Origin of the sequence: Pseudomonas sp. NFACC32-1 (assembly GCF_900101215.1) — a bacterium.
Lineage (GTDB): Bacteria > Pseudomonadota > Gammaproteobacteria > Pseudomonadales > Pseudomonadaceae > Aquipseudomonas.
This window is the reverse complement of record NZ_FMUL01000004.1, coordinates 1-57,671: the sequence shown is the minus strand read 5'-3', so window position 1 is coordinate 57,671 and position 57,671 is coordinate 1. Positions and strand designations below refer to the sequence as shown.

At 61.6% G+C, this 57,671-nt stretch carries 44 protein-coding genes, 3 tRNA genes and 2 pseudogenes (1 of these 49 running past the window's edge); 13 read left to right on the top strand and 36 right to left on the bottom strand.

Going from position 1 to position 57,671, the window contains the following annotated elements; all coding sequences use genetic code 11:
* The 3 genes from BLP99_RS08180 to BLP99_RS08170 all read left to right on the top strand — a co-directional run.
* Positions 1-332, top strand: partial view of an ABC transporter permease gene (locus BLP99_RS08180; RefSeq protein ID WP_072388500.1) — the end only. Its footprint begins 361 nt before the window's first position; only the last 332 of its 693 coding nucleotides appear in the window; its start codon lies beyond the left edge, outside the window; its stop codon occupies positions 330-332.
* 123 nt (positions 333-455) lie between these two features.
* Complete coding sequence (locus tag BLP99_RS08175; RefSeq protein ID WP_072388502.1) at positions 456-1,613, top strand: osmoprotectant ABC transporter ATP-binding protein OsmV; 1,158 nt, start codon at positions 456-458, stop codon at positions 1,611-1,613.
* 412 nt (positions 1,614-2,025) lie between these two features.
* Positions 2,026-3,189, top strand: coding sequence for a type III PLP-dependent enzyme (locus tag BLP99_RS08170; RefSeq protein WP_072388504.1), 1,164 nt, complete (start codon positions 2,026-2,028; stop codon positions 3,187-3,189).
* An 88-nt stretch (positions 3,190-3,277) separates the two neighbouring features.
* Here BLP99_RS08170 and BLP99_RS08165 read toward each other — a convergent pair whose 3' ends face one another.
* Entirely contained in the window at positions 3,278-4,042 is a 765-nt protein-coding gene (locus BLP99_RS08165) for a tetratricopeptide repeat protein (protein ID WP_092180141.1), read from the bottom strand.
* A 3-nt stretch (positions 4,043-4,045) separates the two neighbouring features.
* Positions 4,046-4,726 carry a Fe2+-dependent dioxygenase gene (locus BLP99_RS08160; RefSeq protein ID WP_072388508.1) on the bottom strand — a complete coding sequence of 227 codons (681 nt, stop codon included), beginning with the start codon at positions 4,724-4,726 and terminating at the stop codon, positions 4,046-4,048.
* 209 nt (positions 4,727-4,935) lie between these two features.
* On the opposite strand from BLP99_RS08160, the gene BLP99_RS08155 reads away from it, so the two are divergent.
* Both BLP99_RS08155 and BLP99_RS08150 read left to right on the top strand, forming a co-directional pair.
* The gene (locus BLP99_RS08155; protein WP_072388510.1) at positions 4,936-7,254 is read left to right on the top strand and encodes a TonB-dependent receptor; all 2,319 of its coding nucleotides are present in this window, start codon (positions 4,936-4,938) and stop codon (positions 7,252-7,254) included.
* Between the two features lie 190 nt (positions 7,255-7,444).
* Positions 7,445-9,970 (top strand): PepSY domain-containing protein, encoded by a 2,526-nt coding sequence (locus BLP99_RS08150; protein WP_176776499.1) that lies wholly within the window; start codon positions 7,445-7,447, stop codon positions 9,968-9,970.
* 132 nt (positions 9,971-10,102) lie between these two features.
* On the opposite strand, the gene BLP99_RS08145 is transcribed toward BLP99_RS08150, so the two are convergent.
* The 4 genes from BLP99_RS08145 to ptsP all read right to left on the bottom strand — a co-directional run bounded on the left by BLP99_RS08145 (position 10,103) and on the right by ptsP (position 17,409).
* Positions 10,103-11,644, bottom strand: a complete 1,542-nt coding sequence (locus tag BLP99_RS08145; RefSeq protein ID WP_072430740.1) for an alkaline phosphatase D family protein — start codon at positions 11,642-11,644, stop codon at positions 10,103-10,105.
* Positions 11,645-11,846: 202 nt separating this feature from the next.
* The gene (locus tag BLP99_RS08140) at positions 11,847-13,589 is read right to left on the bottom strand and encodes a PTS fructose-like transporter subunit IIB (protein ID WP_092180139.1); all 1,743 of its coding nucleotides are present in this window, start codon (positions 13,587-13,589) and stop codon (positions 11,847-11,849) included.
* A 14-nt stretch (positions 13,590-13,603) separates the two neighbouring features.
* Positions 13,604-14,545: a 1-phosphofructokinase gene (pfkB, locus tag BLP99_RS08135; RefSeq protein WP_072388519.1), complete on the bottom strand. Its 942-nt coding sequence runs from the start codon at positions 14,543-14,545 to the stop codon at positions 13,604-13,606.
* Positions 14,545-17,409 carry a phosphoenolpyruvate--protein phosphotransferase gene (ptsP, locus tag BLP99_RS08130; RefSeq protein ID WP_092180137.1) on the bottom strand — a complete coding sequence of 955 codons (2,865 nt, stop codon included), beginning with the start codon at positions 17,407-17,409 and terminating at the stop codon, positions 14,545-14,547. Before ptsP ends, pfkB begins: the two co-directional genes overlap by 1 nt.
* Before the next feature lie 292 nt (positions 17,410-17,701).
* Between ptsP and cra the strand changes: the two genes are divergently transcribed.
* Together cra and BLP99_RS08120 are read left to right on the top strand one after the other, a co-directional pair.
* Positions 17,702-18,697, top strand: coding sequence for a catabolite repressor/activator (gene cra / locus BLP99_RS08125; RefSeq protein WP_072388523.1), 996 nt, complete (start codon positions 17,702-17,704; stop codon positions 18,695-18,697).
* A gap of 18 nt (positions 18,698-18,715) precedes the next feature.
* A complete protein-coding gene (locus BLP99_RS08120) occupies positions 18,716-19,492 on the top strand; it encodes a TatD family hydrolase (protein WP_072388525.1) in 777 nt (258 codons plus the stop codon).
* Positions 19,493-19,529: 37 nt separating this feature from the next.
* Here the strand turns inward: BLP99_RS08120 and BLP99_RS26815 are convergent.
* The 4 genes and pseudogenes from BLP99_RS26815 to BLP99_RS08100 form a co-directional block, all read right to left on the bottom strand.
* Positions 19,530-20,102: pseudogene (locus tag BLP99_RS26815) on the bottom strand (methyl-accepting chemotaxis protein); the annotation flags it as partial.
* 1,749 nt (positions 20,103-21,851) lie between these two features.
* On the bottom strand, positions 21,852-22,688 hold the full coding sequence (ampE, locus tag BLP99_RS08110) for a regulatory signaling modulator protein AmpE (RefSeq protein ID WP_092180135.1): 837 nt from the start codon (positions 22,686-22,688) through the stop codon (positions 21,852-21,854).
* Entirely contained in the window at positions 22,685-23,245 is a 561-nt protein-coding gene (gene ampD, locus BLP99_RS08105) for a 1,6-anhydro-N-acetylmuramyl-L-alanine amidase AmpD (protein ID WP_072458702.1), read from the bottom strand. Before ampD ends, ampE begins: the two co-directional genes overlap by 4 nt.
* 64 nt (positions 23,246-23,309) lie before the next feature.
* Positions 23,310-25,514, bottom strand: a complete 2,205-nt coding sequence (locus BLP99_RS08100) for a DUF1631 domain-containing protein (protein WP_072388533.1) — start codon at positions 25,512-25,514, stop codon at positions 23,310-23,312.
* Between the two features lie 292 nt (positions 25,515-25,806).
* Between BLP99_RS08100 and nadC the strand changes: the two genes are divergently transcribed.
* Complete coding sequence (gene nadC, locus BLP99_RS08095) at positions 25,807-26,655, top strand: carboxylating nicotinate-nucleotide diphosphorylase (RefSeq protein WP_072388535.1); 849 nt, start codon at positions 25,807-25,809, stop codon at positions 26,653-26,655.
* A 39-nt stretch (positions 26,656-26,694) separates the two neighbouring features.
* Here the strand turns inward: nadC and BLP99_RS08090 are convergent, their stop codons facing one another.
* Positions 26,695-27,000, bottom strand: coding sequence for a DUF6388 family protein (locus tag BLP99_RS08090; protein ID WP_072388537.1), 306 nt, complete (start codon positions 26,998-27,000; stop codon positions 26,695-26,697).
* A gap of 301 nt (positions 27,001-27,301) precedes the next feature.
* On the opposite strand from BLP99_RS08090, the gene BLP99_RS08085 reads away from it, so the two are divergent.
* The gene (locus BLP99_RS08085) at positions 27,302-27,850 is read left to right on the top strand and encodes a hypothetical protein (RefSeq protein ID WP_092180133.1); all 549 of its coding nucleotides are present in this window, start codon (positions 27,302-27,304) and stop codon (positions 27,848-27,850) included.
* An 11-nt stretch (positions 27,851-27,861) separates the two neighbouring features.
* Here BLP99_RS08085 and BLP99_RS08080 read toward each other — a convergent pair.
* From BLP99_RS08080 to rlmE, 16 genes are all read right to left on the bottom strand, one after another.
* A tRNA-Thr gene (locus BLP99_RS08080) sits at positions 27,862-27,937 on the bottom strand.
* A gap of 125 nt (positions 27,938-28,062) precedes the next feature.
* Complete coding sequence (pnp, locus tag BLP99_RS08075; RefSeq protein WP_072430735.1) at positions 28,063-30,168, bottom strand: polyribonucleotide nucleotidyltransferase; 2,106 nt, start codon at positions 30,166-30,168, stop codon at positions 28,063-28,065.
* A 175-nt stretch (positions 30,169-30,343) separates the two neighbouring features.
* Positions 30,344-30,613 carry a 30S ribosomal protein S15 gene (gene rpsO / locus BLP99_RS08070; protein ID WP_039592311.1) on the bottom strand — a complete coding sequence of 90 codons (270 nt, stop codon included), beginning with the start codon at positions 30,611-30,613 and terminating at the stop codon, positions 30,344-30,346.
* 144 nt (positions 30,614-30,757) lie between these two features.
* Positions 30,758-31,675, bottom strand: coding sequence for a tRNA pseudouridine(55) synthase TruB (gene truB, locus BLP99_RS08065; RefSeq protein WP_072388543.1), 918 nt, complete (start codon positions 31,673-31,675; stop codon positions 30,758-30,760).
* Between the two features lie 3 nt (positions 31,676-31,678).
* Entirely contained in the window at positions 31,679-32,074 is a 396-nt protein-coding gene (gene rbfA, locus BLP99_RS08060) for a 30S ribosome-binding factor RbfA (RefSeq protein ID WP_072388545.1), read from the bottom strand.
* A 160-nt stretch (positions 32,075-32,234) separates the two neighbouring features.
* Positions 32,235-34,754 (bottom strand): translation initiation factor IF-2, encoded by a 2,520-nt coding sequence (gene infB, locus BLP99_RS08055; RefSeq protein WP_072388547.1) that lies wholly within the window; start codon positions 34,752-34,754, stop codon positions 32,235-32,237.
* Positions 34,755-34,781: 27 nt separating this feature from the next.
* Positions 34,782-36,263, bottom strand: coding sequence for a transcription termination factor NusA (nusA, locus tag BLP99_RS08050; protein ID WP_072388549.1), 1,482 nt, complete (start codon positions 36,261-36,263; stop codon positions 34,782-34,784).
* Positions 36,264-36,322: 59 nt separating this feature from the next.
* Positions 36,323-36,781 carry a ribosome maturation factor RimP gene (gene rimP / locus BLP99_RS08045; RefSeq protein WP_072388755.1) on the bottom strand — a complete coding sequence of 153 codons (459 nt, stop codon included), beginning with the start codon at positions 36,779-36,781 and terminating at the stop codon, positions 36,323-36,325.
* A 139-nt stretch (positions 36,782-36,920) separates the two neighbouring features.
* A tRNA-Met gene (locus BLP99_RS08040) sits at positions 36,921-36,997 on the bottom strand.
* A gap of 97 nt (positions 36,998-37,094) precedes the next feature.
* Positions 37,095-37,180: transfer RNA gene (locus tag BLP99_RS08035), tRNA-Leu, on the bottom strand.
* A 22-nt stretch (positions 37,181-37,202) separates the two neighbouring features.
* A complete protein-coding gene (gene secG / locus BLP99_RS08030) occupies positions 37,203-37,586 on the bottom strand; it encodes a preprotein translocase subunit SecG (protein ID WP_072388551.1) in 384 nt (127 codons plus the stop codon).
* Positions 37,587-37,590: 4 nt separating this feature from the next.
* A complete protein-coding gene (gene tpiA, locus BLP99_RS08025) occupies positions 37,591-38,346 on the bottom strand; it encodes a triose-phosphate isomerase (protein WP_072388553.1) in 756 nt (251 codons plus the stop codon).
* Positions 38,347-38,412: 66 nt separating this feature from the next.
* Positions 38,413-39,750: a phosphoglucosamine mutase gene (gene glmM, locus BLP99_RS08020; protein WP_092180127.1), complete on the bottom strand. Its 1,338-nt coding sequence runs from the start codon at positions 39,748-39,750 to the stop codon at positions 38,413-38,415.
* A 16-nt stretch (positions 39,751-39,766) separates the two neighbouring features.
* On the bottom strand, positions 39,767-40,618 hold the full coding sequence (folP, locus tag BLP99_RS08015; protein WP_072388557.1) for a dihydropteroate synthase: 852 nt from the start codon (positions 40,616-40,618) through the stop codon (positions 39,767-39,769).
* A gap of 8 nt (positions 40,619-40,626) precedes the next feature.
* The gene (ftsH, locus tag BLP99_RS08010; RefSeq protein WP_072388559.1) at positions 40,627-42,537 is read right to left on the bottom strand and encodes an ATP-dependent zinc metalloprotease FtsH; all 1,911 of its coding nucleotides are present in this window, start codon (positions 42,535-42,537) and stop codon (positions 40,627-40,629) included.
* Positions 42,538-42,728: 191 nt separating this feature from the next.
* On the bottom strand, positions 42,729-43,379 hold the full coding sequence (gene rlmE / locus BLP99_RS08005; protein ID WP_053152126.1) for a 23S rRNA (uridine(2552)-2'-O)-methyltransferase RlmE: 651 nt from the start codon (positions 43,377-43,379) through the stop codon (positions 42,729-42,731).
* 106 nt (positions 43,380-43,485) lie between these two features.
* Between rlmE and BLP99_RS08000 the strand changes: the two genes are divergently transcribed.
* Positions 43,486-43,794, top strand: a complete 309-nt coding sequence (locus BLP99_RS08000) for a YhbY family RNA-binding protein (protein ID WP_072388561.1) — start codon at positions 43,486-43,488, stop codon at positions 43,792-43,794.
* A 13-nt stretch (positions 43,795-43,807) separates the two neighbouring features.
* On the opposite strand, the gene BLP99_RS07995 is transcribed toward BLP99_RS08000, so the two are convergent.
* From BLP99_RS07995 to grpE, 8 genes are all read right to left on the bottom strand, one after another.
* The gene (locus BLP99_RS07995) at positions 43,808-44,212 is read right to left on the bottom strand and encodes an MFS transporter (protein ID WP_092180124.1); all 405 of its coding nucleotides are present in this window, start codon (positions 44,210-44,212) and stop codon (positions 43,808-43,810) included.
* 28 nt (positions 44,213-44,240) lie between these two features.
* Entirely contained in the window at positions 44,241-44,717 is a 477-nt protein-coding gene (greA, locus tag BLP99_RS07990; protein WP_072388757.1) for a transcription elongation factor GreA, read from the bottom strand.
* Positions 44,718-44,719: 2 nt separating this feature from the next.
* Complete coding sequence (carB, locus tag BLP99_RS07985) at positions 44,720-47,941, bottom strand: carbamoyl-phosphate synthase large subunit (RefSeq protein WP_072388565.1); 3,222 nt, start codon at positions 47,939-47,941, stop codon at positions 44,720-44,722.
* Positions 47,942-48,046: 105 nt separating this feature from the next.
* Positions 48,047-49,183 (bottom strand): glutamine-hydrolyzing carbamoyl-phosphate synthase small subunit, encoded by a 1,137-nt coding sequence (gene carA / locus BLP99_RS07980; protein ID WP_072430732.1) that lies wholly within the window; start codon positions 49,181-49,183, stop codon positions 48,047-48,049.
* Between the two features lie 256 nt (positions 49,184-49,439).
* A complete protein-coding gene (gene dapB, locus BLP99_RS07975) occupies positions 49,440-50,246 on the bottom strand; it encodes a 4-hydroxy-tetrahydrodipicolinate reductase (RefSeq protein ID WP_072388569.1) in 807 nt (268 codons plus the stop codon).
* A gap of 9 nt (positions 50,247-50,255) precedes the next feature.
* Positions 50,256-51,380 (bottom strand): molecular chaperone DnaJ, encoded by a 1,125-nt coding sequence (gene dnaJ, locus BLP99_RS07970; protein WP_072388571.1) that lies wholly within the window; start codon positions 51,378-51,380, stop codon positions 50,256-50,258.
* A 319-nt stretch (positions 51,381-51,699) separates the two neighbouring features.
* Positions 51,700-53,616, bottom strand: a complete 1,917-nt coding sequence (dnaK, locus tag BLP99_RS07965; protein ID WP_072388573.1) for a molecular chaperone DnaK — start codon at positions 53,614-53,616, stop codon at positions 51,700-51,702.
* Between the two features lie 102 nt (positions 53,617-53,718).
* The gene (gene grpE / locus BLP99_RS07960; protein ID WP_072388575.1) at positions 53,719-54,285 is read right to left on the bottom strand and encodes a nucleotide exchange factor GrpE; all 567 of its coding nucleotides are present in this window, start codon (positions 54,283-54,285) and stop codon (positions 53,719-53,721) included.
* A gap of 243 nt (positions 54,286-54,528) precedes the next feature.
* Between grpE and recN the strand changes: the two genes are divergently transcribed.
* Complete coding sequence (gene recN, locus BLP99_RS07955) at positions 54,529-56,202, top strand: DNA repair protein RecN (RefSeq protein WP_072458705.1); 1,674 nt, start codon at positions 54,529-54,531, stop codon at positions 56,200-56,202.
* Between the two features lie 54 nt (positions 56,203-56,256).
* Here recN and fur read toward each other — a convergent pair whose 3' ends face one another.
* A complete protein-coding gene (gene fur / locus BLP99_RS07950; protein WP_072388579.1) occupies positions 56,257-56,661 on the bottom strand; it encodes a ferric iron uptake transcriptional regulator in 405 nt (134 codons plus the stop codon).
* A gap of 97 nt (positions 56,662-56,758) precedes the next feature.
* Here fur and BLP99_RS07945 point away from each other — a divergent pair, with 97 nt between their 5' ends.
* The gene (locus tag BLP99_RS07945) at positions 56,759-57,286 is read left to right on the top strand and encodes an outer membrane protein assembly factor BamE (RefSeq protein WP_072388581.1); all 528 of its coding nucleotides are present in this window, start codon (positions 56,759-56,761) and stop codon (positions 57,284-57,286) included.
* 116 nt (positions 57,287-57,402) lie between these two features.
* Positions 57,403-57,671: pseudogene (locus tag BLP99_RS07940) on the top strand (IS110 family transposase); the annotation flags it as partial.

The window sequence follows — 57,671 nt, the reverse complement described above, 5'->3', positions numbered from 1 at the left end:
GAGGCATCGGCATGACCTTTGGCCAGCGCCTGCGCATGGTCGAACTGCCCATCGCCGTGCCAGTGATCCTGGCCGGTGTGCGCACCGCCGTGGTCATGAACATCGGCGTCATGACCATCGCCGCCACCATCGGCGCCGGTGGCCTGGGCGTGCTCATCCTCGCTTCCATCAGCCGCAGCGACATGTCGATGCTGATCGTCGGCGCCGTGCTGGTCAGTCTCCTGGCCATCTTCGCCGACCTGCTCCTGCAATGGCTGCAACGCTCGCTGACAAGTAGGGGGTGTTCGCCGCAAATGACGGGCGCGCCGACGCCCCACAAAGCGCAAGACTAGGCGCGAGGAGAGAAGTTTGGTTTTTTCAAATGAACGACGAGCAACGACGGATTGCGCTTTGTGGGGCTCGGCTCCAACGCGCCCGTCATTTGCGGCGAACACCCCCTATACAGGACTCCTCAAATGATCGAACTTCAAAACCTCAGCAAAACCTTCAAGAGCAACGGCAAGGACGTCAAGGCCGTGGACTCGGTGAACCTGACCGTCAACGAAGGCGAGATCTGCGTGTTCCTCGGGCCGTCGGGCTGTGGCAAGAGCACCACCTTGAAGATGATCAATCGCCTGATCCCGCCCACCTCGGGCAAGGTATTGATCAACGGCGAAGACACCACCAACCTGGACGAAGTGACCCTGCGCCGCAACATCGGCTACGTGATCCAGCAGATCGGCCTGTTCCCGAACATGACCATCGAGGAAAACATCACCGTGGTCCCGCGCCTGCTGGGCTGGGACAAGCACAAATGTCACGACCGCGCCCGCGAGCTGATGAGCATGATCAAGCTCGAGCCCAAGCAGTACCTGCATCGTTATCCCCGTGAACTGTCGGGTGGCCAGCAGCAGCGGATCGGGGTGATCCGCGCCCTGGCGGCCGATGCGCCGTTGCTGCTGATGGACGAACCCTTCGGCGCGGTGGACCCGATCAACCGCGAGATGATCCAGAACGAGTTCTTCGAGATGCAGCGGGCACTGAACAAGACCGTGATCATGGTCAGCCACGACATCGACGAAGCCCTCAAGCTGGGGGACAAGATTGCGATCTTCCGTGCCGGCAAGCTGATCCAGTGCGATCACCCGGACACCCTGCTGGCACATCCGGCGGATGAGTTTGTCAGCAACTTCGTCGGCCAGGACAGCACCCTCAAGCGCCTGCTGCTGGTCAAGGCCGAGGACGCGGCGGACAACGCGCCGTCGGTCAGCCCGCAAACGCCGGTGGCCGAAGCGCTGGAGCTGATGGACGAGCACGACCGCCGCTACGTGGTGGTCACCTGTGCCCAGAACAAGGCCCTGGGTTATGTCCGACGTCGCGACCTGCATCGCCAGACCGGCACCTGCGCCCAGTTCCTGCGTGAGTTCAATGCCACGGCGGCGTATGACGAGCACCTGCGGATCCTGCTGTCGCGCATGTACGAGTTCAACCGCTCGTGGCTGCCGGTCATGGACGCCGAGCGGGTGTTCCTCGGAGAAGTGACCCAGGAATCCATCGCCGAGTACCTGAGTTCCGGTAAGTCCCGTGGGGGCAAGACCAGCATCGTTTCGCCGGCGGAGATTGCGCAGGTCTGATCACCCCAACGAACCCACAGTTTCCGGGGCGGTCACCAAAATGGTGTCTCTGCCCGAAACGCACCGATTATCCATCCAGCGGGAACATCAATCCGTCACACAGGTCGGTTACATCAGGAGCTGTCGCGCGCCGCACGACAGACGCGTGCAAAAACGCGACATTTTTAGTTGATCTCAGGCCCCTCACGCCCTAAAGTTCGCGCCGAACGTCCATGCTGGAAACGATCCATCCGGCTCAAGTACTGACGACGAGACAGCAAGGCCAAGGGAACATGCGTCCCATGGCCTTTTTGCTTTCGGCGACATGCCTTGGGAAGTAGGCGAACCAAAGTGGGGATACGGAGGACGTTCACGAGGGCTGCCAGCCCTCAAACCCATTGATCCTGATGTTTGCCAGTAGGAGTCCCAACGTATGTCGATCCAGGTCGAAGATTATTTCGCGCGCGAAACCTTTCAGAAAATGAAGGCTTTCGCCGACAAGCAGGAAACCCCGTTCGTAGTGATCGACACCGCGATGATCGCCCAGGCCTATGACGACCTGCGCGCCGGTTTCGAATTCGCCAAGGTCTACTACGCCGTCAAGGCCAACCCGGCGGTGGAAATCATCGACCTGCTCAAGGAAAAGGGTTCGAACTTCGACATCGCCTCGATCTACGAGCTGGACAAGGTCTTGAGCCGCGGTGTGGGACCCGAGCAGATCAGCTACGGCAACACCATCAAGAAATCCCGGGACATCCGCTACTTCTACGACAAGGGCGTGCGCCTGTACGCCACCGACTCCGAAGCCGACCTGCGCAACATCGCCAAGGCCGCGCCGGGCTCGAAAGTCTATGTCCGCATCCTCACCGAAGGCTCGACCACCGCAGACTGGCCGCTGTCGCGCAAGTTCGGTTGCCAGACCGACATGGCCATGGACCTGCTGATCCTGGCCCGTGACCTGGGCCTGGAACCGTACGGCATCTCGTTCCACGTCGGCTCGCAACAGCGCGATATCAGCGTCTGGGACGCGGCGATCGCCAAGGTCAAGGTGATCTTCGAGCGTCTGAAGGAAGAAGATGGCATCGTCCTGAAGCTGATCAACATGGGCGGTGGCTTCCCGGCCAACTACATCACCCGCACCAACAGCCTGGAAACCTATGCCGAGGAAATCATCCGCTTCCTCAAGGAAGACTTCGGCGAAGATCTGCCGGAAATCATCCTCGAGCCAGGCCGCTCGCTGATCGCCAACGCTGGCATCCTGGTGAGTGAAGTGGTGCTGGTGGCGCGCAAGTCCCGCACCGCGGTGGAGCGTTGGGTGTACACGGACGTGGGCAAGTTCTCCGGCCTGATCGAAACCATGGACGAAGCCATCAAGTTCCCGATCTGGACCGAGAAGAAAGGCGAGATGGAAGAAGTGGTCATCGCCGGCCCGACCTGCGACAGCGCCGATATCATGTACGAGAACTACAAGTATGGCCTGCCACTGAACCTGGCCATCGGCGACCGCCTGTACTGGCTCTCGACCGGTGCCTACACCACCAGCTACAGCGCCGTGGAATTCAATGGCTTCCCGCCGCTGAAGTCGTACTACGTATAACGCGTCGCTCGCCTGAGCTGAAAAAGCCCGTGACGGTTGTCACGGGCTTTTTTCATGCCTGCGATCCGGTCGATGTCCCCCCTGGCGCTCAAGCGCGAGCCGAATCTTCCAATACATCCAGCCGCGCCTGGTAGGCCTCGATGAGTGACTCCAGGCCGGGCAACCGGGCGCCCTGCAGGATGGGCGTGGCGCGGCGAAGGAAGTTCAGATTGCCGGCGTGCAGCGCACGCCACAACCACACCAGGCCCTCTTCGAACTGTCCTTGCGCCAACAGCACGCAACCGTGGCTGAACTGCCCACGAAAATCGCCGGCCTCGGCCGAACACCGGTACCAGTATGCTGCCGCCGACGGATCCGCCGGACAGTGGCGACCGTCTTCCAGATAACGCCCCAAGAGATTCATCGACTTGGCATGGCCCAACTCCGCGGCTCGCCGATAGAGGGCCAGGGCTTGAGCCTGGTCTTGCATCACGCCGCGCCCGGTGGCCAGCAGGTTGGCGTAGTTGTACATCGCCCAGTCCAACCCCGCCTCGGCGGCCAGGCGATAGTGCGCTGCGGCGGTGGCGGCATCGCTGGCGCACCCCCAACCGTGTTCATGACAGCGCCCCAGCATATTGCGCGCCATCAGGTGTCCGCGTCGGGCCGCGATGCCGAACCAGCGCACCGCCAGCGGTTGGTCTTGGGCGATGCCACGGCCGTCGAGCAGAATCTGCCCCAGCAAAGCCTGGGCATCGAGCACGCCCTGGCCGGCGGCGAGCAGAATCGCCTGGGCCGCTCGCGAAGGGCTGTCGTCGAGCATGGCAGCCCAGTCGTTAGCGTCGAGCACCTGCTGGCGGCGCAGACGCAAATCCATGCCCTATACCTCTACCCAGCGACGCAGCAGATTGTGGTAGGTGCCAGTCAGGCGGATCAGCGAGGGGTGGTCGGGCATGTCGCGGGTCAGCTCCTGGATCGCCCCGTCCATTTCGAAAAGCAACGCTCGCTGGCTGTCTTCGCGTACCAGGCTCTGGGTCCAGAAGAAGGAGGCATAACGCGCGCCGCGAGTGACCGGGTTGACCTTGTGCAGGCTGGTGCCTGGGTAAAGCACCATGTCCCCCGCCGGCAGCTTGACCCGCTGGGTGCCATAGGTGTCCTGGATTTCCAGCTCGCCGCCGTCGTAGTCCTGCGGATCACTGAAAAACAGCGTGGCGGAAAGATCGGTCCGGACCCGCTCGGCGCTGCCCTTGGGCTGACGCACCGCGTTGTCGATGTGAAAGTCGAAACTGCCGCCGGCGGTGTAGCAATTCACCAGCGGTGGAAACACTTTGTGGGGTATCGCCGCCGACATGAACAGAGGGTTCTGCCACAGCCGCTCGATCATGGCCGCGCCAATCTCCTTGGCCAGAGGATGGCCTTCGGGCAGTTGCAGATTGTGCTTGGCCTTGGCCGATTGATAGCCGGCGGTGATCTTTCCATCCGCCCACTCGGTGTGCTCCAGCGCCTCGCGGATGCGCTGCACTTCTTGTGGAGAAAACACGCCGGGAATGTGCAGCAACATGACATCGGGCCCTGTGGATAAAATTGGGCGCAAATGATAGTGATTCTTATTGACTGTGCACAACCCCCATGACGTATCAGAACTCAAAACCGTATGAAATCTGTGTAAATAAAATGTAAAGCCATCTCAAATAGCAATGTATCTCAATTGATATATAAAACCATTTACCCTATATTCCGCCGCCTCGAAACCCTGGGGAGGGGAATTTCATGTCGCGTCAATCGATACAATTACCAGCCAATTCGCCGCGTTTGCTGGCGTCCGCCATCGGCGTCGCCCTCAGTGCGACATCCGTGACACAAATGGTTCAAGCGGCACAAAACAACGATGAGCAGGCCCCGCGCGAGGCCATTTCCCTGGAAGCCACCAGCATCACCGGCGAGATTCAGGACAACACTTCCTATCAGGTCGAGAAAGCCTCGTCGCCCAAGTACACCGCCCCGCTAGTGGATACGCCGCGCTCGGTGACGGTCATCCCGCAGCAGGTCCTCAAGGACACCGGCGCGCTCAACATGCAGGACGCATTGCGCACAGTGCCGGGCATTACGTTCGGTGCCGGGGAAGGCGGCAACCCCCAGGGCGACCGTCCGTTCATCCGGGGTTTCGATGCCCAGGGCGACACTTACCTGGACGGCGTGCGCGACACCGGTTCGCAAAGCCGTGAAATCTTTGCCGTGGAGTCCATTGAAGTCAGCAAGGGCCCGAATTCGGCCATTGGCGGACGCGGCGCCGCAGGTGGCACCATCAACCTGGTGAGTAAAAAAGCGCACCTGGGGAATTCCTTCGACGGTGGCTTCACCTGGGGAACCGACCAGACCCAGCGCTATACCCTGGATGGCAACTACCAGTTCAGCGACACCGCCGCCGGCCGCCTGAACCTGATGAGCCACGAAAGCAACGTCGCCGGCCGCGACAAGATCAACTACGACCGCTGGGGCGTTGCCCCTTCGCTGGCGTTCGGCCTGGGCACCGACACCCGGGTCAACCTCGACTACTACCACTTGGAAAGCAATGATCTGCCGGATGCTGGCATCCCCTACTCCATGCCCGCATCGGGCAGGACGGCCGATCGCAACAAGTCCAATCCGGACAAGCCCAACGACGGCGGCGACAGCAGCAACTTCTACGGCCTGACCGACCGTGACATGCGCAAGACCCGGACCGACACGGCGACCTTCGCCATCGAGCACGACCTGAACGATGCGCTGACCGTCAAGAACACCCTGCGCCACGGCTCCAGCATGCAGGATTACATCCTGACCCAGCCCGACGACAGCAAGGGCAATGTCAACAACGGCAGCGTCTGGCGCCGGGCCAATACCCGGGTCAGCAATGTCGATACCACCACCAACCAGACCGACCTGTTCGGGGATTTCTACATCGCCGGTTTCAAGAACAGTTTCTCCACCGGCATCGAGCTGAGCCGCGAGAAAGGCGAGAAATCCTCCTATACCGTCAACACCGACACCGTGCCCGGCACGACTGCCGCGAACACCAACTGCACGCCATCGACGATCGGGGCACCGAGCGGCTACAACTGTACGTCGCTGTCCAACCCGAACCCGGACGATCCATGGAACGGCAGGATTGCCCGCAACTATGCCGGCACCGACACCACCAGCGTCACCCGTGCGATCTACGCATTCGACACCCTGGAGCTGTCACCGCAATGGCTGCTGAACATGGGCCTGCGCTACGACCACTTCGACACGAAATACAAAACCTACAACGCCGCCGGCACCACCACGTCCAAGGGCGATGACGTGAGCGAATTCGTCACCGGTCAGTTGGGCCTGGTGTGGAAACCCGCGGACAACGCCAGCCTCTATGTCTCCTACGCCACCTCGGCCACACCGCCGGGCAACATGGTTGGCGAAGGCCAGGAAGGCAATCCGCTGGGCGGTACGCCGGACCGCAACGGCAACCTGCTCAAGAGCGACATGGAGCCGGAAACCACCAAGAACTACGAGATCGGCACCAAGTGGGACCTGCTGGGCAGCCGCCTGTCGTTGACCGCCGCGGTGTTCCGCACCGAGAAGGAAAACGCGCGGGTCCAGGTCGATACCACCACGTACGAGAACGCTGGCAAGACCCGTGTCGATGGCATCGAGCTTTCGGCCAGCGGCAAGATCACGGATAAATGGCAGGTGTTCGCCGGCTACAGCTACCTGGACAGTGAACAGGTCGATGGTGGCCCCTTGAGCGTCACCGACGGCAACCAGCTACCCAACACGCCGAAAAACAGTGCCAGCGTCTGGACCACCTATGCGGTCACACCGAAGCTGACCCTCGGTGGCGGCGCCTTCTATGTCGACGACGTGTTCGGCAACGTCGCCAACACCACCATGGTCGATTCCTATGTGCGCTACGACGCCATGGCCAGCTACAAGGTCAGCAAGCACCTGGACCTGCAACTCAACGTGCAGAACCTGACGGACGAAACCTACTACGACAAGGCACTGGGCAACCACTTCGCCAACCAGGCAGCCGGACGGACCGCGTTGGTGAGCACCAACTTCCATTTCTGACCGGCAGCCATACGGCTCGTGGCGAGGCAGCCTGCTCTCGCCACATGTTTCCAACAGCCGGCCAACAGCGTGCCCGAGCCCCGTTCATACGAATGATCGGGGCTTTTATACGTGTTTATGAATGCTTCTCGATAACACACGGCATAATACGCGCCGTGATGAAACGTAATACATGAACAAGGCGAGCGATGTGTTGAAGAAAACCCTGTTCCAGTTGCACTGGTTCTTTGGCATCAGTGCCGGCCTGGTCCTGGCATTCATGGGCATTACCGGTGCGGCGGTGTCGTTCCAGGATGAGATCCTGAGGGCATTGAACCCCCATGTGCTGGTGGTCCCGAAACAGCCGGCCGGCGTCCTGCCGCCGGCCGAACTGGTGGAACAGATCGAAGCCGCCTCCGGCAAGACCGTGAACATGCTCTGGGTCGAGACCGACAGCGGCAATGCCGCGCGGGTGATCTTCACCGCCCCGCCCGGGGAAAAACGCGGGGCCATGCGTTATTTCAATCCCTACAACGCCCAGTTCATGGGCGACGTGGTGGGCCAGGACTTCTTTGTCCTGGTGCTCAAGCTGCATCGCATCCTGGCCCTGGATGACGTGGGCCGGCAGATCACCGGGGCGTGCACGCTGATCCTGGTGTTCTTCTGCCTGTCCGGGCTTTATCTGCGCTGGCCGAGGCAATGGAAGAACTGGCGCGCCTGGCTGACCCTCGACTGGGCGAAGAAAGGCCGCGGCTTCAATTGGGACCTGCACTCGGTGGCCGGCACCTGGTGCCTGGTGTTCTACCTGCTGGCCGCCCTGACCGGCCTGACCTGGTCGTACGAGTGGTACAACAAAGGCGTGACACGTCTGCTCTCCGACTCACCCAAGGACGAAAGGGTGCGCAACCGGGGGCCGGCACCGGAAGGCCCGCCGCCGGTGGCCGACTACCGGGCCATGTGGAGCAGCATCTACAGCCTCGCAGGGCCGGACCTGTCCGCCTATAACGTACGCATGCCACCGGTGGCCGGGCAACCGGCGACGGTGTTCTACCTGCTGAAGAATTCGCCTCATGATCGCGCGTTGAACCAGATCATGCTCGACCCGGCCACCGGCGCCATCACCCGACACAGCCGCTACAGCGACAAGAGCCTCAAGGCACAACTGCTGACCAGCGTCTATGCCCTGCATGTCGGCAGTTATTTCGGCCTGCCCGGGCGGATCCTGGTGACGGTTGCCGCGCTGGCCATGCCACTGTTCTTCATTACCGGCTGGTTGCTGTACCTGGACCGTCGTCGCAAGAAACGCCAGGCCAGGCAGGCGCGCCAGGCGCTGTCCAGCCAGCACGGCGATGCGCCGGCCTGGCTGATCGGGTTCGCCAGCCAGAGCGGCTTCGCCGAACAACTGGCCTGGCAGACCGCCGGTCAACTCCAGGCCGCCGGGGTGCCGGTGAATGTCCGGCCGCTGGCCGGCGTCAGCGAACAGGACCTGAGCCACTCCACCCATGCCTTGTTCGTGGTCAGTACCTTTGGCGACGGTGAAGGACCGGACAGCGCCCGTGGGTTCGAGCGCAAGGTGCTGGGCCAGACCCTGAGCCTGGAACGCCTGCACTACTCGGTGCTGGGCCTTGGGGATCGACAGTACGAGAACTTCTGTGGCTTCGCCCGGCGCCTGCACGCCTGGTTGGCCGAGCACGGCGGCAAGACGTTGTTCGCCCCGGTGGAAGTCGACAGCGGCGACCCGTACGCCCTGCGTCACTGGCAGCAGCAATTGGCCGAACTGACCGGCCAGGCGCCGGCCGATACCTGGAAAGCCCCCGACTTCGAAAACTGGACGTTGAACCAGCGCACTCTGCTCAACCCCGACAGCAGCGGCTCGGGCGTGTACCTGTTGGGGCTCACCGCCCCTGGCCCGAGCAGTTGGCTGGCCGGCGACCTGGTGCAGGTGTTGCCACGCAACGACCGCTGGGCCATCGAGCAGTTCCTCGATGGCCTGGGCATCGCCGGCAATGCCAAGGTGCAGGTCGACGGCCTGCCGCACAGCCTGGAACAGGCCCTGGCCACCCGTCAGTTGCCGGCCAACCGCGCTCACCTGGTGGGACTGCATGCCCAGGCCCTGTTCGATGCATTGGCGCCCCTGGCCATACGCGAATATTCCATCGCCTCGATCCCGGCCGATGGCTCGCTGGAGCTGATCGTACGCCAGGAACGCCACGCCGATGGCAGCCTGGGCATCGGCTCCGGCTGGCTCACCGAACACGCCCCGCTGGGCAGCGCCATCACCCTGCGCGTGCGCCGCAACAGCGGTTTCCATCTGCCGCCTCAGGGCGTACCGATGATTCTGCTGGGCAATGGCACGGGCCTGGCGGGCCTGCGCAGCCTGCTCAAGGCCCGGGTCGCCGAGGGCATGCAGCGCAATTGGTTGCTGTTTGGCGAACGCAACCGCGAACACGATTTCCACTGCCGCGACGAGTTGCAGGAATGGGTGACCTCCGGCGACCTGGAGCGCCTGGACCTGGCCTTTTCCCGGGATCAGGAACAGAAAATCTACGTCCAGGACCGCCTGCTGGAATCGGCCGCGCTGCTCAAGCAATGGATGGCCGACGGCGCGGTGATCTATGTCTGCGGCAGCTTGCAAGGCATGGCGTCAGGGGTGGATCACGTGCTCAACCTGGTGCTGGGCCGCGAGGACGTGGAACGGCTGATCGAGCAGGGGCGGTATCGGCGGGACGTCTACTGATCCTGGCCGCAACATCGACCCTGTGGGAGCGAGCTTGCTCGCGATAGCGCAGCTTCAGTCAACGCCTCATTGACTGACACACTGCCATCGCGAGCAAGCTCGCTCCCACAGGGGGCGTTGCATGGCTGACATTCAAACCGGCTGCAACTTCTTCTCGAACACCGCCACCCCTTGCAGATCCCGCAGCACCACGCTCATCTCCCCGCTCTGCCCGTCGATGTTCACCTCACCGAAGAACTGGTAGCCGGCGAACGGCGAGGTGTTCTGCGCTGGCGGGGCCTTCTGGAACACCACCTCGGGCCCGAAGGTCTTGTCCAGGGCGTTGGGTCCGAAGCTGCCAGCATTCAAGGGCCCGGCGACAAACTCCCAGAACGGCTCGAAGTCCTGGAATGCGGCCTGCTCCGGGTGGTAATGGTGGGCGGCGCAATAATGGACATCGGCGGTCAGCCAGACGTAGTTGCGCACTTGATGCTTGCGCAAGTAGCCGAGCAGCTCGGCGATTTCCACCTCGCGCCCCTGGGCCTGGCCCGGGTCACCATTGGCAACCGCCTCCCAGCGCGGTACACCGGGGCTGACCTCCCCGTCAGGCACACCCAGGCCGATGGGCATGTCGGCGGCGATGACTTTCCATTGGGCACGGGACTGCTTCAATTCGCGCTTGAGCCAGTTCAGCTGCTCGCGGCCAAGGAACGGTTTGGCTGCGCCCAGGTTGGCGTCGTTGGCTTCGCGGTAACTGCGCATGTCCAGCACGAAGACATCCAGCATCGGCCCATAGCCGAGCTTGCGGTAGATCCGCCCGCCGCCGTCGGCCTTCTGCAGGCGCATCGGCGCGTATTCCAGCCAGGCCTGCCGTGCACGCCCCACCAGGGTGTGGATGTCCTTGGTCTGGTAGCGCTCATCCAGCTGTTTACCGGGTGACCAGTTGTTCACCACTTCGTGGTCGTCCCATTGCCAGATCTGCGGCACCTCGGCATTGAAGCGCCGCAGGTTCTCGTCCATCAGGTTGTAACGATAGTTGCCACGGTATTCATCCAGGGTCTCGGCGACCTTGCTCTTGGCTTCGGTGGTGAGGTTGCGCCAGATACGACCGCCTTCGGTGGTGATCTGCGCCGGGACCGGACCGTCGGCATAGATGGTGTCGCCGCTGTGGATGAAAAAATCCGGCAGGCGCAGGCGCATGGCCTCGTAGATCCGCATGCCACCGATATCCGGGTTGATACCAAAGCCCTGGCCGACGGTATCGCCGCTCCAGACAAAGCGGATGTTGCGCTTGAATTGCGGCACGCTGCGCAAGTGACCGAGCCAGGGTTCGCTGGCAACGCCGTATTGGGCGTCTTCGAAACGCACGCGATAGAACACAGCCTGGTCGGGCGGCAATCCGCTGAGCTCCACCCGCGCCGTGAAATCGCTGCGGCTGTCCACCACAGGCGAAACGACCTGCCGGGGGTTGTGGAACCGGCTGCGGGTATCCCATTGCACCACCATCCGTGCCGGACGATCGCAACGGCTCCAGATCATCGCCCGGTCACCGCGCAAGTCGCCGGACTGCACGCCGTCGGTGATCAGCGGACGATCCTTCACCGAAGCGATCACTGCCGGTGCCAGCCCCGGCAATAACAACCCCGCCCCCACGGCTTGAATCACACGACGACGGCCCCGGTCGAATTCGCTCATGGTGTTCTCCCTTGAAATGGGAAAACTAAAGCATGGGTGTGTGAAGTGGGTGTGACAGGGAATTCATGCCCGCCCCAAAAGCAATGTGGGAGCTAGCGTGCTCGCGATGGCGGAGTGTCAGGCAACCCAGTTGTCCACCGATACACCGCTATCGCGAGCAAGCTCGCTCCCACAGGGGAATTTCATTGTTTCAAAGAAGCGATCAGGCCTTGGCCGGCTCCAACGTCATTTCCACCCCCTCAGGCCGCTTGAGCAACGCATACACCACCGCCGTCAGCAAGCTACCCGCCACGATCGCCAGCAGGTACAGCAGCGCATGATTGATGGCATTGGGGATCAGCATCACGAACAGACCGCCGTGGGGTGCCATGAGTTTGCAGCCGAAGTACATCGACAACGCACCGGTCAGCGCACCACCGGCAATGCTGGCCGGAATCACCCGCAACGGGTCCTTGGCGGCGAATGGAATGGCGCCTTCGGAGATGAAGCACAGCCCCAGCACCAGGGCCGCCTTGCCGGCCTCGCGTTCGGTCCGGGCGAACTTGCGCCGGGCGATGAAGGTGGCGATACCCAGGCCAATCGGCGGCACCATGCCGGCGGCCATGGTCGCGGCCATCGGTGCGTAACTCTGGGAAGCCAGCAGGCCCACCGAAAACGCGTAGGCGGCCTTGTTGATGGGCCCACCCAGGTCGATGCACATCATCGCGCCCAGCAGCACGCCCAGCAAAATGGCATTGGCGGTGCCCATGCTATCGAGGAAATGGGTCAGGGCATCCAGCATGCCCGCCACTGGCTTGCCCACCACGTAGATCATCACCAGGCCAGTGAACAGGCTCGCCAGCAGCGGGATGATCAGGATCGGCTTGAGCGCTTCCAGGCTCTGGGGCAGTCGGGCGTAGCGATTGATCGCCTTGGCCGCATAACCGGCCAGGAAACCGGCGATGATGCCGCCGATGAAGCCGGCCCCCAGGGTGCTTGCCAGCATTCCCCCGATCATTCCCGGCGCCAGGCCCGGACGGTCGGCGATGGAATAGGCGATGTAGCCGGCCAGCAGCGGCACCATCAGCTTGAACGCCGTGTCGCCGCCAATCTGCATCAGCGCGGCCGCCAGGGTGCCAGGCTCCTTGAAGGCCTCGATGCCGAACACGAACGACAAGGCGATCATCAAACCACCGGCCACCACCATCGGCAGCATGAACGATACGCCGGTCAGCAGGTGCTTGTAGGCGCCGGTCTTTTCCGACTTGGCCGGGGCGCTGGCGCCGCTCGAGGCGCTTTCCTGGCGACCTTCGACCAGCGCTTTGTTCAGCGTCGCTTCGGCCTGTTTCAAGGCCACGCCAGTGCTGCAACGATAGATCTTCTTGCCAGCAAACCGCTCGGTGGCGACTTCAATGTCGGTCGCCAGCAGCACCACGTCCGCTTCGGCGATGGCCTCGGCGCTCAACGGATTGCGCGCACCGACCGAGCCCTGGGTTTCCACCTGCAGGTCGTAGCCCAGTTTCGTCGCCGCCTGCTGCAAGGCTTCGGCGGCCATGAAGGTATGGGCAACGCCCGTTGGGCATGCGGTGATGGCAACCAGGCGCGGGGCACGCTCGGCCGACGCCGCCGGTTCTTGTGCGAACGCGTCGGCCTCGCCCAGAACCTCAGCTTCTACGGCGCCACGACGCAGCACCGCATCAACGTCCTGCAGGGCCTGGGCCGGTGTGCTGCGAAATACCCGCTTGCCGACGAATCGCGACAGATCCACCGGGCCGCTGGCAACCAGCAAGATCCATTCGGCGGCTTCAAGGGTCGCCGTCGACAACTGGCGTTCCGGATGGGTCGCGTCATGCACCTCGACGCGGGTGCTCCATCCCTGGCGCTGGGCCGCCGCGTCCAGCAGGCGGGCGCACAACACACTGGTGACCATGCCGTTCGGGCAGGCCGTCACAATGGCTAGTTTCATACTTGCGAACCCTCTTATTGTTCTGTCAGGGGGCGCACGCGCACGCCCTGTTCAAGCGACGCCAGCAACGCGGTGTCACGGATGCCGAAACCGATCTGCGTCACGGCCATGGCGGCGATGGCCGTGGCGGTGCGCAGGGTCTGCTCGGGGGTGTGCGCGCCCAGCAGGCCGTGGAGCATGCCCGCCAACAGCGAGTCCCCGGCGCCCACGGTGCTGGCGACGGTGACCCGGGGCGGCGAGGCATGTAGCGCCGATCCGGCACTGAACCAGTTCACCCCGTCGGCGCCATGGGAAATCACCACCTGCTCGACGCCCTGTGCGTGCAGGCGCTGCGCAGCCTCGACCTGGGCCGATTCGCTCACTACATCACACCCCAGCGCATCGGCCAGCTCCTCGGTGTTCGGCTTGATCAGCCAGGGGCCGGCCGCCAGTGCGACGCGCAAGGCTTCGCCGCTGGTGTCCAGGGCCACTTTCAGGCCGAGTGTCTTCAAGCGCGTGATCAGGGCTTGCAACCATTGCGGGCTGACCCCACGGGGCAAGCTGCCCGCCACCACCACGGCATCGTGACCGGGGGCGATCCGTTCCAGCCGCTCGAGCAATGCCTGTTGCGCGGCGTCATCGACCTTCGGGCCCGGACCGTTGAGGTCCGTGATGCGCCCATCCTGCTCGGCCAGCTTGATGTTGCTGCGGGTTTCACCGGGCACCCGGATAAAGGCATCGGTAAAGCCGCGCTGGGCGAACAGCGTCTCGAACGCCTGGGCGTTGTCTTCGCCGAGAAAACCGCTGACGGTCAGCGTATGCCCCAGGTCGGCCAGGACCTGGGCCACGTTCACGCCTTTACCGGCGGCGTGGCTGTGCATGGCATCGCTGCGGTTGACCTGCCCCGGCTCCAGACGCGCCAGTTCCACCGTGAGGTCGAGCGCCGGATTGAGGGTCAGGGTAAGAATCTTCGCCATTACAGCGCCTCCACTAATGTGCGCACGTCATTGGCGCTGCCCACGGCCAGCGCCTCCTGGGCGAGGGCCTTGGCCTGTTCGAGGGTCAATTCGCGTACCCGTGCCTTGACCTCGGCGATGCTACGGGCTGAAACACTCAGTTCGTCCACACCCAGGCCTACCAGCACCGGCACCGCCAGCGGGTCGGCCGCCAGCTCACCGCACACACCGACCCACTTGCCGTGGGCATGCGCGGCGCGCACGGTGATGTCGATCAGTTGCAGCACCGCCGGGTGCAGGCCATCGGCCTGGGCCGAGAGGCTCGGGTGGCCACGGTCGATGGCCAGGGTGTACTGGGTCAGGTCGTTGGTGCCGACGCTGAAGAAATCCACTTCCTTGGCGAGTACCGGGGCCAGCAGCGCAGCGGACGGCACTTCGATCATGATCCCCAGCTGCAGGTCCGCCACAGGGATTTCCCGGCGCAGGCGCTCGGTCATGTCCCGGGCCTGGCGCCACTCTTCGACGCTGCCCACCATGGGAAACATGATCCGTAGCGGACGGTTGTCCGCCGAACGCAGCAAGGCCCGCAATTGCGCCTCCATGATCTGCGGACGCTGCAGGGTCAGACGAATGCCCCGTACGCCGAGGAAAGGGTTTTCCTCTTTGGCTATCGGCCAGTACGGCAGCGGCTTGTCGCCCCCCACATCGAGGGTGCGCACCACCAGTGGTCGACCGGCCAGGCCGTCGAGCACCTTGCGGTATTCGGCTTCCTGGATGGCCTCGTCCGGCGCCTGGGTGTGGGCCATGAAAATCAGCTCGGTGCGCAACAGGCCGATGCCCTCGGCGCCCTGCTCCACAGCGCTGGCGACCCCGGCGCTTTCGCCGATGTTGGCGAACACTTCCACCGCGTGGCCATCACGGGTCAATGCCGGTTGGTGACGCTGTTGGGCGGCGACCTTGAGGCGCTGTTCGCGGGTGTCGCGCTCCTCGACAGCGCGTTGCAAAGTGGCGGCGTCCGGATCGACATGCAGGCGGCCGCGCTGCCCGTCCAGCAACAATGGCGTGCCCGGCGCCAGCAGCAACACCGCGGCGCCGGCCCCCACCAGCGCCGGGATGCCCAGGGCACGGGCGACGATAGCGCTATGGGCAGTGGCGCCGCCCCGGGCGGTGAGGATCCCGGCCACGCGGCTCGGATCCAGACGAGCCACATCGGACGGCCCCACTTCGTCCATCACCAGGATGTACGGCTGCTCGGGTTCGTTCGGGGTTTCGACGCCACACAGTTGCGCCAGCACCCGACGGCCAACGTCCCGCAGGTCGGCGGCCCGCTCGGCCAGCAAGGCATCCTGCAAGGCCTCCTGCTCTTTGGCGGCGGCTTCGATCACGCCCATCCACGCCGCCTGCGCACTCTCGCCCAGCTTCAAGCGGGTGTCGACTTCGTCGGTCAGCTCCGGGTCGTCGAGCATTTCCTGGTGGGTGATGAAGATCTCGCGAACAGCCTTGGCCTTGGCGCGTTCGATCAGGCCCTGGATGTCGCGCCGCACCTGGCTCAAGGCGTTCTGCAGGCGCTCGCGCTCGATGGCCGCCGATTCACCGCGCAGCGGATAGTCGATGGCCTGCAGTACCTGGATATGGGCCGGGCCGATGGCGATGCCCGGGGCGGCGGCGACGGCCTGGATCAGGCTGCCGGATTCAGGCGCCAGCATGACGGTCGCGACCTCGGCCATCACGGTTTCCCGTGGCGCACTCGGTGGCGGCAACGGTTCGACCTCTTCGCCCAGGCCTTCTTCAATGGCCGCCAGCAGTGCCGGCAACGCATCGTTGGCAATGCTCGGTTCGGCAATGAACTCCAGGATCTGGCCGCGCCGGGCGCCCAGGCTCAGCAGCTTGCTCAGGCTCTTGGCCGACACGGCGCTGTCCTGGCCATCGACGATCCGCACGCGAATCTCGCCTTCGAAGCTCTTGGCCAGTTGCGCGAGGATCTTGGCCGGACGCGCATGCAAGCCATGGGCATTGGCCAGGCCGATGCGGGCGCTGGGCCAGTCGGCGGGCAACTCGCCGCCCAGCACTTCCAGTACCTTGCGACTGCTGGTGGCCCGCCCCAGTTCGTGGCCGCGCCCTTCGATCAACAACGCACACAGGCGTTCGAGCAGCGCCTGGTGCGCCTCGCCGAGACTGGCCAGGCAGAACAACCCGCTCAGGGGCTGGCCGAGATAACGGATGGGTTTGTCCGGCGTCACGAACGCCAGGCCCGGACGCTTGACCGTCTGTTCGCTGTGCAACCACCACAGGCCATCGCCCAGGGGCAGCGCATCGACTTGCTGCAAGACCCCGGCAAACCCATTGCTGACGCAATCGGCCTGGCGCAGCAGGCGGGCGCCACGCCAGACCAGTTCTTCGAAATCATCGGCCGACACACCCAGGCCGATCATCTGTGCGTCCAGGGCCAGTTCCTGTGGCGCCCCTTGCAGCAGCTTCAACAGCGCCTCGGCAGAACTGGCACGGCGCAGGGCCTGGCCCAGGTCGGTCTCGCCCAGGGCCCGGGTCAGCAATTGCAGCAAACGCAGGTGTTCGTCGGATTTGGCCGCGATGCCGATCGCCAGGTAGACGATCTGTCCATCGCCCCAATCCACCCCGTCGGGGAACTGCAGCAAGCGCACGCCCGTGGAGTGAACCAGGTCGCGGGTCTGCGGCGTACCGTGGGGAATGGCGATACCTTGGCCAAGAAAGGTCGAGCCCTGTGCTTCGCGGGCCTGCAAGCCGGCGAGATAACCTTCGGCCACCAGGCCATCGGCAACCAGTTTGTCAGCGAGCAATTGCAGCGCGGCGGCTTTATCCACAGCCGTCTGGGCCATGGATATCTGCTCTGGATTGAGCTCGAGCATGCTTTCTCCTTTTTGGCGTCCGGTGGTCGCCAGGTATTGTTTTGAATGAATCAGCTTAGGCTTTGTACCCTAACGCGACAGGACAGCATTTGGCGGGATCGCGGCAGAGTCGCCAAAATTTCTGTCAGCCTTGAAAATACGCTTGCTGAAACGTTTAATCTAGAAAGATTGGCACGTTACTCGATAATCTTTCATCCTTGAAGTGCAACTTGTCGAAAGCGTCCGTCACCCACAATCGGGTAGGATGGCTGCTCATTGTCGGGGCAACCTCGAAAAAACAAGGAAAACCGGGTTGAAACTCAGTGATATCGCCCAACTGGCCGGTGTGTCCGTCACCACCGCCAGTTATGTCATCAACGGCAAGGCCGAACAGCAACGCATCAGCAACGCGACCGTCGAGCGGGTGCGCGCGGTGGTCGAAGAACACGGCTTCACGCCCAACCCCCAGGCCGCCGGGCTGCGCAGCCGGCACACCCGTACCCTGGGCTTCATCCTGCCGGATCTGGAAAACCCCAGTTACGCCCGCATCGCCAAGCTGCTGGAACAAGGCGCCCGGGCCCAGGGCTATCAGTTGCTGATCGCCAGCTCCGACGACGCGCCCGACAGCGAGCGCCAGCTCTTGCAGCTGTTCCGCGCCCGCCGCTGCGATGCGCTGATCGTCGCCAGCTGCCTGCCCGCCGGCGATGACAGTTATCGCCAGCTGCAGGCCAAGGGCATCCCGATCATCGCCATCGACCGGGTAATGGAACCGGCCCACTTCTGCTCGGTGATCAGCGACGATCGCCAGGCCAGCCTGCAATTGACCCGCAGCCTGCTGGAAACACAGCCCCGGCAGATCGCGCTGATCGGCGCTCGCCCAGAGCTGAGCATCAGCCAGGAACGGGCCGCCGGTTTTCGCCAGGCACTGGCCGGGTTCGACGGCCAGGTATTGATCGAACACGGCGAGTCGTTCAGCCGGGAATGCGGTCGCCAGTTGATGGAGGAGTTGCTCGAACGCCTCGGTCACTTGCCCGATGCACTGATCACCACGTCCTACGTCCTGCTGCAAGGGGTGTTCGACGCCCTGCACGACTTCCCGCTCAAGGCGCGCCCGCTGCGCCTGGGTACGTTCGGCGACACACAACTGCTGGACTTCCTGCCACTGCCGGTCAACGCCATGTCCCAGCAACATCAACTGATTGCCGACAAGGCACTGGAACTGGCCCTGGCAGCCATCGAAAACGATGAATACCAGCCGGGTGTGCAAGCCATCGCGCGGACATTCAAACAGCGCATCCACCAGGGTTGAGCATTTCAGGGCCGGAACATGGAGCTGATCGACACCCACACCCACCTGGACTTTCCCGACTTCGACGCGGACCGGCCGGCGCTGCTGGCCAATAGCCGCGCGCTGGGCGTCCGGGAGATGGTGGTGCTGGGGGTGCATCGGGACAATTGGCAGCGCGTCTGGGACCTGGTGCAGAGCGACCCGGACCTGCACGCCGCGCTGGGCCTGCACCCGGTCTACCTGGACCAGCATCGCGCCGACGACGTGACGCAACTGCACGACTGGCTGGACCGCCTGGCCGGGCATCGGCAACTGTGCGCGGTAGGTGAAATCGGCCTGGATTACTACATCGAAACCCTCGACCGCGAGCGCCAGCAGACGCTGTTCGAGGCGCAGTTGCAACTGGCGGCGCAATTCCGCCTGCCGGCGCTGATCCATGTACGCCGCAGCCACGCCGCCGTGATCGCGACCCTCAAGCGCTTCGCCCTGGAACGCACAGGCATCATCCACGCCTTCGCCGGCAGCTACGAAGAGGCACGCGAATACATCAAGCTAGGCTTCAAGCTTGGCCTGGGCGGTGCCGCGACCTGGCCCCAGGCCCTGCGCATGCACCGCGTGCTGGCGAAACTGCCCCTGGACGCCGTCGTGCTGGAGACCGACTCACCGGACATGGCGCCGGCGATGTTCCCCGGTCAGCGCAACAGCCCTGCGCATCTACCGGCTATCTGCGAGGCACTGGCCGGGATCATGGCGGTGACGCCTGAGCGACTGGCCGAGGCCAGCACCGCCAACGCCCGCCAACTCTTCAACTGGTAAAACCTGTGGGCGCGAGCAGGCTCGCTCCCACAACGGTCTACACCCGAAACGCATTGATCAATTGCTTGAGCTGCACCACCTGGGCTGACAATGCCCGGCTGGCATCCTCGGTCTGGTGTGCACCTTCGGCGGTGCGTTCGCCGGCGCGGTTGATCTCGACGATGTTCTGGTCGATGTCATGGGCCACGGCCGTCTGCTGTTCCACGGCGGCGGCGATCTGCTGGTTCTGGTCGACGATCATGCCCACGGCGCCGAGGATATTTTCCAGGGCCTGCTGGACCTGTTCCGATTGGCCTACCGTGCCGCTGGCCATTTCATGACTGGTGCCCATGGCCCGGACCGCAGCCCCCACGCCGCCGTGCAGGCGACTGATCATCGCTTCGATTTCTTCGGTCGATTGCTGGGTGCGCTTGGCCAGCGTCCGCACTTCGTCGGCCACCACCGCGAAGCCGCGCCCCTGCTCACCGGCCCGGGCCGCTTCGATGGCGGCGTTGAGGGCCAGCAGGTTGGTCTGCTCGGCGATGCTCTTGATCACGTCCAGCACGCGGCTGATGGCCTGGCTGTCGGTCGCCAGTTGATTGATGACCTGTACCGACTGGTCGATCTCGCTGGCCAAGCGGGCAATGCTGCCCTGCTGGGATTCCACCAGGCCTCGGCCGCTGAGGGTTTCGTCGTTGACGCTGTGGGCGCTGCTGACCGCCGCCGCGGCACTGCGAGCCACTTCCTGGGCGGTGGCCGACATCTGGTTCATGGCCGTGGCCACCAGCTCGATCTGGCTCCGCTGGCCGGCAACCGCCTGGTTGCTGCGGGCCGAGACGGTTTCCACCTGCCCGGCCTGGCGCTCCACCTCGGCGACCGTGCGGCCCACCTGTTCGATCAGGTCGTGGATCTTCGCCACCGTGCCATTGAACACCGCGCCCAATTCGCCCAGCTCATCCTTGCTGCTGGCCACGAAGTTGACCGTCATGTCCCCGGCCGCCACCTTGTCCATCATCTGCCCCAGGCGCTGGAGCGTCGTACGGGTCGAGGCATAGAAGCCGGCGTACAGGTAGAAAATCAGCAGGAATACCGCCGCCAGCGCCACGGCTTGCAGCACCATGTGGCTGCGATTCTGCTCCAGGCGATGCTGCAGTTGGGCGCCGAGAAAGCCCAGGGTCGATTCGTTCAACCGGTAGGTCTGGGCCATCAGCCCACTGACCTGATCGTAGAAGGCCGACCAGGGTGCATCGAGGGTGTCGGCCATCACCACTTGTTCTTCGATCAGTTCCGCCGCTTGCCTGAGGGTGTTCTTGCTGCTGGCCGCCGGCTCGGCCAACGCCTGCCCGGCCGCCTTGCTCGAGCCCAGGGCGTCCTGCAATTTCAGATCGTATTCGCCCTGAAGCTTTTCGACCTGTGCCAGCCACTCGTCGAACCGGGTGCTCGACGAGGAGTTGAGAAACCCCAGCCCCAGGGATGACGCGCCCAACGCGCGGCCTTCACCCAGGATCTGGGTCACGTTGGGAGTCACAGCGGTGATCAGTTCGCTGAGTTGACGGATATCACCCTGCCCATCGCGGCTCAGGCCTGCCTGGCTGGCGATGATCTGGCTCAGCATTTGCGCGCTATTGAGCAGCTTGCCGATCAAGGCGCTTTTGCTTTGCAGGGAACTCTCGGCCTGCTGGGCCTTGAACGCAGCGACCATTTCGTCGCGCTTGGCAACGAAGGCCTCTGCCTGCTCGGGTTCCACGGCCATGGCGGTCATGCCCTGCAGGCGGGCGAGGACCTGTTGTTCGAGCGTGCCGATCTTCGCTTCCACATCGCCGGCCTTGCCGGATTGGCCCAGGCTGGCATTGATCTGCACCAGGTTGTTCAGGGTTTCCAGGTCGCGGCGCAGGCTCAGGCTGCTGCCCAGCAGGTCGAGGCTCTGCAACTCCACATGGGTGCCCTGCAATTCCCGATAGGACTCGCGCACCAGAAAGAAGTTGGTCACCAGCATCGGCACTAGAAACAACACACTGATCAGGCTGAACTTCATGCCAAAGCTCAGACGGTTCATCAGGGCGACGGCGGGCCAGAGCAAACTCTTCACAGGAAAGCCTCCCGGTAGTGTTTTTATTTTTATGAGCACGCGCACAGCGACAGCAGAAAGCCACCATTGGTGGTGCTGTCCCTGTATAGCCTAAATCGGAAGGAAGATTTGTAACTTAAGGTTAACGGGAACGATCGTGAGGCGATCCCGCGTGCCGGGGGCTTGCTGCAGCCGGCCTGCGAAGCAGATCCCGGGGCGCTTCAGGAAATGCCCACGCACGTTCGCGATTGCCCGCAACCGGGCGCAGGCAAGCCCTCGGGTCACAGGCCTGGCGGCGTGGTCTCGCGCCCGTCAGGCCAGTACGGTCCACACCGCAAACCCGGCGTACCAGAGCACCGCCGCACGCAGCAGCAACTCCCAGAGCCGATCCAGGTTATTGATGCCCTCGGGCCCTGCCAGGGGAGCGGAAATTTCCCCAGCCGCCAGGCCAACCTTATCGATCAGTTGCGCAGCACTGATGTTCCAGTTCAGCAGTTCATGCAGCATGATCCGGCTGACCCCGACGAAGTTGCCCACCAAGGCGAAACTGGCCGCCAGCAGCCGGACCGGCACCCAGTCGAAGGCATGGCGCAATTGCGCCGCCCGCTCCGCCACGCCAGGGTTCTGGCTATGTTCGGCAGCCAGCGCCAGCAAGCGATAACTCAGGGCCGCCACCGGCCCCAAGAGGAAGTACCAGAAGATCACCGCAAAAAAGCTCTGGTAGGCCTGCCACAGCAGATGGCCCTGGACCCTGCCCAGCAATTGCTCGCCATTGTTGGCTTCGATAGCCAGGTCGCGCTTGGCCACATGAGTCGCCGCCTGCAGGTCTTCGCGTCGCCAGGCATCGCGAAAGGGGCCCAGCTCGGCCAGCAGGTCACCGCGTCCCAGGCTGTAGATCACCACCAGCAGGTGCACCGGCAATGCCAGCAGACCATAGGCCACCGGCTCCAGCACCCACAGCAACAAGGCCAGCAACGCCACGGGGGCCAGTACCATCACTCCCAGCACCAGCCACGGCCGATTCACCCAGCGAGGGCTCGCTTCGATCCTGTTCAGCTCACGCAGCCATCCGCCGTCGCGCTGGATCCGCTGGCGCAAGGCCGAGAACTTCTCGATCCACACCGCCAGCAGCAACACCAGAAAACTCATTGTCCTTCCCCTTCTGTCAGGGCCGCACGGTAGCGTGCCCAGTCGAATGCCGGCCCCGGGTCAGTCTTGCGGCCCGGCGCAATGTCGCTGTGCCCGCAGATGCGCTCTACAGTGATCGAGCTGAACGCCGCCTGCAACTGCCGTGTCAGGTCCACCAGGGCGGCATATTGCGCGTCGGTGAAAGGCAGGTCGTCGGTGCCCTCCAGCTCGATGCCTATGGAGAAATCATTGCAGGTCTCCCGGCCTTCGAAGCACGAAACCCCGGCGTGCCACGCACGCTCTAGACAAGAGACGAACTGGGTTATGGCGCCATCACGCTCGATCAGGAAATGCGCGGAAACGCGCAGGTCGGCGATACCGGCAAAATAGGGATGTTCCGTGACATCCAGGCGATTCTGGAAAAATTCCTGGACCTTGCCCGTGGCGAACTGGGCAGGCGGCAAACTGATGTTATGGATCACCAGCAGGGAAATCTCGCCCTCGGGGCGCGCATTGAAGTTGGGCGACGGGCAATGACGCACGCCGTGGCACCAACCGCTCGCGGGGTCCAGCTGCATACAGGTTCCTTCGATGACGACGATCAATGCCGCCAGTATGCCGTGATCGGCCTCGCCAGCGCGATCACTTGCCGCGATTGAGTTGTCGCAGGTTGCCCAGCACGGATTCCAGGGCCCTGTCGAACAGCAGGGTGTCGTCCAGTACCCGTGCCGCTCCGCGACGGAACTCCAGGGCCAGGCTGGTACGGCTGTGCTCCTGCACCTTGAGCCCGGTGCGGTTGACGAAAACGTATTTGCCGGTGCTCTCGATGATCGCCGCCAGCTTGCAACGCAGGCTGTTGTCTTCATCCTCCTGGAATTCCACCCAGCTTCCCAGGCGCAACTGGTCGACCTGGCGCAGCCCTACGTCATCGGCCGGCAAGCGAACCGCCGCGCTGTCGGCTGGCGCCTTGTGCGGAGGCCGCAAGACAATTCTTTCCTTCACTTCGATCATTTCCGGCGAATCGGACGCCTGGGCCTGCTCCGTGGCCTGGCCCATGCGCTGCAGCGCCTGCACATGCAGGAGCTCCAACTCGCTGAAAAACTCGCTGGTGGCGAACGGATCGAACGCCGAACGGCTCAGGCCCTCGCGCAGCGCCTTGAGCAACTCCGGCACCATCGCCAGCAAGCGCAGGCCGGCATCGGATTCGTCGTGGTACTGGACGCTCCAGATCAGTTGCTCCAGGGTCAGGACATCGGCGCGCCACTCGGCGGACTCCTCGCCATGCTTGAAGCCGGTCAACAGCAGCACCTGGCTCCAGGCCTGCTGCACAAACTCCACCACGGCCAGGGGCAGGGTCTTGCCCAGCATCACCTGGTTCAATACGCCTTCGACCCGTAAACGCGCCAGCTCGGCCTTCGCCCGCCCCTCTTCGGCGTCACGAATGCGCTGTTCGAGCAGCTCACAGCGACGCCGCTCGTCGCTGGTAAAGGCCAGGAAATCCGCCAGCACTTCGGAAAAGATCGCCGGGTCATCGATGAAGTCGTTCAGCAAGCGCTGGACCACCTGTTCGATACGCACGTAGAGATTGTCCCGCTGATGATCGTCGCAATCGCCCCAGCCCATGGCTGCGTCGGCAATTTCATTGAGCAACCGTCGAGCCGGATGATTGCCGCGGCTGAAGAAACTCTTGTCCAGCACCGCCACCTTGAGCATCGGGATCTGCAGGCGGCCGATCAGCGCCTTGAGGGTCTCGGGCAGGTTATGGTCGTCGAGAATGAACTCGAACATCATCGAGATCAGGTTGATCACATCTTCATCAGCACCTTCGACCACCCGAGACTTGCCACTCTTGACGCTGACACGGGTGAGCAGTTGCTCGAGCTGGCTGCGCAGGTCGAACTCATCCTGCTGGGTGGGTGCTGGCACATACTGCTGCAGGTGGGACAGCAGACGCAGCAGGTCCCGAGTGGAAATCGGCTGGGCCGGCGCACTGGGCTCCAGGGTCGGCGCCACGCTGCCTCGCACCTGCGCCAGCAGCTTCTGCAACGCGGCGAACACCTCCTGCACGCTGTCATCGACTTCAGCGACCGTCGGCCTGGCTGCCCTTTCCGGCAAGGATCGGGTGGGCTCCTCGATGCGATCCGACGCCCGCCGGGAGGGCGAAATCTTGAGGTCCGGCAGAATGCCCGTGGCGGCCAGCAACTGGTTGGCCTCGGCATAGAGCTGGTCGCATTCGCTGAGCACATAACGCTCGAACAGCTTGAGCAGGATCAGCTTGACCTTGATTCCCACCCCCAGGTTGCGCCCGGCCTGCAGGAAGTTTTCACACAGCAGTGCGGGGCTCAGAGGATTCTGCGAATTGGCCATGGGCCGGGCCAGCAGCACGCTGAGGCGTGCCGTCAACTGATCCAGGGAAGCTCCGTCGCGGCTCAGCACCCGAGTGACCATGGCCTCCACCGCCAGGTGGCGCTCCAGGTCGTCGCGGCTCGATCGCGCCTGGGCCAGGGCCGGCGTCAACGTAGCCTGGGTCAGGTCGTACTGGGCCAGGCTGACGAACGCCTCGAAAAACTGCTCGATGAACTCGCGCTCGATGCTTTTGCGTTTCAGGCGCAAGTCGCGCATGGCTTCGAAGTACAGGTTCTGTTCGACATCGTTGCGCGCCCGGTCGGCCATTTCGAACAATGTGTCGTCGGCGTTATCGAACAACCCTTGCAAGCCCAGGCGCAGTTGCTGGGCGGCCTTGTCGCGGACCTGAAGCAGAATCACAGGCAAACGGGCGAGCGGCGAACGATTCGCCTGATCGGTAGAAACCTTGTGCAAAGGCACTACATTCCCGTCGTTGTGCATCCTGGCCTCCTGGAACGGTGTTCTTCGGTCGTAAACGTCAAAGCCATGACGTCAATCGAAAGGCGGATTATCTGGTAAAAGAACCCCGTCGCACCAGAGGACTCTGTGACCCAGCTCGAAATACATCGAAATAAGTGACCGGAAAATCGGGAAAATGTTGCGCGCAGGCGACCAAATGCAGGTCGCCAGCCCCAGGACGACATGACAATCAGGGGCGCCGTCGGGAAGGAACAATGCTTGTGGGACAGGACACTGGCCCTATAATCGGGCCACTTTGTCTGTGGAGCCCGTTATGCCGAACCTACGTCTCGCCGACCTGACCGCTGAAATCGAAGCCAATGTGCGCCGCGCGTTGCTCGAAGACGTCGGCAGCGGCGACATCACCGCGCAACTGATCCCCGCCGAACGCCTGGCCAAGGCCACCATCATTACCCGGGAAGCCGCGACCATCAGTGGCACCGCCTGGGTCGATGCCGTGTTCCGGCAACTGGATCCGCGCGTGGCGGTACATTGGCAGGTGCGCGACGGCGACCGGGTCAGCCCCGACCAGGCGCTGTTTCACCTCGAGGGCCCGGCCCGCTCGCTGCTGACCGGCGAACGCAGTGCGCTGAATTTCCTGCAGATGCTCTCGGGCGTGGCCACCCGGGCTCGCTACCTGGCGGACTTTGTCGCCGGCACCCAGGTCAAGCTGCTGGACACCCGCAAGACCTTGCCCGGGCTGCGCCTGGCCCAGAAGTACGCAGTGACCTGTGGCGGCTGCCACAACCACCGCATCGGCCTCTACGATGCCTTCCTGATCAAGGAAAACCACATCGCGGCCTGCGGCGGCATCACCCAGGCCATTGCCGCCGCCCACAAGATCGCACCGGGCAAACCGGTGGAGGTCGAGGTCGAAAGCCTGACGGAATTGAAGGAAGCCCTGGCGGCCGATGCCGACATCATCATGCTCGACGAACTGAGCCTGGACGACATGCGCGAGGCCGTACGCCTGAACGCCGGGAAGGCGAAGCTGGAGGCCAGCGGTGGCATCAACGAAAGTACCTTGCGTCCGATTGCCGAGACCGGCGTGGACTACATCTCGATCGGTGCAATGACCAAGGATGTGAAAGCCGTGGATCTGTCGATGCGACTGAGCCTTTGATACGAAAAAACGCCAGCCCCGAAGAGGCTGGCGTTTTTCTCAGACCACCAGATTATTCATCTCGCAGTACTCTTCCCACTCCACGCCCAACACCTCGGCCGCTTCCTTGTGCAGGGCCAGGCGCTGCGCCTCGAACTCCTCAGGCGTGCTGGTGTACTTGAGCGTCAGTTCCCAAGGCTGCAGCCCCTGGGCTTCGGCTTCGTCCTCGAACGCCCACTGGATCTGGTCTTTCTGATCGTCGGCGCTCAGGTCCTTGATTTCTTCCATTAACTGAGGCGTATCCAGGGCGTATTTGCGCAGGGCTTCTTCGTGTCTGGCTTCTTGCGTCAGTTCTTTAGCCGTCATGTCGTTCTCGCTGATCGGAGGAATGGGGATGGGTCTGGATCATCAAGGATCTCTCTGACGCAGAAAACCGTTAACAAGCCCGGTTTACCTGGCCTTCGGAACCATTCGGGGATCATCTGAAAACTGCTGGGCGATACACATGCAGCACGAATATAGGTTGTTTTACCGACGATTTACACGGCTCTTTACATCTATCCCACAAAAAAACCTGTGCAGAAGAAATCGAGCGGGCCCTGGAACATCTGTCAAAACAACCAGTCATAGCCATGTGCCATACCGGCAAATCACAAGGACCCCAGCGATGCGCAGCTTTGCGAAACGTTCGTCAATCCAACTGGCTACCGCAACTTTGCTGCTCGGCAGCCTGGCCCTGGCCGACATCGCTCACGCGGCGGTTGAAGTTTCTTCCAACGGGCCGTCTTACTCCGACGTCATTCCTGCCCTTCATCATGAGGCGTTTGATAAGTACACACTCGTCAGGACCAACATCAGCGCCAGTGCCTTGGAAAACCTGCCAAAAACCGTGAAGGACAATGCCGACGAACTGGAAAACCAGAAGCGCACCCTCGCCGAGCAGGCCCGCCAGATCGAGCAGCTCAAGCGCAACAGCGGCTCGAGCTCCACCTCCAGCAGCAGGGAGATTGACGATCTCAAGCGCACCATCAAGGAACAGGAACGCGAACTGAGCGACCTCGGCAAGCAAGTGGAGGAACTCAAGCGCAATGGCGGGTCCAGTGCGAGTGCGAGCAACAGCGAAATTTCCTCGCTGAAACAGGAACTCGGCAACCAGGATCGCGAGATGGATCAGCTCAAACGCACAGTCGAGGAATTGAGCCGGAAGGTGAAGTAGCGGAGGGATGATGGTGCCCGAGACAGGAATCGAACCTGCGACCTTCGCGTTACGAGTGCGCTGCTCTACCGGCTGAGCTACACGGGCGGTGGCTAAACCTAGCATCGTCGCCTGTGGCCAGGCAACCCGCGACAAAAGGATTTTCGCCACACAGCAAAACGCCCCGAACCAGTCGGGGCGTTTGCTTGTTCAGCGGTCAGGCGCGGGGGTGATTAAACGCCCGATGCCTTGGCTGCTGCGACGTCCTTGATGGACAGCTTGATACGGCCGCGGTTGTCCACGTCCAGTACCAGCACTTCCACTTCCTGGCCTTCCTTGAGGATGTCGGTCACTTTCTCGACGCGAGCATCGCTCAGCATGGAGATGTGAACCAGACCGTCCTTGCCCGGCAGGATGTTGACGAAGGCGCCGAAGTCGACGATGCGCTCGACCTTGCCGACGTAGATCTTGCCGATCTCGGCTTCGGCAGTGATGCCCAGGACGCGCTGGCGTGCAGCCTCTGCCGCTTCCTTGGTTTCGCCGAAGATCTTGATCGAACCGTCGTCCTCGATGTCGATCGAAGCCTTGGTTTCCTCGCAGATCGCACGGATGGTCGCGCCGCCTTTACCGATGACGTCACGGATCTTGTCGGTGTCGATCTTCATCGCGATCATGGTCGGAGCGTTTTCCGACAGTTCGGTACGGGACTGACCGATGACCTGGTTCATCTGACCGAGGATGTTCAGGCGCGCTTCCAGGGCCTGGCCCAGGGCGATCTCCATGATCTCTTCGGTGATGCCCTTGATCTTGATGTCCATCTGCAGCGCGGTCACGCCCTTGGCGGTACCGGCTACTTTGAAGTCCATGTCGCCCAGGTGGTCTTCGTCGCCCAGGATGTCGGTCAGGACGGCGAACTTCTCACCTTCCTTCACCAGGCCCATGGCGATACCGGCAACCGGCGCCTTCATCGGAACGCCTGCGTCCATCAGTGCCAGGGAAGCGCCGCAGACCGAAGCCATGGAGCTCGAACCGTTGGACTCGGTGATTTCCGAAACCACGCGGATGGTGTACGGGAACGAATCGGTGTCCGGCAGCATGGCCTGGACGGAACGGCGGGCCAGGCGGCCGTGACCGATTTCGCGACGACCGGCGCCACCCATGCGGCCACACTCGCCCACCGAGAACGGCGGGAAGTTGTAGTGCAGCATGAACGGGTCTTTCTTTTCGCCTTCCAGGGTGTCCAGCAGTTGCGCGTCACGGGCGGTGCCCAGGGTTGCAACGACCAGGGCCTGGGTTTCACCACGGGTGAACAACGCCGAACCGTGGGTCTTCGGCAGCACGCCGACTTCGATGTTCAGCGGACGTACGGTGCGGGTGTCGCGACCGTCGATACGTGGCTTGCCGTTGACGATGTTTTCGCGAACGGTGCGGTATTCGATTTCGCCGAAAGCCGCCTTGACGTCGCTGGCCGATGGCTGGCCTTCTTCGCCGGAGAACCGCGCCACTACCTGGTCACGCAGCTCGCCCAGGCGCGCATAACGGTCGGCCTTGATGGTGATGGTATAGGCCTGGGAAATCGCTTCGCCGAACTCGGCACGGATCGCGCCCAGCAGCTCGGTGGCTTCCGGTTGCGGCGCCCAGGTCCAGGTTGGCTTGGCAGCTTCGGCGGCCAGTTCCTTGACGGCGTTGATCACGACCTGGAACTCGTCATGGGCGAACAGTACGGCGCCCAGCATCTGGTCTTCGGTCAGTTCCTTGGCTTCGGATTCAACCATCAGCACGGCTTCGGAAGTACCGGCCACGACCATGTCCAGGCTCGATGCCTTCAGTTGCTCGTAGGTCGGGTTCAGCAGGTAGCCGGTGCTTTCGTGGAAGGCCACGCGGGCAGCGCCGATAGGACCGTCGAAAGGAATGCCGGAGATCGCCAGCGCGGCCGAGGTACCGATCATCGCAGCGATGTCCGGATCGGTTTTCTTGCTGGTGGAAACGACGGTGCAGACCACCTGCACTTCGTTCATGAAACCTTCAGGGAAAAGCGGACGGATCGGACGGTCGATCAGGCGGGAAGTCAGGGTTTCCTTCTCGGAAGGACGGCCTTCGCGCTTGAAGAAACCACCCGGGATCTTACCGGCGGCGTAGGTCTTTTCCTGATAGTGGACAGACAGAGGGAAGAAGCCCTTGCCTGGATCGGCCTGCTTGGCACCGACAACGGTCACCAATACGCTGACGTCGTCGTCAACGGTGACCAGCACTGCGCCGGATGCCTGACGGGCGATACGGCCAGTCTCGAGGGTAACGGTCGACTGACCGAACTGGAATTTCTTGATTACCGGGTTCACGGTGTCCTACCTTCTTTGTGGCTCTTGGGGAAACTTGTCTTCTTGCGAAATTCTTGGGCAGTGCCGGGAATCGGCCCAACGACTGTCCAGATAAAACTTGAGGCTGGGAGCCTGCCGGTCGCCGACGCGAACGCGGGCAACTGGCAGACAACCAACCTCATAGCGCAATCGCTGATTAGCGACGCAGGCCCAGGCGGCCGATCAAGGTGCTGTAACGATTGACGTCCTTGCCCTTGAGGTAGTCCAGCAGCTTGCGACGCTGGTTTACCATGCGGATCAGACCACGACGGGAGTGGTGATCTTTACCGTTGGCCTTGAAGTGACCTTGCAGTTTGTTGATGTTGGCGGTCAGCAGTGCAACTTGCACTTCTGGCGAACCAGTGTCACCAACAGCTTGCTGGTAGTCGGTCACGATCTGAGCTTTTTCTTCAACGCTGAGTGCCATGTGGCTTTCCTCTTGTTCAAGGTACCGTTTCCGAGGAAACCGCACCAACAGGCCAGGGACAGATCCCTGTATCTATAAATGAGTGATGACCGTGCCTGTTGACAGCCACACTCGCCCGCCTGCTGTTACACAGACGGGTTCCGGTCATTCCGACCGAATCAATCGACGTGGCGCAATGCGCCCGTCTTCGCTCACTTCACCGATACCGATGAAGCGACCGTTGTGATCCTGTACCCGTACCATGCCGAATTTCGGCGCGTCCGGGGCGCGTACCGGCTGGCCGTTGAGCCAGTAGAAAGCGCTGTGTTCGGAGAACTGCAGCAGCGGCCAATCCAGCAAGCCACTGTCCGATGGCATCAGGAAACGGTCCACCGCTTCGTTGCCACCTTCGGCATGTGCCGCTTCCAGCTCTTGCAACGTGACCGTCTGGGCCAGCGCGAAAGGACCGGCCTGGGTCCGTCGCAGTTCTGCCACGTACGCACCACAGCCGAGCTGCTCACCGATATCCTCCACCAGGGTACGGATATAGGTGCCTTTGCTGCAATCCACGGCAAGCCGGACAGTATTACCGTCAAAAGCCAGCAATTCCAAGCGCGCAATAGTAACAGAACGCGGTTCACGCTCCACTACTTCGCCTGCACGAGCCAGCTTGTACAGCGGCTGTCCGTCCCGCTTGAGCGCGGAGTACATCGGCGGTATCTGACTGATTTGCCCGCGGAAACGCGGCAGTACCGCTTCGATATCCGCCTGACCAACGGTCACCGGGCGCTCGCGCAAAACCTCGCCTTCGGCATCTGCCGTGGTGGTGGTCTTGCCCAGTTGCGCCAGGGTTTCATAGCCCTTGTCGGAATCGAGCAGGTACTGGGAGAACTTGGTCGCCTCGCCGAAGCACAACGGCAGCACGCCGGTGGCAAGCGGATCGAGGCTACCGGTATGTCCCGCCTTCTCGGCATTGAGCAACCAGCGAACCTTCTGCAATGCCGCGTTGGAGGTAAACCCCAGCGGTTTGTCGAGCAGGATGATGCCGCTCACGTTACGACGGATACGTTTGACCTGAGCCACCGGTTACTCCTTGGTGTCTTCGGGTTCAGCCGCGTGCTGACTGTCTTCAGCCACGGCGCGCTCGATCAGGGCCGACAGATGCGCCCCGCGCGCGACGCTTTCGTCGTAGTGGAAATGCAACTGTGGAACGCTGCGCAACTTCATTTCGCGGGCCAGCTGCATGCGTAGGAAACCGGCGGCCGAGTTGAGCACCTTGATGCTCTGGCCGATGTCTTCAGCATTGTCCTGGCCCATCACGGTGATGAAGATCTTCGCATGACCGACGTCACGACTGACTTCTACCGCGGTGATGGTCACCAGGCCGACACGTGGATCCTTGACTTCGCGACGGATCAACTGCGCCAGCTCACGCTGCATCTGGTCGCCGATGCGTTGGGTACGGCTATATTCTTTTGCCATGTCTTGTTACCTGTTACTGCCCCACGGTGAAACCCGCAAGGTCTGAAAGCGGCAAACGCCCGGCCTGGCAAAAAGCCGGACCGGGCGTTGCGTTTAGAGTCCGCCGGCGACGGCGCGCATGTGCATGCGGCCAGCCACCAGGGCTCTTGAAGTGCGCGAGTCAGAGGCTGCGAGCAACCTGGACCTTCTCGAAGACTTCGATCTTGTCGCCAACCTTGACGTCGTTGTAGCTCTTGACGCCAATACCGCATTCCATGCCGGCACGTACTTCGGAAGCGTCATCCTTGAAGCGACGCAGGGATTCCAGCTCGCCTTCGAAGATCACGATGTCTTCACGCAGTACACGGATCGGACGGTTACGGTGAACGACACCTTCGATCACCATGCAACCGGCGATCGCGCCGAACTTCGGCGAACGGAACACATCGCGTACTTCGGCCACGCCCAGGATGTTTTCCCGCACGTCGCTGCCCAGCATGCCGGTGAGGGCTTTCTTGACGTCTTCGATGATGTCGTAGATCACGTTGTAGTAACGCATATCCAGACCTTCCTGCTCGACGATCTTGCGAGCGCCGGCATCGGCACGCACGTTGAAGCCGAACAGTACAGCGTTGGAAGCCAGTGCCAGGTTGGCGTCGCTTTCGGTGATACCACCGACGCCGCCGCCGACCACACGCACCTGCACTTCGTCGTTGCCCAGGCCGTTCAATGCGCCCTGCAAGGCTTCCAGCGAGCCACGGACGTCGGACTTGAGGACGATGTTGAGCGTCTTCTTCTCTTCCTGGCCCATGCTTTCGAAGATGTTTTCCAGCTTGCCGGCGTGAGCGCGAGCCAATTTGACTTCGCGGAACTTGCCTTGACGGAACAGAGCCACTTCACGGGCTTTCTTCTCGTCGGCCACAACGCTCATCTCGTCGCCAGCGTCCGGGGTACCGTCCAGGCCGAGGATTTCGACCGGAATGGCCGGACCGGCCTCCTTGATGGCCTTGCCGTTCTCGTCGAGCATGGCACGCACACGGCCATAGTTCGAACCGACCAGCACCATGTCACCCTGACGCAGCGTACCGTCCTGAACCAGAACCGTTGCCACCGGACCGCGGCCCTTGTCCAGGCGCGATTCGACTACGACACCACGGCCAGGAGCCGATGGCGTGGCGGTCAGTTCGAGCACTTCAGCCTGCAGCAATACCGCTTCGAGCAACTCGTCGACGCCAGTACCCATCTTCGCGGAAACCGGGACGAATGGCGTGTCGCCACCCCAGTCTTCGGAGGTCACGCCGTGAACCGACAGTTCGCTGCGGATGCGATCGAGGTCGGCACCCGGCTTGTCGATCTTGTTCACCGCCACCACCAGCGGAACACCGGCCGCCTGGGCGTGCTGGACAGCCTCGACAGTCTGAGGCATCACGCCGTCGTCCGCCGCGACCACCAGGATCACGATGTCGGTCGCCTTGGCACCACGGGCACGCATTGCGGTAAACGCGGCGTGGCCCGGGGTATCGAGGAAGGTGACCATGCCACGTTCGGTTTCAACGTGGTACGCACCGATGTGCTGGGTAATGCCGCCGGCTTCGCCAGCCGCTACCTTGGCGCGACGGATGTAGTCGAGCAACGAGGTCTTACCGTGGTCGACGTGGCCCATGACGGTCACGACCGGTGCACGAGGAACCGCTTCACCTTCGAACTTCAGGGACTCGGCCAGGGAATCTTCCAGGGCGGTGTCGCTGATCAGGGTCACTTTGTGGCCCAGCTCTTCGGCAACCAGTTGGGCAGTTTCCTGGTCCAGTACCTGGTTGATGGTGGCCGGGGTACCCAGCTTGAACATGAACTTGATGATTTCAGCAGCCTTGACCGACATCTGCTGGGCCAGGTCGCCCACGGTGATGGTCTCGCCGATCTTCACTTCGCGCACGACAGGACCGGTAGGGCTCTGGAAACCGTGGGCGTTGCGCTTCTTCAGCTTGGCCTTGCCACGACCGCCGCGACGGAAGCCATCGCTTTCTTCGTCGGTGGTGCGTGGAGCAACCCGCGGGGCCGGTGCCTTTTCCTTGACCGACGCGCGATGAGGAGCATTCTTGCGCTCGCCATCACCACCACGACGGTTTTCGTCGGCACGCGACTTGTCCGGGCGACGCTGTTCGTCACGCTTGCGGGTATCCGCCACAGGGGCTGGAGCCGGAGCCAGTACCGGCGCGCTTTCACGCACAGGCTCGACAACCTCGGCAGGTTCCGCGACCGCTTCGACCGGAGCGGCTTGCTCCGCAGGAGGCTGGCGACGCGCTTCTTCTTCGGCGCGGCGCTTGGCTTCTTCTTCAGCCTTCTGGCGCGCAGCATTTTCCGCTGCACGACGTTCTTCCAGCTCGCGTTTGCGCTCGGCTTCGATTTCTTCCGGGCTGCGCTGCACGAAAACTTTCTTCTTGCGCACTTCTACGCTGATGCTCTTGCTACCGGCAACACGCAGGGTGCTGGTAGTTTTACGCTGCAGCGTGATCTTGCGCGGTTCTTCCACTTTTGCCTTGTGACTGCTCTTCAAGTGAGTCAGCAGGGACTGCTTCTCACTGTCGGTCACATGTTCCTCGGCGGCGGTGTGCGGCAGACCTGCCTCACGCATCTGCTGCAACAGGCGCTCTACCGGTGTTTTGACCTCATCGGCCAGTTGTTTCACCGTGACTTGCGTCATGCACTTCTCTCCTCAGGCCGCGCCTAATTACTCGAACCAGTGGGCTCGGGCGGCCATGATCAACTTGCCGGCACGATCATCGTCAATGCCGTCGATGTCGAGCAGATCGTCAATAGACTGCTCGGCCAGGTCTTCGCGGGTAATTACGCCGCGCACCGCCAGTTCCATCGCCAAATCCTTGTCCATACCCTCAAGCGAGAGCAGGTCTTCGGCCGGATGGGCGTCTGCCAGCTTTTCCTCAGTAGCGATGGCTTTGGTCAACAAACGATCCTTGGCCCGAGCGCGAAGCTCGGTGACGATATCTTCGTCAAAGCCATCGATGTTGAGCATCTCTTCCACCGGCACGTAGGCAATCTCTTCCAGGCTGGTAAAGCCTTCATCCACCAGCACCTGCGCCAACTCTTCATCGACTTCGAGCTCTTCGATGAAATTGCGCAGGATGTCGCCGGTTTCAGCTTGCTGTTTGGCCTGGATGTCCGATTCGGTCATCACGTTCAAGGTCCAGCCTGTCAGTTGGCTGGCCAGACGTACGTTCTGACCACCGCGACCGATGGCCTGGGCCAGATTGTCTGCGCCAACGGCGATGTCCATGGCATGGGCATCTTCGTCGACGATAATTGCCGCCACTTCGGCAGGCGACATGGCATTGATCACGAACTGGGCCGGGTTATCGTCCCACAGCACGATGTCCACGCGCTCGCCGCCCAACTCGCCGGATACGGCCTGGACACGCGAACCGCGCATGCCGATGCAGGCACCTTGCGGGTCGATACGCTTGTCCTTGGAACGGACCGCGATCTTGGCACGCGAGCCCGGATCCCGGGAGGCGCCCATGACTTCGATCAGGCCTTCGGCGATTTCCGGCACTTCGATGCGGAACAACTCGATCAGCATTTCCGGCGCGGTACGCGACAGGATCAACTGCGGGCCGCGGTTCTCGGTGCGGATTTCCTTGAGCAGCGCACGCAGACGCACCCCCACCCGGAAAGTCTCGCGGGAAATGATGTCTTCGCGAGCCAGCAGCGCCTCGGCATTGTTGCCCAGGTCGACGATCACGTTGTCGCGGGTAACCTTCTTCACGGTGCCGGAGATGATTTCACCCAGCTTCTCGCGATAGGCGTCGACGACTTGCGCACGCTCGGCTTCGCGAACTTTCTGCACAATGACCTGCTTGGCAGTCTGTGCAGCGATGCGACCGAACTCGATGGATTCGATCTTTTCCTCGACCACGTCACCCACCTTGGCGCCAGGATGCGTTTGCGCAACCTTGCTCGGCCAGGTTTCGATCGCCGGGTCATCCAGGTCGGCTTCCTCGACTACCGTCCAACGACGGAACGTCTCGTAGGCACCGGTGTGGCGATTGATCTCCACACGCAAGTCAACTTCGTCTTCAAACCGCTTCTTGGTAGCAGTGGCCAGAGCCAACTCCAGCGCTTCAAAAATCACGCCAGCCGGTACGCCCTTTTCATTGGATACCGACTCAACAACCAGCAGTACTTCTTTGCTCATCGTACGCCTCGCCTTTCGCAAGCCATTGGATCCGCGGGATCCGCAGTATCTGGCACGTATCAGTCAAAACTGGGAATAATGTTGGCCTTGTCGATCATATCGATCGGCAACAGGAACTCATGGTCATCTACCTGCACCACGACGTCCTGCTCTTCTACACCGCGCAGAAGGCCTTGAAAGTTGCGTCGTCCTTCAAAAGGCGAGCGCAGCTTGATCTTTACTTGTTCCCCGGCAAACGAGGCAAACTGTTCGAGAGTGAACAGAGGGCGCTCCATGCCAGGCGAGGAAACTTCAAGGGTGTATTCGCTGCTGATAGGATCTTCAACATCCAGTACACCGCTGATCTGACGGCTGACGATGGCACAGTCGTCCACCAGCACGCCGCCTTCCTTATCGATATAAACGCGCAACAGTGAGTGGCGACCTTGAGCCGAAAACTCAATACCCCAGCATTCATAGCCAAGGGCCACGACCACCGGGGCCAACAAGGCCTGCAACTGTTCTAGCTTGCTCGACACCTGAACCCCCTCGTGCATGTTTGTGCATGCTGTGCAAATAAAAAAAAATGGGCGAATCGCCCATCCCTGAAACGCCGTTGAACAGCGGCGTTGTAAAGTGTCCAGCTAACAAAAAGCCCCTTGGAAGGGGCCCTGAAACTGGTTGCGGGAGCCGGATTTGAACCGACGACCTTCGGGTTATGAGCCCGACGAGCTACCAGGCTGCTCCATCCCGCGACAAAGCTGGGGCAAAAGTATACGACCGATCCCTTATAGGGTCAATGTAACCTTCCACCTACAAGAAAGCCCGCAACTGCGGGCTCTCCTGTTCAATTGGTACCGAGAAGGGGACTCGAACCCCTACACCCTATGGGCACAACCACCTCAAGGTTGCGTGTCTACCAATTCCACCACCTCGGCAAATACAGCGCTTGAAACCTTCTTACTTCTGCTCTTGAGCTGGAGGCACGTCAGTCGCCGAGTTGGCCGACTTTTGCTCTTGAAGCACCGGGACATCATCAGAAGCCGGTTGTTGCTTTGGCACTTCCAGTACTGCCGGGTTTGGCAAACCTACTTGAGTCAGCTCTTGAGCTTTCTCTTTAGCAAAGTAACCTAACCCTAAGCTGGTCAAGAAGAAACCGGCGGCGAGTATAGCAGTAAACTTACTAAGAAAGGTAGAGGAACCTTGGCTTCCGAATACAGTATTTGAAGCACCTGCACCGAAAGACGCACCAGCATCCGCACCTTTACCCTGCTGCAGCAGTACGAGAGCAACTACACCCAGTGCACCCAGCAGATGAAAAACGACTACGACTGTTTCCAGCATTTTTTCAGTTTCCCGCGGCGCGACAGATCGCACCGAACTCATCTGCATTCAGGGACGCTCCACCAATGAGCCCCCCATCGATATCCGGCATGCCGAACAGTTCGGCCGCATTGGCCGCCTTCACGCTGCCGCCGTATAGAAGCCGCACACCTCGTGCCACTTCAGAATTCTCTTCCGCCAACTGCGCGCGGATGGCGGCGTGCACATCCTGCGCCTGTTGCGGCGAAGCCGTCAGCCCGGTACCAATGGCCCAGACAGGCTCGTAGGCAATGACTGCCTTTGCAAAAGCACCGACACCCAGGTCTTCGATGATGCTGCCGAGCTGACGCCCGACAACCTCAATGGTCCTGCCGGCCTCACGATGCGCGAGGGTTTCCCCTACGCACAACACCGGGATCAGACCACAGGCCTGAGCTGCAGCAAACTTGCGGATCAAGGTCTTGTCCTGCTCGCCCATGATCTGGCGACGCTCGGAATGCCCAACCAGGACCAGGGAGCAACCTGCATCCACCAACTGACTCGGCGCAATCTCGCCCGTCAACGCACCCTGCATGGATTCCACCGCAGAGTTCTGCGCGCCGACCGAGATCGACTTGCCTTTCAAGCCATCAACCACTTGGTTGATATACAAGCAAGGCGGGAATACCGCGACATCAACACCGCTTGGCAAGGCCAGATGACGAAGGCCGTTGATCAGCTCAGCGACGCTGGCGCGGGTACCGTGCATCTTCCAGTTACCAGCTACCATAGGGCGACGCATGCTGTACCTCGTCGGTCAAAGTGGGCGCAGATGTTACCCAACCGATTCATGACTGGCAAGCCGAATTCAGGCAGAAACTTCACTAACAAGCTTCGCCAGCTCTTCGGCATAACCGCGGACCTGTGCTTCATCCTCGCCTTCGACCATGACGCGCACCAGGGGCTCCGTACCGGACTTGCGCAGCAACACGCGCCCACGTCCCGCCATCGCCTGGGTCACGCGCTCGCTGGCCTGCTTGACCGTCTCATGCTCGAGCGGGTTCGCACCACCACCGAAACGCACATTGATCAGCACTTGCGGGCATTTGCGCAACGCTTGACGCGATTGGGCCAGACTTTCATTGCGCGCCTTGAGCGCCATCAACACCTGCAAGGCGGCGATGATCGCGTCGCCGGTCGTGGTGTGGTCGAAGCACACGATATGGCCGGAGTTTTCACCACCGATGACCCACTCGCGCTCCAGCAGCTCCGAAATGACATAACGGTCGCCGACGTTGGCTCGCACGAACGGGATATCCAGGTCCGCCAGGGCCAGCTCGAGCCCGAGATTGCTCATCAGAGTACCGACCACACCGCCCTTCAGCTTGCCGCGCTCATGCAGATCGCGAGCGATGATGAACAGCAGCTCGTCCCCATCCACGACCGTGCCGGTGTGATCGACCATCAGGACCCGATCGCCATCGCCATCGAAGGCGATCCCGATATCGGCCTGCTCTGCCAGGACCGCAGCCTGCAAGGCGTCGGTATGGGTGGAGCCACAGTTGTGGTTGATGTTCAGCCCGTTCGGCTGGGCAGAAAGCACCACGACATCGGCACCCAATTCGCGGAATACACTCGGTGCGACTTTATAGGTGGCGCCATGAGCGCAATCGACGACGACTTTCAGCCCGGAGAAGCTGGTACCGGTGGGCACGCTGCCCTTGCAGAATTCGATATAGCGACCCGATGCGTCGTTGATCCGCGATACCTTGCCGATCTTGCTCGACTCGACCACCGTCATCGGGGTATCCAGCAGCTCTTCGATCATCAGCTCGACTTCGTCCGGCAGCTTGGTGCCCTTGCCGGAGAAAAACTTGATGCCGTTGTCATCATGGGGATTATGAGAAGCACTGATGACGATACCCGCCTGCGCATGGAAGGTACGCGTCAGGTAGGCAATGGCCGGCGTCGGCATCGGCCCCAGCAGCATCACATCGGCACCCGCCGAGGTCAGACCAGCCTCAAGAGCCGACTCGAACATGTAGCCGGAAATGCGCGTGTCCTTGCCGACCAGCACCTTGCAGGCGCCCATCTTGCGGAACGCCATGCCAGCGGCCCAGCCGAGCTTGAGCATGAAATCAGGTGTAATGGGGTACTCGCCGACCCGACCACGAATGCCGTCGGTGCCAAAGTATTTCTTGCTCATAAGTGCTCCGTCATTCTTATTCGGCTGATTCCACCGCTGCGATCATCCGTACGATATCCATCGTTTCGGCCACATCATGCACCCGCAGCAGGCGCGCGCCTTTTGTAACAGCCAGGGCCGCGAGCGCAAGACCGCCATACAGGCGCTCTCCCACCGGTCGACCCAGGGCATTGCCTATCATGCTCTTTCGCGAGACGCCGACCAACAACGGCCGCCCCAGGGCATGCAATGCCTCCATGTGCTTGAACAGGCTCAGGTTGTGAGCCAAGGTCTTGGCAAAACCGAACCCGGGATCCAGCACGATCTTTTCGGCAGGGATACCCGCCGCGACGCACTGCTTCAGGCGTTCCGCGAGGAACTCGCCCACCTCCCGGGTCACGTCACCATAACGAGGATCGTCCTGCATGGTTCCGGGCTCGCCGAGCATATGCATCAGACACACCGGCAGGCCGGTAGCCGCCGCGGCATCCAGGGCTCCATCGCGCCGCAAGGCGCGGACGTCATTGATCAGCCCCGCCCCAAGTCGCGCGCTTTCGCGCATGACCGCCGGCGTGGACGTATCGACCGAAATTATGACATCAAGTTCGCGATGGATGCGTTCGACAATCGGCGCCACCCGCTCCAGCTCTTCGACGGGCGAGACGGCTCGTGCGCCCGGCCGGGTCGATTCGCCGCCAACATCGATCAGCGTCGCGCCGGCCGCCACCATGCCTTCGGCATGCCGCAGCGCAGCATCGAGCTGGCTGTATCGGCCACCATCGGAAAAGGAATCGGGGGTGACATTGAGAATGCCCATGACATGCACGCGGGCCAAATCAAGAACCCGGTTGCCGCAAAGCAACCGGGTCGAGGACTGTACAGAAGTCATTTCAAGCCTTAGACATCAGCAGCCGGACCACCGATCGGTGTTTCCGGGCGCTCGCCCTGTACCGCTGGAGGAGTACCTGGAGTACCGGTACCACCCGACCAGTCGCGAGGTTCACGAGGAGGACGGCCCGCCATGATGTCGTCGATCTGCTCGGCATCGATGGTTTCATATTTCATCAACGCATCGGCCATGGCATCGAGCTTGTCACGGTTGTCCGTAAGGATCTGCTTGGCGGTGCCGTAGCACTGGTCGATGATGCTGCGTACTTCGGAGTCGATCAGCTTAGCGGTATCACCCGAGAAACTGGCGTGCTGGCCGGTACCACCACGACCGAGGAACACCTCGCCCTCTTCTTCCGCATACATCAGAGGCCCCAGCTTTTCGGACAGGCCCCACTTGGTGACCATGTTCCGGGCAATCTGGCTGGCACGCATGATGTCGTTGGACGCCCCGGTGGTCACACCATCGAAGCCCAGGGTCATTTCCTCGGCGATACGACCGCCGTACAACGAACAGATCTGGCTGATCAAGGCACGCTTGGACAGGCTGTAGCGATCCTCTTCCGGCAGGAACATGGTCACGCCCAGCGCACGACCACGGGGGATGATCGAAACCTTGTAGACGGGATCGTGCTCAGGCACCACCCGGCCCACGATGGCATGCCCCGCCTCGTGATACGCGGTGTTGCGCTTTTCCTTTTCCGACATGACCATGGTCTTGCGCTCGGCGCCCATCATGATCTTGTCCTTGGCCAGCTCGAATTCCTTCATTTCCACGACGCGCTTGCCGGAGCGGGCGGCGAACAACGACGCCTCGTTCACCAGGTTGGCCAGGTCGGCACCGGAGAAGCCCGGCGTGCCGCGAGCGATGACCGCAGGAGCAACGTCGTCACCCATTGGCACCTTGCGCATGTGAACCTTGAGGATCTGCTCCCGACCACGAATATCCGGCAGCCCTACCACGACCTGGCGGTCGAAGCGGCCTGGACGCAACAGTGCGGGGTCGAGCACGTCAGGACGGTTGGTCGCGGCAATCACGATGATGCCGTCGTTCATTTCGAAGCCATCCATCTCCACCAGCAACTGGTTGAGGGTCTGCTCGCGCTCATCGTGACCGCCACCCATGCCGGCGCCACGGTGGCGACCAACGGCGTCGATTTCGTCGATGAAGATGATGCATGGCGCATGCTTCTTGGCCTGTTCGAACATGTCGCGAACACGGCTGGCACCCACGCCGACGAACATCTCGACGAAGTCGGAGCCGGAAATCGTGAAGAACGGCACCTTGGCTTCGCCGGCAATCGCCTTGGCCAGCAAGGTCTTGCCGGTACCGGGCGGGCCGACCATCAGCACGCCACGAGGGATGCGGCCACCCAGGCGCTGGAACTTGCCCGGATCACGAAGGAATTCCACCAGCTCGCCGACTTCTTCCTTGGCTTCGTCACAACCAGCGACGTCAGCCAGCGTGGTCTTGACCTGGTCTTCGGAAAGCAGGCGCGCCTTGCTCTTGCCAAAGCTCATCGGCCCGCCCTTGCCTCCGGCACCGCCCTGCATCTGGCGCATGAAGAACATGAACACCGCGATGATCACCAGGATCGGGAAGCTGGCCACCAGGAGCTGGGTCCAGATGCTTTGCTGCTCAGGCTGCTTGCCTTCGACCACGACATGGTTGTCCACCAGGTCGCCGATCAGGCCATTGTCCTGGATGGCCGGACGAATGGTCTTGAAGCTGTCGCCATCGGTACGCTTGCCGGTGATCACATAGCCATCGACGGCAACGCGCTCGACCTTGCCATCCTTGACCTGCTGAATGAAGTCGGAATAGTTGAGGGTCTGCGGCTCGTTAGGGCTGGAGAAGTTGTTCATCACCGTCACAAGGACAGCGGCGATGATCAACCACAGGATCAGATTCTTTGCCATGTCGTTCAATTAACTACCCTCTGAAGCTGGCTCCGCTGACGGCGCGCGCCTCGCATGATATTCACCGGCCTAACTTACTACATTACCTACGACCCTGGCAGGCGCCGTCTGTAACCCTTTGTGAAACTTTGACCGCATAATTTTCGTTACGCGACGTTTGCAATGCGAAATAAAAAAACCTATCGACCCTTTCAAAGACGCTCATCGCTGGCCGAACCCTCGATCCCGCGGAAGCCACGCGCCAACAGATACTGTTCGCGGGAGCGGTCGCGAGACGACAATGGCTTGCGCATCTGCACCTTGTCGAACAACTTGCGGATGCCCTTGTGGTATTCGTCGAAGCCTTCGCCCTGGAAGACCTTGATCAGAAAATCACCGCCTGGACGCAGAACCCGCCCGGCGAGATCCAGGGCCAGTTCGCTGAGAAACATCGCACGGGGCATGTCGACAGCCGCCAATCCACTCATATTGGGGGCCATATCGGAAATCACAAGGTCCACCTGCGTATTTCCGACGGCCTCCAGGATTTTCGCCAGCACGGCGTCTTCTGTGAAATCGCCCTGGATGAAGGTCACATCGGGGATGCTGTCCATCTCCAGGATGTCGGAAGCGATCAAGCGACCTTGCCCGCCAATCAGACGACTGGTCACCTGGGACCACCCACCAGGCGCCGCGCCGAGATCGATCACGGTCATGCCGGGACGGATGAGCCGGTCCTTTTCCTGGATCTCCAGCAGCTTGTAGCTGGCACGCGAGCGATAGCCGTCTTTCTGCGCCATCTTGACGTATGGATCGTTGAAATGCTCTTTGAGCCAGTTCTGGCTAGTCTTGGAACGGGCCACAGGCCACCTCTGAATAAAAACGGGTCGTGATTAAGTGGGCGGTCCCGGACGCGCTCGGGTAAACTGGCCGCCGCTTTTTTACAAGATCAGACGCAGGGGTCAGATTATGCCGCTCACTCAAGAGCAGAAGAAACAATACAAATCCATTGGCCACCATCTGAAACCGGTTTTGACTGTGGCTGACAACGGTTTGACTGAAGGTGTACTGGCCGAGCTGGAACGCGCCCTGAGCGATCATGAGCTGATCAAGATCAAGCTCAACATCCTCGATCGCGAAGCCCGCCTGGCTGCCATCGCTGAACTGTGCAAGGCCGGCAAGGCCGACCTGGTGCAGGTCATCGGCAAGATGGCGTTGATTTATCGCAAGAATTTCAGCGTCAACAAACAACTGTCGAACGTTCACCGCTTCAAGTAACGCCAATCAAAGCTCAAGGGTGCGCTTCGCGTACCCTGCCGCTCCACCCCGGAACCGGCTGCAGCACCAGCACCAAGCCAGAGAAACCCAGCACCAGGTAACTGAATACCTGCCACCGACTCGCATCCGGCCAGCCGAGACGAACCGCGAAGAACATCCCGCACGCATACAGCGCCATGAGCAGCAACTGCCCACGCATGTCGCGCCATAGGCTCGAAAGGCCCTCGACCTGAACCAGTACCAAGGCCTGGAATACGACACACACTGCCGAGAAGATGACCAGCAGCAGCGTCAGCATGCCAGCTATTTCATCGATCAGCAGCGGCGCCAGGCCGATCCGACCCAGCACCGGCAGCATACCGATGTGTAGCAACCAGAGGCCGCCCACCCATAACATCTGGGTCAGCTGCCAAAGCATGGCGCCCGCTTTCAGCAGGCGGCCTCGCTCAGATGTGGCGGACTTCGACAATCTCGTACTCGATGACGCCACCCGGCGTCTTTACCGCGACCACATCCCCTTCCTCCTTGGCAATCAAGGCGCGGGCGATGGGCGAACCAACGGATATCTTGCCGAGCTTGATGTCTGCTTCGTCCTCACCAACGATCTGGTAGGTCACGCTTTCATCGGTCTCGACGTTGGCGATTTCCACGGTGGTACCGAAAATCACCTTGCCCGTATGCTCAATCGTCGTGACGTCGATGATCACGGCGTTCTGCATGCGGCCTTCGATATCCCGGATACGCGCCTCGACCATGCCCTGTTCCTCGCGGGCGGCATGGTATTCGGCGTTTTCCTTGAGATCGCCCAATTCGCGGGCCTCACCGATAGCCTGGCTCAAGCGCGGACGCTCGACCTTGGTCAGGTGGGCCAGCTCGGCTTCCAGGGCGCGAGCGCCCTGAACGGTCATGGGGTACTTGGTTATGCTCATGCCTTCAATCCTGCATGTAGATCCTGCAAGCGGCGCACGGTCTTCTCGGGACCGAACTTGAGCGCTTCGCAGATCGCTTCGCCCGCAGCAATGGTCGTTGTGCAATAGATCTTGTGCTGCAGTGCATTGCGACGAATGGAATAGGAATCGGCGATCGACTGGCGACCCTCAGTGGTGTTGATGATCAGCGTGACTTCGTCATTCTTGATCATGTCGACCACATGCGGACGCCCTTCGGTCACCTTGTTCACGCGGCGCACTTTCAGGCCCGCCGCCTCGATCACTTTGGCGGTACCGGCAGTGGCAACCACTTCGAAGCCCAAGTTGATCAGATCACGGGCCACGCCTGCAACCAGTGGCTTGTCGTCATTACGCACGCTGATGAACGCCGTGCCGCCTGTTGGCAGGACTTCGCTGGCGCCCATCTGGGCCTTGGCGAAAGCCTCGCCGAAGGTGTCGCCCACCCCCATCACTTCACCGGTGGACTTCATTTCCGGGCCGAGGATCGGGTCCACACCAGGGAATTTGGCGAATGGGAACACCGCCTCTTTCACGCTGTAGAAGTTCGGAATGATTTCCTTGGTGAAGTTCAGTTCGGCCAGGGTCTTGCCGGCCATGACGCGCGCCGCGATCATCGCCAGGGAAACACCGATGCACTTGGACACGAACGGCACGGTACGGGACGCGCGCGGGTTGACCTCGATGACGTAGATGTCTTCGCCCTGAAGCGCCAGCTGCACGTTCATCAGGCCGACCACACCCAGTTCCAGGGCCATTTTCTTGACCTGCTCGCGCATTTCGTCCTGCAGGTGCGCCGGCAACGAGTACGGCGGCAGCGAACAGGCCGAGTCGCCGGAGTGAACGCCAGCCTGCTCGATGTGCTGCATGATCGCGCCGATCACCACGTCCTTGCCGTCACAGACCGCATCCACGTCCATTTCGATGGCGCAGTTGAGGAAATGGTCCAGCAGCACCGGGCTGTCGTTGGACACCTGGACCGCTTCGCGCAGGTAGCGCTTGAGCTCTTCCTCTTGATAGACGATTTCCATCGCCCGACCGCCCAGTACATAGGATGGACGCACCACCAGCGGATAACCGATCTTGGCGGCGGCACGAATCGCTTCGTCTTCGCTGCGCACGGTGGCGTTAGGTGGCTGACGCAGGTTCAGGCGCTCGACCATCTGCTGGAAGCGCTCACGGTCTTCGGCGCGGTCGATCGCATCCGGGCTGGTACCGATGATCGGCACGCCGGCGGCCTCCAGGGCACGGGCCAGTTTCAGCGGCGTCTGGCCGCCATACTGGACGATCACGCCCTTTGGCTTCTCGACGCGAACGATTTCCAGCACGTCTTCCAGGGTCACTGGCTCGAAGTACAGGCGATCGGAGGTGTCGTAGTCGGTGGATACGGTTTCCGGGTTGCAGTTGACCATGATGGTCTCATACCCGTCGTCGCGCAGGGCCAGTGCGGCGTGTACGCAGCAATAGTCGAACTCGATACCCTGGCCGATCCGGTTCGGACCGCCGCCCAGGATCATGATCTTGTCACGGCCCGATGGCGCCGCCTCGCACTCTTCCTCGTACGTGGAGTACAGGTAGGCGGTGTCGGTGGCGAATTCGGCGGCGCAAGTGTCGACGCGCTTGTAGACCGGGAACACTTCGAGCTTGTGGCGATGCGCACGCAGGCTCTTCTCGGTCACACCCAGCAGCTTGGCCAGGCGCATGTCGGAGAAACCCTTGCGCTTGAGGCGGAACATGGTATCGCGGTCGATACTGGACATGCCCAGGGTCTTGACCTTCTCCTCTTCCTTGACCAGATCTTCGATCTGCACCAGGAACCATGGATCGATCATGTTCATGCCGAAGATCTGCTCGACGGTCATGCCGGCACGGAAGGCGTCGGCCACGTACCAGATACGCTCGGCACCCGGCACGGTCAGCTCGCGCTTGAGCTCGCTCATGCTTTCCGGGTTGTTCAGGTCGACCTTCGGATCGAGACCGCAAACACCCACTTCCAGGCCACGAAGCGCTTTCTGCAGGGATTCCTGGAACGTCCGGCCGATGGCCATGACTTCACCCACCGACTTCATCTGGGTCGTCAGGCGGGCGTCGGCCTTGGCGAATTTCTCGAAGGCGAAACGTGGCAGCTTGGTAACGACGTAGTCGATGGACGGTTCGAAGGATGCCGGGGTCTTGCCGCCGGTGATGTCGTTCGACAACTCGTCCAGGGTGTAGCCGACGGCCAGCTTGGCGGCGACCTTGGCGATCGGGAAGCCGGTCGCCTTGGAGGCCAGGGCCGACGAACGGGACACCCGCGGGTTCATTTCGATGACCACCATCCGGCCTGTGTTCGGGCAGATGCCGAACTGGACGTTGGAACCGCCGGTTTCCACGCCGATCTCGCGCAGTACCGCCAGGGAGGCGTTACGCAGGATCTGGTATTCCTTGTCGGTCAGGGTCTGGGCCGGCGCGACGGTGATCGAGTCACCGGTGTGCACACCCATCGGGTCGAAGTTTTCGATGGAGCAGACGATGATGCAGTTGTCCTTTTTGTCGCGGACCACTTCCATCTCGTACTCTTTCCAGCCGATCAGCGATTCGTCGATCAGCAGTTCCTTGGTCGGCGACAGGTCCAGGCCACGGGAGCAGATCTCTTCGAATTCTTCACGGTTGTAAGCGATGCCACCACCGGTGCCACCCATGGTGAAGGAGGGACGGATGATGCAAGGGAAACCGAGACGCTCCAGCACGGCGTTGGCTTCTTCCATGCTGTGGGCGATGCCCGAGCGCGGGCACTCCAGGCCGATGGACTTCATCGCCTTGTCGAAACGCGAGCGGTCTTCGGCCTTGTCGATGGTGTCGGCATTGGCGCCGATCATTTCCACACCGAACTTCTCCAGGACGCCTTCACGCTCGAGGTCCAGGGCGCAGTTCAGCGCGGTCTGGCCACCCATGGTCGGCAACAGCGCGTCCGGGCGCTCCTTTTCGATGATCTTGGCAACGGTCTGCCACTTGATCGGCTCGATATAGGTGGCGTCGGCCATGGCCGGGTCGGTCATGATGGTGGCCGGGTTGGAGTTCACCAGGATGACGCGGTAGCCCTCCTCGCGCAGGGCCTTGCAGGCCTGGGCGCCGGAATAGTCGAACTCGCAGGCCTGGCCGATGACGATCGGGCCAGCGCCGAGAATCAGGATGCTTTTTATGTCTGTACGTTTTGGCATGGGTTTGTCACTCAAATCCGCAGGTCTGTCGGCTAGGCCGTCGAACAATCTTTGAAGCGCCCGTGGGGGCCTCCGCATGCGGGGCCGCCCTCGGGCTTCACGCGGTCAGCGTCGCTTGGCCATTTCATTGATGAAGCGATCGAACAGCGGAGCCACATCGTTCGGGCCCGGGCTGGCTTCAGGGTGGCCCTGGAAGCTGAAGGCGCTCTTGTCGGTTCGCTCGATGCCTTGCAGCGTGCCATCGAACAGCGACTTGTGGATTGCCCGCACATTGGCCGGCAGGGTCGCTTCGTCCACGGCGAAGCCGTGGTTCTGGCTGGTGATCATCACGACACCGGTATCCAGATCCTGGACCGGGTGGTTGGCGCCATGATGGCCGTGGCCCATCTTCAGCGTCTTGGCGCCCGAGGCCAGGGCCAGCAACTGGTGACCGAGGCAGATGCCGAAGACCGGAATCTCGGTTTCCAGCACATCCTTGATCGCCTGGATTGCATAGTCGCAAGGCTCGGGGTCGCCCGGGCCGTTGGACAGGAACACACCGTCGGGCTTTAGGGCCAGGACGTCGGCCGCCGGGGTCTGCGCCGGGACCACGGTCACACGGCAGCCGCGCGCCACGAGCATGCGCAGGATGTTCAGCTTGACGCCGTAGTCGTATGCAACGACGTGGTACGGCAATTCGGACGCTTCGATCGTCGGATGGCCGTCGATCTTCAGGTCCCAGACCGAGGAGCGCCACTCGTACTGCTGCTTGGTGCTGACCACCTTGGCCAGGTCCATGCCCTTCAGGCCAGGGAAGCCTTGGGCGGCGGCGATGGCCGCTTCTTCGCAAATGTTGTCTCCGGCCATGATGCAGCCGTCCTGCGCGCCTTTTTCCCGGAGGATGCGAGTCAGGCGACGGGTGTCGATTCCAGCGATCGCCACGACGTTGTTGGCTTTCAGGTAGTCGGACAGGGACATGGTGTTACGCCAGTTGCTCGCTACCAGCGGCAGGTCACGGATGACCAGGCCGGCGGACCAGACACGATCGGACTCGGCGTCTTCCGGCGTGGTGCCGGTGTTGCCGATGTGCGGGTAAGTCAGGGTAACGATCTGCTGGGCGTAGGAAGGATCGGTAAGAATTTCCTGATAGCCGGTCATTGCGGTGTTAAACACCACCTCACCAACGGTCTGACCGTCGGCTCCAATGGCTTCGCCGCGAAAAATGCTGCCATCAGCAAGGGCGAGTATGGCTGGCTTAGTCAAGAAGACCTCCCGTAAATAAAGCCTGAAAGGGCGATCGCAGGTTGTAAAAAAGCGGAGTGACGTATGGACACGTCACCCCGCTTCTTTACACTGAATTATTCTGCGCGCTTTTAGTGGACACACTAAAGCTGTAGCTTACAGAAAAAGGCTTTTTTGGTCCACCGCTAATGAGCCTTAAAGGCAGGGGAATGCGACAGGGCGTCGCGAAGCGGTGCAAAACGGGGCTCAGTGTAACCCGAACCCCGCCTCGAAGACATCAACGCAGGTCGAGGACGTCCTGCATGTCGTACAGCCCAGGCTCGCGCCCATCCAGCCACAGCGCGGCACGCACGGCGCCCTTGGCGAATGTCATCCGACTGGAAGCCTTATGGGTGATTTCCAGGCGTTCGCCTTCGGTGGCGAACAGCACGGTATGGTCACCTACCACATCCCCGCCACGCACGGTCGCGAAACCGATGGTGTCCCGCTCCCGCGCGCCGGTGTGCCCCTGGCGCCCATAGACCGCCACTTCCTGCAGGTCACGCCCCAGCGCATCGGCAATCACTTCCCCCATGCGCAAGGCGGTGCCCGATGGTGCATCGATCTTGTGCCGGTGATGCGCCTCGATGATTTCGATATCCGCATCATCCCCCAGCACGCGAGCGGTCAGGTCGAGCAATTTCAGCGACAGGTTCACGCCGACGCTGAAGTTCGCCGCGAACACGATCGGAATATCCTTGCCAGCATCCGCGAGCAATTGCTTCTGCGCGGCATCCAGGCCAGTGGTACCGATGACCATGGCCTTACCGTGCTTGCGGCAGACGGCGAGGTTCTTCAGCATGACATCCGGCAGCGTGAAATCGATCAGGACATCGAACTCGTCCAGCACCTTTTCCAGGCCACCGGACATCGGGACACCGATACGTCCAAGGGAGGCCAGTTCACCGGCATCAGCCCCCACCAGGGTGCTGTCAGGCCGAACGATGGCCGCCGTCAGCCCCGAGAGCGGCGAACGCTGCTGCACGGCCTCGACCAACGCCTTGCCCATGCGCCCTGCAGCGCCCATCACAGCTATACGTCGCATGCGACCTCCTTACAGATCGCCGAAGAAGCGCTTCACGCCTTCGAACCAACCGGTGGTTTTCGGTGAGTGACTGTTGTCGTCGGCCAGCGAGCTGCGGAACTCTTCCAGCAATTCGCGCTGACGACGACTCAGATTCACCGGCGTCTCTACCGCGACACGACACATCAGGTCACCGGCACCGCCGCCACGCACGGGAGCGACGCCCTTGCCGCGAATCCGGAACTGCTTGCCGGTCTGCGTCCCCTCGGGGATCTTCAGCTTCACCCGGCCATCCAGGGTCGGGATCTCGAGTTCGCCACCCAGCGCTGCGTCGACGAAGCTGATCGGCACCTCACAGAACAGATGCTTGCCGTCGCGCTGGAAGATCGAGTGCTCACGCACGTTGATCACCACATACAGGTCGCCAGTCGGGCCACCCTGGGCACCCGCTTCGCCTTCACCGGACAGGCGGATGCGGTCACCGGTATCGACACCGGCCGGCACCTTGACCGACAGCGTCTTGTATTCTTCGACACGGCCTTCGCCATGGCAGGAATCGCACGGGTCGGAAATGATTCTGCCTTGGCCATGGCAACGCGGGCAGGTCTGCTGCACCGAGAAGAAGCCTTGCTGCATGCGAACCTGACCGATACCGCCGCAGGTCGGGCAGGTAACCGGCGAGGACCCTTTCTTGGCCCCCGAACCGTCGCACGGCTTGCAATTGACCAGCGTCGGCACGCGGATGTTGACGGTGGTGCCGCGCACCGCTTCTTCCAGGTTCAATTCCAGCGTGTAGCGCAAGTCGCTGCCACGCTGGGCGCCGCCCCGGGCACCGCCGCGACCGCCACCGAAGAAATCACTGAACACGTCGCCGAAGATATCGGAGAAGTTCTGACCGCCGAACCCGGCACCGCCACCGCCCATGCTCGGATCGATACCGGCATGGCCATACTGGTCGTAAGCCGCACGCTTGCTGGAGTCGGACAGCACTTCGTACGCTTCGTTGGCTTCCTTGAACAGCTCCTCCGACGCTTTATCGCCGGGATTACGGTCCGGGTGATGCTTCATTGCCAGGCGACGATAAGCCTTTTTCAGCTCCGCCTCGCTGGCCCCCCGCTCTACACCCAATACTTCGTAAAAATCACGCTTCGCCATTAGTCTTTGCACTCTTATAGGACGTCCGGCAAAACTCTCCTGAGCCTCGCCCAACTCGTTGAGCCCCCAAAACAGGCTCGGACCCAACGCCGATTCAACGATCCTGGTCTTAAATCTTTCAGCCAGGTACCCGGCCAAAACGCAGCGTCTGTCGTTCGGAAAGCAGGAGCATTCCCGATCACGCCGCCAGCACCCGAACGCTGTCGCATGCTGTAAAAATTCGTTGGCTCCAGACACGCCAACGCGGGAGCAAGCCCCCGCGCGGCGACATCCTACCAGTCACCGCACAAACGCAGTCAACCGGCCGACCAACAAGCAGTTACTTGTTTTCTTTCACTTCTTCGAACTCGGCATCGACGACATCGTCAGCCTTGCCAGCCGACTCGCCTTGCTGCGCAGCACCTTCAGCCGGCTGAGCCTGTTCGGCGTACATCTTCTGGGCCACTGGAGCGGAGACTTTGGACAGCTCCTCGATCTTCGCTTCGATGGCAGCCTTGTCGTCGCCCTTGACGGCAGCTTCCAGGGCAACCACGGCCGCTTCGATCGCAGTCTTCTCTTCAGCGGTCACTTTGTCGCCGGCATCCGCCACCATCTTGCGAGTCGAGTGCACCAGCGCATCACCCTGGTTACGGGCACTGGCCAGCTCTTCGAACTTGCGGTCTTCCTCGGCGTTGACCTCGGCATCGCGAACCATCTGCTGGATTTCTTCCTCGGAAAGACCGGAGTTGGCCTTGATCACGATCGACTGAGTCTTGCCGGTAGCCTTGTCCTTCGCACCTACGTGCAGAATGCCGTTGGCGTCGATGTCGAAGGTCACTTCGATTTGCGGCACGCCACGTGGAGCCGGTGGAATCTCGGCCAGGTCGAACTTGCCCAGGGACTTGTTCTGGGCAGCCTGCTTGCGCTCACCTTGCAGCACGTGGATGGTCACCGCGCTCTGGTTGTCGTCGGCAGTCGAGAACACCTGGGATTTCTTGGTAGGAATCGTGGTGTTCTTCTCGATCAGCGCAGTCATCACACCGCCCATGGTTTCGATACCCAGGGTCAGCGGGCTGACGTCGAGCAGCAGAACGTCCTTCACGTCACCGGCCAGAACGGCGCCCTGGATGGCAGCACCCATGGCAACGGCTTCGTCCGGGTTAACGTCCTTGCGTGGCTCCTTGCCGAAGAAATCGGTAACCAGCTTCTGGACCAGCGGCATACGGGTCTGACCGCCGACGAGGATCACGTCGTTGATCGCGCCAACGTCGATACCGGCATCCTTCATCGCAATGCGGCAAGGTTCGATGGTGCGCTGAACCAGGTCTTCAACCAGTGCTTCGAGCTTGGCACGGGAGATTTTCACGTTCAGGTGCTTAGGACCGGTGGCGTCTGCGGTGATGTACGGCAGGTTCACGTCGGTCGACTGGCTCGAAGACAGCTCGATCTTGGCTTTCTCGGCAGCTTCCTTCAGACGCTGCATCGCCAGCGGGTCACCCTTGAGGTTCATGCCGGTTTCTTTCTTGAACTCGTCGACCAGGTAGTCGATCAGGCGGATGTCGAAGTCCTCGCCACCGAGGAAGGTGTCACCGTTGGTGGCCAATACTTCGAACTGGTGCTCGCCATCGACTTCCGCGATTTCGATCACGGAAACGTCGAAGGTACCACCACCCAGGTCATACACGATCACGGTGTGATCGCCCTTGGCCTTGTCCATGCCGTACGCCAGGGCGGCGGCAGTCGGTTCGTTGATGATACGTTTTACGTCCAGGCCCGCGATGCGGCCGGCGTCCTTGGTAGCCTGACGCTGGCTGTCGTTGAAGTAGGCCGGTACGGTGATGACCGCCTCGGTCACAGCCTCGCCGAGGTAATCTTCGGCGGTCTTCTTCATTTTCTTCAGGATTTCAGCCGAGATCTGTGGCGGAGCCATTTTCTGGCTGTTCACTTCGACCCAGGCGTCACCGTTGTCGGCCTTGGCGATCTTGTACGGCACCATCTTGATGTCTTTCTGAACGACTTCTTCGTCGAACTTGCGACCGATCAGACGCTTCACCGCGTACAGGGTGTTGTGCGGATTGGTCACTGCCTGGCGCTTGGCCGACTGGCCCACCAGGATTTCGCCGTCGTTGGCGTACGCGATAATCGACGGCGTGGTACGCGCGCCTTCAGCGTTTTCGATAACCTTGGCCTTGCCGTTTTCCAATACGGAGACGCACGAGTTGGTGGTCCCCAGGTCAATACCGATGATCTTGCCCATGTTAACTCTCCCGGAACTTGGATTTTGTTGCCGCAGCAGTGGTGGCTAACTGCGGTAGCACTTAAACGCTTGACTTCTTAAATGGGGCCGCTGCGCCCGATTTCAAGCCTGCTCGTCAATAGAAGGTGAAACCGGTGCCGGCGCCTTGCTGACCACGACCATGGCCGGACGCAACAGGCGGCCGTTGAGCAGGTAGCCTTTCTGGAAAACTTTCAGCACGCTGTTCGGCTCGACGTCGGCACTTTCCTGCATCGCCATGGCCTGGTGGTGCTCGGCGTTGAAGGGTTCGCCGTGAGGATCGATGGCTTCCAGCTGATAACGCTTGAGGGTGTCCTGGAACATCTTCAGGGTCAGCTCGATGCCTTCGCGCATCGGACGAATGTTCTCGTCGTCCGGGCTGGACAGTTCCAGGCCGCGCTCCAGGCTGTCGATGATCGGCAGCAGGTCGCCGGCGAACCGCTCCAAGGCGAATTTGTGAGCCTTTTCAACATCCTGCTCGGCGCGACGGCGAACGTTCTGCAGGTCGGCTGCGACACGCAACGCCTGATCCTGCGCACCCGCCAGTTGCTCCTCGAGCACTTGCACACGTGCCGCCAGGTCTTCGCCCGAATCCTGGGGAGCCTGATTGGCGTCTAGATTTTGCGTATCCGGTGTCTGTTCGTCAGCCATAGATTTCTCCTTTCAATTTCGTCCGCGAGGCTCGACTCGCGCTTCTGCCCCCGTATATGGGGCCGGGTTTTCCAGCTTCAAGGGCCGACCGACGAATTGACCTTACAAAAAACAGCTGCATATCTATTACCGGTCGCGCTAAGAAATCCCACCACCTAAGCAAATCGAGCTAAGCGAAGGCATTGTCAGCCCAAAACAAAACACTGTATAAATAACCAGACCTGAAGCCTGGGAGCGGCCTTTATGCTGGTTCACCTGTCCGTACACAATTACGCCATCGTCGAACACCTCGACCTTGAACTCGATCGAGGCATGAGCGTGATCACCGGTGAAACCGGCGCCGGCAAGTCCATCATGCTGGACGCCCTGGGCCTGACCCTGGGCGACCGCGCCGACAGCGGCGTCGTGCGGCCCGGGGCGGACAAGGCAGACATCCTGGCCACCTTCGACCTGGTGGATATCCCCGAGGCCAGCGCCTGGCTGGCCGAGCGCGACCTGGATACCGACGGTCTGTGCATCCTGCGCCGGGTCATCACCGCGGAGGGGCGTTCCCGGGGCTACATCAATGGCACGCCCTGCCCCCTGGGTGATCTCAAGGCCCTTGGCGAGCTGCTGATCGACATTCATAGCCAGCACGAACACCAGTCCCTGCTCAAGACCGATACCCATCGCCGCCTGCTTGATGAATACGCCGGCGCCACCGACCTGGCCCGCCAGGTCCAGCTGGCCGCCCAGCGCTGGCGCCAGACCCGGCAGGAACTGGACCGGCTCTCCAACTCCGGCGACGAACAACGTGCCCGCCATCAATTGCTGAGCTACCAGCTCGAAGAGCTGGAAAACCTGGCGCTGGGTGAAAACGAGCTGGAGGAGCTGGAGCAGGAACACAAGAACCTGACCAATGCCGAAACCCTGCTGGGCATCTGTCGGCAAGTGGTCGAGCAATGCAGCGAAAGCGATTCGGGCAACGTCCTCAGCGCCCTGACCGCCAGCCTGAACCGGCTCACCAGCGTGAACAATTCCGTCGGCTCGCTGAGCGAAGCGACCAACCTGCTGACCAGCGCCCAGATCCAGGTCGAGGAAGCCGTCGGAGAACTGAACCGGTTCCTCGATCACTTCGACGCCGACCCGGCGCGCCTGCAATACCTGGAAGAACGCCTGGACACGATCTATACGCTGGCCCGCAAGCACCGTGTCCAGCCGACCGACGTCATCGAGCTGCAACAGCGCCTGCTCGAGGAACTCGAAACCCTGAACGCTAACGATGAATCCATCGAACGCCTGGGCGACGAACTGGCCTCCTATGCCCGCCACTATCAGGAAAAGGCCAAGGAGCTCAGCGAGCTGCGCCACCAGGCCGCGACGAAGCTGGCCAGCGCCGTGGAGCAGGAAATCCAGCGCCTGGGCATGCCAGGCGGCCGTTTCACCATCGAATTGCACCCCAACGCCGGCGACGAACTGCAGCCCAACGGACTGGAGCAGGTGGAGTTACTGGTCAGCGCCAACCCGGGACAACCGCTCAAGGCGTTGGCAAAAGTCGCATCCGGCGGCGAATTGTCTCGGATCAGCCTGGCCATCCAGGTCATCACCGCGCAGACCTCACGCGTACCGACCCTGGTATTCGACGAGGTGGACGTGGGCATTGGCGGTCCCACGGCGGAAATTGTCGGTCAGCTGCTACGCCGTTTAGGCGAACGCGGCCAGGTCCTGACGGTGACCCACCTGCCCCAGGTTGCCGCACAGGGGCATCAGCACCTGTTTGTCCACAAGGTAAGGGGCGAGGAAGACACTCGTACCGCCGTGTCCAAGCTCAACAAGAGCGAGCGAGTCGAAGAAGTGGCGCGCATGCTCGGGGGCATCGACCTGACCAAGGAGTCCTTGGCTCACGCGAAGAAAATGGTCGTCGCGACAAAAATCTGAAGAGCTGAAATGTAAAAAGGCGACCCCAGGGTCGCCTTTTTACATTTCGAAAGCTTATTTCTTTTTACGTACGTGCAAGACGAGATGGTGATCGATCAGCTCGAAACCATAGTCTTCAGCAATTGCTTTTTGCAGCTTTTCGATTTCAGGACTGACGAATTCGATGACCTCACGGCTTTCCACGTCCACCATGTGATCGTGATGTTCCCCGTCAGCCAGTTCGAAAACCGCATGACCGCCATCGAAATTATGACGAGCCACAAGCCCGGCAGCCTCGAATTGAGTCAGTACACGGTAAACCGTGGCCAGACCGACGTCCTCGCCAGCTTCCATGAGGGCCTTGTAGACGTCTTCGGCACTCATGTGCCGCTGCTCGGCGGAGTCGAGCATTTGCAGAATCTTGACCCTTGGCAAGGTCACCTTGAGGCCTGCTTTGCGTAGTTCGCTATTTTCAACCATGGTCAGCTTTCTCGCGATGCTGCTTCGCAGCTTCTCTTAATGCGGGTATGATCGGCGTTTACGTTGTCCCAGCCAAGATAGTGGAAGTCGCCCACCGATGCAAAACACCAAGCTCTTGCTAACCAGTTTCACCTTCGTGGGACTGCTCGCACTCGCCGGTTGTTCATTCCCCGGGGTTTACAAAATCGACATCCAGCAGGGCAATGTCGTCACGCAGGACATGATAGACCAGTTACGCCCCGGAATGACCCGTCGGCAAGTACGGTTTATCATGGGTAACCCCCTGTTGACCGACACGTTCCACGCCGATCGCTGGGATTATCTCTACAGCTTGCAGCCTGGCGGCGGTGAGCGCCAGCAGGAACGCATCAGCGTTATCTTCAATGCCAATGACCAACTCGTCAGCCTGTCGGGCGATTTCATGCCTGGCGTAAGCCGTGACGAAGCCATCATGGGCAAGGAAAGCGGTACTACCGTCACCGATCCGACCAAGAACACCGAGCAGCAGGAATCGGAAAAACCGGCCAAGCCAGGCTCGTTGCTGGACCAGATCCAGAAGGACGTCGACAGCGTCGAGACCGTACCGGTCCCGACACCGGAGCCACTGGACACGTCGCCGCAATAAACCGCATCAAAATAAAAAACCCGGCATGCCGGGTTTAATGAGATGGTCAGCCTGACCGAGAAGCCCTGCAGGTTTACGCTTGCAGGGCTTTTCTCGTTTTCGGCGGAGGATCTCTCATGAACACGATGACGCTTCTCGGCATCGACATTGGTAAACACAGTTTCCATCTGCACGGCCAGGACGCCAAAGGTCATCAGGTTTTGCGCAAGAAAACCAGCCGCAGCCAATTGCTCGGCACATTGGCCCAACTGCCGGCCTGCACGGTGGTGATGGAGTCGTGTGGCGGTGCCCACTGGCTGGCTCGACAGGTTGAGGCATTGGGCCACGAGGTAAAACTGATTGCCCCGCAATACGTTAAGCCGTTCGTCAAAGGCAACAAAAACGA

Excerpts from the sequence above, each read along its gene's own strand:
- BLP99_RS08155 (WP_072388510.1), top strand. The coding sequence starts at position 4,936 with ATGTCGCGTCAATCGATACAATTACCAGCCAATTCGCCGCGTTTGCTG.
- BLP99_RS08165 (WP_092180141.1), bottom strand. The coding sequence starts at position 4,042 with ATGGATTTGCGTCTGCGCCGCCAGCAGGTGCTCGACGCTAACGACTGG.
- BLP99_RS07995 (WP_092180124.1), bottom strand. The coding sequence starts at position 44,212 with ATGCTTTGGCAGCTGACCCAGATGTTATGGGTGGGCGGCCTCTGGTTG.
- BLP99_RS08140 (WP_092180139.1), bottom strand. The coding sequence starts at position 13,589 with ATGAAACTAGCCATTGTGACGGCCTGCCCGAACGGCATGGTCACCAGT.
- glmM (WP_092180127.1), bottom strand. The coding sequence starts at position 39,750 with ATGAGCAAGAAATACTTTGGCACCGACGGCATTCGTGGTCGGGTCGGC.
- BLP99_RS08145 (WP_072430740.1), bottom strand. The coding sequence starts at position 11,644 with ATGAGCGAATTCGACCGGGGCCGTCGTCGTGTGATTCAAGCCGTGGGG.
- nadC (WP_072388535.1), top strand. The coding sequence starts at position 25,807 with ATGCCGAACCTACGTCTCGCCGACCTGACCGCTGAAATCGAAGCCAAT.
- BLP99_RS08175 (WP_072388502.1), top strand. The coding sequence starts at position 456 with ATGATCGAACTTCAAAACCTCAGCAAAACCTTCAAGAGCAACGGCAAG.
- BLP99_RS08170 (WP_072388504.1), top strand. The coding sequence starts at position 2,026 with ATGTCGATCCAGGTCGAAGATTATTTCGCGCGCGAAACCTTTCAGAAA.
- BLP99_RS08000 (WP_072388561.1), top strand. The coding sequence starts at position 43,486 with ATGCCGCTCACTCAAGAGCAGAAGAAACAATACAAATCCATTGGCCAC.
- nusA (WP_072388549.1), bottom strand. The coding sequence starts at position 36,263 with ATGAGCAAAGAAGTACTGCTGGTTGTTGAGTCGGTATCCAATGAAAAG.
- rpsO (WP_039592311.1), bottom strand. The coding sequence starts at position 30,613 with ATGGCACTCAGCGTTGAAGAAAAAGCTCAGATCGTGACCGACTACCAG.
- folP (WP_072388557.1), bottom strand. The coding sequence starts at position 40,618 with ATGACTTCTGTACAGTCCTCGACCCGGTTGCTTTGCGGCAACCGGGTT.
- ampD (WP_072458702.1), bottom strand. The coding sequence starts at position 23,245 with ATGCAGCTGGACCCCGCGAGCGGTTGGTGCCACGGCGTGCGTCATTGC.
- BLP99_RS08160 (WP_072388508.1), bottom strand. The coding sequence starts at position 4,726 with ATGTTGCTGCACATTCCCGGCGTGTTTTCTCCACAAGAAGTGCAGCGC.
- fur (WP_072388579.1), bottom strand. The coding sequence starts at position 56,661 with ATGGTTGAAAATAGCGAACTACGCAAAGCAGGCCTCAAGGTGACCTTG.
- carB (WP_072388565.1), bottom strand. The coding sequence starts at position 47,941 with ATGCCAAAACGTACAGACATAAAAAGCATCCTGATTCTCGGCGCTGGC.
- dapB (WP_072388569.1), bottom strand. The coding sequence starts at position 50,246 with ATGCGACGTATAGCTGTGATGGGCGCTGCAGGGCGCATGGGCAAGGCG.
- rbfA (WP_072388545.1), bottom strand. The coding sequence starts at position 32,074 with ATGGCAAAAGAATATAGCCGTACCCAACGCATCGGCGACCAGATGCAG.
- BLP99_RS07945 (WP_072388581.1), top strand. The coding sequence starts at position 56,759 with ATGCAAAACACCAAGCTCTTGCTAACCAGTTTCACCTTCGTGGGACTG.
- pfkB (WP_072388519.1), bottom strand. The coding sequence starts at position 14,545 with ATGGCGAAGATTCTTACCCTGACCCTCAATCCGGCGCTCGACCTCACG.
- BLP99_RS08120 (WP_072388525.1), top strand. The coding sequence starts at position 18,716 with ATGGAGCTGATCGACACCCACACCCACCTGGACTTTCCCGACTTCGAC.
- secG (WP_072388551.1), bottom strand. The coding sequence starts at position 37,586 with ATGCTGGAAACAGTCGTAGTCGTTTTTCATCTGCTGGGTGCACTGGGT.
- infB (WP_072388547.1), bottom strand. The coding sequence starts at position 34,754 with ATGACGCAAGTCACGGTGAAACAACTGGCCGATGAGGTCAAAACACCG.
- BLP99_RS08085 (WP_092180133.1), top strand. The coding sequence starts at position 27,302 with ATGCGCAGCTTTGCGAAACGTTCGTCAATCCAACTGGCTACCGCAACT.
- recN (WP_072458705.1), top strand. The coding sequence starts at position 54,529 with ATGCTGGTTCACCTGTCCGTACACAATTACGCCATCGTCGAACACCTC.
- tpiA (WP_072388553.1), bottom strand. The coding sequence starts at position 38,346 with ATGCGTCGCCCTATGGTAGCTGGTAACTGGAAGATGCACGGTACCCGC.
- grpE (WP_072388575.1), bottom strand. The coding sequence starts at position 54,285 with ATGGCTGACGAACAGACACCGGATACGCAAAATCTAGACGCCAATCAG.
- ptsP (WP_092180137.1), bottom strand. The coding sequence starts at position 17,409 with ATGCTCGAGCTCAATCCAGAGCAGATATCCATGGCCCAGACGGCTGTG.
- BLP99_RS08090 (WP_072388537.1), bottom strand. The coding sequence starts at position 27,000 with ATGACGGCTAAAGAACTGACGCAAGAAGCCAGACACGAAGAAGCCCTG.
- dnaJ (WP_072388571.1), bottom strand. The coding sequence starts at position 51,380 with ATGGCGAAGCGTGATTTTTACGAAGTATTGGGTGTAGAGCGGGGGGCC.
- BLP99_RS08100 (WP_072388533.1), bottom strand. The coding sequence starts at position 25,514 with ATGCACAACGACGGGAATGTAGTGCCTTTGCACAAGGTTTCTACCGAT.
- dnaK (WP_072388573.1), bottom strand. The coding sequence starts at position 53,616 with ATGGGCAAGATCATCGGTATTGACCTGGGGACCACCAACTCGTGCGTC.
- ftsH (WP_072388559.1), bottom strand. The coding sequence starts at position 42,537 with ATGGCAAAGAATCTGATCCTGTGGTTGATCATCGCCGCTGTCCTTGTG.
- ampE (WP_092180135.1), bottom strand. The coding sequence starts at position 22,688 with ATGAGTTTTCTGGTGTTGCTGCTGGCGGTGTGGATCGAGAAGTTCTCG.